Annotated in this window: 54 protein-coding genes and 1 pseudogene (1 of these 55 only partly in view); 51 read left to right on the forward strand and 4 right to left on the reverse strand. The window is 26.4% G+C overall.

The window, feature by feature from the left end:
- Positions 1 to 157 precede the first annotated feature (157 nt).
- From KYD98_RS12725 to KYD98_RS12825, 21 genes and pseudogenes are all read left to right on the forward strand, one after another.
- Complete coding sequence (locus tag KYD98_RS12725) at positions 158 to 346, forward strand: TniB family NTP-binding protein (RefSeq protein ID WP_219780427.1); 189 nt, start codon at positions 158 to 160, stop codon at positions 344 to 346.
- A 362-nt stretch (positions 347 to 708) separates the two neighbouring features.
- Complete coding sequence (locus tag KYD98_RS12730) at positions 709 to 1170, forward strand: hypothetical protein (RefSeq protein ID WP_219780428.1); 462 nt, start codon at positions 709 to 711, stop codon at positions 1168 to 1170.
- Positions 1171 to 1241: 71 nt separating this feature from the next.
- Positions 1242 to 2087, forward strand: coding sequence for a phage major capsid protein (locus KYD98_RS12735; protein WP_219780429.1), 846 nt, complete (start codon positions 1242 to 1244; stop codon positions 2085 to 2087).
- 100 nt (positions 2088 to 2187) lie between these two features.
- Positions 2188 to 2442, forward strand: a complete 255-nt coding sequence (locus KYD98_RS12740; protein ID WP_219780430.1) for a helix-turn-helix domain-containing protein — start codon at positions 2188 to 2190, stop codon at positions 2440 to 2442.
- Between the two features lie 253 nt (positions 2443 to 2695).
- Positions 2696 to 3574 carry a hypothetical protein gene (locus KYD98_RS12745; RefSeq protein ID WP_219780431.1) on the forward strand — a complete coding sequence of 293 codons (879 nt, stop codon included), beginning with the start codon at positions 2696 to 2698 and terminating at the stop codon, positions 3572 to 3574.
- 43 nt (positions 3575 to 3617) lie between these two features.
- Positions 3618 to 4334: a hypothetical protein gene (locus KYD98_RS12750; protein WP_219780432.1), complete on the forward strand. Its 717-nt coding sequence runs from the start codon at positions 3618 to 3620 to the stop codon at positions 4332 to 4334.
- A 321-nt stretch (positions 4335 to 4655) separates the two neighbouring features.
- Positions 4656 to 4883, forward strand: a complete 228-nt coding sequence (locus tag KYD98_RS12755) for a hypothetical protein (protein ID WP_219780433.1) — start codon at positions 4656 to 4658, stop codon at positions 4881 to 4883.
- Positions 4867 to 5253, forward strand: a complete 387-nt coding sequence (locus KYD98_RS12760; RefSeq protein ID WP_219780434.1) for a hypothetical protein — start codon at positions 4867 to 4869, stop codon at positions 5251 to 5253. Before KYD98_RS12755 ends, KYD98_RS12760 begins: the two co-directional genes overlap by 17 nt.
- Positions 5246 to 6805 carry a phage terminase large subunit family protein gene (locus KYD98_RS12765; protein WP_219780435.1) on the forward strand — a complete coding sequence of 520 codons (1560 nt, stop codon included), beginning with the start codon at positions 5246 to 5248 and terminating at the stop codon, positions 6803 to 6805. The genes KYD98_RS12760 and KYD98_RS12765 overlap by 8 nt, the downstream gene beginning before the upstream one ends.
- A gap of 764 nt (positions 6806 to 7569) precedes the next feature.
- Positions 7570 to 8865 carry a phage portal protein gene (locus KYD98_RS12770; RefSeq protein WP_219780436.1) on the forward strand — a complete coding sequence of 432 codons (1296 nt, stop codon included), beginning with the start codon at positions 7570 to 7572 and terminating at the stop codon, positions 8863 to 8865.
- Positions 8866 to 10036: 1171 nt separating this feature from the next.
- Positions 10037 to 10861: an HNH endonuclease gene (locus tag KYD98_RS12775; RefSeq protein WP_219780437.1), complete on the forward strand. Its 825-nt coding sequence runs from the start codon at positions 10037 to 10039 to the stop codon at positions 10859 to 10861.
- A 51-nt stretch (positions 10862 to 10912) separates the two neighbouring features.
- Positions 10913 to 11065: a hypothetical protein gene (locus KYD98_RS12780; protein ID WP_219780438.1), complete on the forward strand. Its 153-nt coding sequence runs from the start codon at positions 10913 to 10915 to the stop codon at positions 11063 to 11065.
- Between the two features lie 255 nt (positions 11066 to 11320).
- On the forward strand, positions 11321 to 11665 hold the full coding sequence (locus KYD98_RS12785) for a hypothetical protein (protein WP_219780439.1): 345 nt from the start codon (positions 11321 to 11323) through the stop codon (positions 11663 to 11665).
- Between the two features lie 11 nt (positions 11666 to 11676).
- Positions 11677 to 12513 (forward strand): hypothetical protein, encoded by an 837-nt coding sequence (locus KYD98_RS12790; RefSeq protein WP_219780440.1) that lies wholly within the window; start codon positions 11677 to 11679, stop codon positions 12511 to 12513.
- 12 nt (positions 12514 to 12525) lie between these two features.
- Positions 12526 to 12753: an iduronate sulfatase gene (locus KYD98_RS12795; protein ID WP_219780441.1), complete on the forward strand. Its 228-nt coding sequence runs from the start codon at positions 12526 to 12528 to the stop codon at positions 12751 to 12753.
- A 154-nt stretch (positions 12754 to 12907) separates the two neighbouring features.
- A pseudogene (locus tag KYD98_RS12800) lies at positions 12908 to 13021 on the forward strand (sporulation initiation factor Spo0A C-terminal domain-containing protein); the annotation flags it as partial.
- 566 nt (positions 13022 to 13587) lie between these two features.
- Positions 13588 to 14304 carry a M15 family metallopeptidase gene (locus KYD98_RS12805; RefSeq protein WP_219780442.1) on the forward strand — a complete coding sequence of 239 codons (717 nt, stop codon included), beginning with the start codon at positions 13588 to 13590 and terminating at the stop codon, positions 14302 to 14304.
- A gap of 28 nt (positions 14305 to 14332) precedes the next feature.
- The gene (locus KYD98_RS12810; protein ID WP_219780443.1) at positions 14333 to 15025 is read left to right on the forward strand and encodes a response regulator transcription factor; all 693 of its coding nucleotides are present in this window, start codon (positions 14333 to 14335) and stop codon (positions 15023 to 15025) included.
- Complete coding sequence (locus tag KYD98_RS12815) at positions 15015 to 16118, forward strand: sensor histidine kinase (protein ID WP_219780444.1); 1104 nt, start codon at positions 15015 to 15017, stop codon at positions 16116 to 16118. Before KYD98_RS12810 ends, KYD98_RS12815 begins: the two co-directional genes overlap by 11 nt.
- A gap of 172 nt (positions 16119 to 16290) precedes the next feature.
- Positions 16291 to 17004, forward strand: a complete 714-nt coding sequence (locus KYD98_RS12820) for a ferric reductase-like transmembrane domain-containing protein (RefSeq protein ID WP_219780445.1) — start codon at positions 16291 to 16293, stop codon at positions 17002 to 17004.
- Positions 17005 to 17282: 278 nt separating this feature from the next.
- A complete protein-coding gene (locus KYD98_RS12825) occupies positions 17283 to 17957 on the forward strand; it encodes a cell wall-binding protein (protein WP_258049804.1) in 675 nt (224 codons plus the stop codon).
- 377 nt (positions 17958 to 18334) lie between these two features.
- Here KYD98_RS12825 and KYD98_RS12830 read toward each other — a convergent pair whose 3' ends face one another.
- Positions 18335 to 18730: a hypothetical protein gene (locus tag KYD98_RS12830; RefSeq protein WP_219780446.1), complete on the reverse strand. Its 396-nt coding sequence runs from the start codon at positions 18728 to 18730 to the stop codon at positions 18335 to 18337.
- Between the two features lie 340 nt (positions 18731 to 19070).
- Here KYD98_RS12830 and KYD98_RS12835 point away from each other — a divergent pair, with 340 nt between their 5' ends.
- Positions 19071 to 19847 carry a hypothetical protein gene (locus KYD98_RS12835; RefSeq protein WP_258049805.1) on the forward strand — a complete coding sequence of 259 codons (777 nt, stop codon included), beginning with the start codon at positions 19071 to 19073 and terminating at the stop codon, positions 19845 to 19847.
- Positions 19848 to 19933: 86 nt separating this feature from the next.
- Here KYD98_RS12835 and KYD98_RS12840 read toward each other — a convergent pair whose 3' ends face one another.
- Positions 19934 to 20857 carry a DUF5692 family protein gene (locus KYD98_RS12840; protein ID WP_219780448.1) on the reverse strand — a complete coding sequence of 308 codons (924 nt, stop codon included), beginning with the start codon at positions 20855 to 20857 and terminating at the stop codon, positions 19934 to 19936.
- Between the two features lie 361 nt (positions 20858 to 21218).
- On the opposite strand from KYD98_RS12840, the gene KYD98_RS12845 reads away from it, so the two are divergent.
- Positions 21219 to 22007, forward strand: coding sequence for a pseudouridine synthase (locus tag KYD98_RS12845; protein WP_219780449.1), 789 nt, complete (start codon positions 21219 to 21221; stop codon positions 22005 to 22007).
- 146 nt (positions 22008 to 22153) lie between these two features.
- Here KYD98_RS12845 and KYD98_RS12850 read toward each other — a convergent pair whose 3' ends face one another.
- Positions 22154 to 22303, reverse strand: coding sequence for a hypothetical protein (locus tag KYD98_RS12850; RefSeq protein WP_219780450.1), 150 nt, complete (start codon positions 22301 to 22303; stop codon positions 22154 to 22156).
- A 328-nt stretch (positions 22304 to 22631) separates the two neighbouring features.
- Here KYD98_RS12850 and KYD98_RS12855 point away from each other — a divergent pair, with 328 nt between their 5' ends.
- On the forward strand, positions 22632 to 23789 hold the full coding sequence (locus KYD98_RS12855; RefSeq protein ID WP_219780451.1) for a DUF6348 family protein: 1158 nt from the start codon (positions 22632 to 22634) through the stop codon (positions 23787 to 23789).
- Between the two features lie 319 nt (positions 23790 to 24108).
- A complete protein-coding gene (locus KYD98_RS12860) occupies positions 24109 to 24531 on the forward strand; it encodes a hypothetical protein (protein ID WP_219780452.1) in 423 nt (140 codons plus the stop codon).
- A 460-nt stretch (positions 24532 to 24991) separates the two neighbouring features.
- On the opposite strand, the gene KYD98_RS12865 is transcribed toward KYD98_RS12860, so the two are convergent.
- A complete protein-coding gene (locus KYD98_RS12865) occupies positions 24992 to 25957 on the reverse strand; it encodes a patatin-like phospholipase family protein (RefSeq protein WP_219780453.1) in 966 nt (321 codons plus the stop codon).
- Positions 25958 to 26340: 383 nt separating this feature from the next.
- Between KYD98_RS12865 and KYD98_RS12870 the strand changes: the two genes are divergently transcribed.
- From KYD98_RS12870 to KYD98_RS12995, 26 genes are all read left to right on the forward strand, one after another.
- Positions 26341 to 27060: a 4'-phosphopantetheinyl transferase family protein gene (locus KYD98_RS12870; protein WP_219780454.1), complete on the forward strand. Its 720-nt coding sequence runs from the start codon at positions 26341 to 26343 to the stop codon at positions 27058 to 27060.
- Between the two features lie 291 nt (positions 27061 to 27351).
- Positions 27352 to 29022, forward strand: a complete 1671-nt coding sequence (cloSI, locus tag KYD98_RS12875) for a clostripain (RefSeq protein WP_258049806.1) — start codon at positions 27352 to 27354, stop codon at positions 29020 to 29022.
- A gap of 119 nt (positions 29023 to 29141) precedes the next feature.
- Positions 29142 to 29294 carry a hypothetical protein gene (locus KYD98_RS12880; RefSeq protein ID WP_219780455.1) on the forward strand — a complete coding sequence of 51 codons (153 nt, stop codon included), beginning with the start codon at positions 29142 to 29144 and terminating at the stop codon, positions 29292 to 29294.
- Between the two features lie 73 nt (positions 29295 to 29367).
- Positions 29368 to 30297 carry an NTP transferase domain-containing protein gene (locus tag KYD98_RS12885; RefSeq protein ID WP_219780456.1) on the forward strand — a complete coding sequence of 310 codons (930 nt, stop codon included), beginning with the start codon at positions 29368 to 29370 and terminating at the stop codon, positions 30295 to 30297.
- A gap of 116 nt (positions 30298 to 30413) precedes the next feature.
- Positions 30414 to 32981, forward strand: a complete 2568-nt coding sequence (gene xdh, locus KYD98_RS12890; RefSeq protein WP_219780457.1) for a selenium-dependent xanthine dehydrogenase — start codon at positions 30414 to 30416, stop codon at positions 32979 to 32981.
- A 134-nt stretch (positions 32982 to 33115) separates the two neighbouring features.
- Positions 33116 to 33727 (forward strand): nucleotidyltransferase family protein, encoded by a 612-nt coding sequence (locus tag KYD98_RS12895; protein WP_219780458.1) that lies wholly within the window; start codon positions 33116 to 33118, stop codon positions 33725 to 33727.
- A gap of 625 nt (positions 33728 to 34352) precedes the next feature.
- Positions 34353 to 34604: an ankyrin repeat domain-containing protein gene (locus KYD98_RS12900; RefSeq protein ID WP_219780459.1), complete on the forward strand. Its 252-nt coding sequence runs from the start codon at positions 34353 to 34355 to the stop codon at positions 34602 to 34604.
- A 667-nt stretch (positions 34605 to 35271) separates the two neighbouring features.
- The gene (locus KYD98_RS12905; protein WP_219780460.1) at positions 35272 to 36210 is read left to right on the forward strand and encodes an Rpn family recombination-promoting nuclease/putative transposase; all 939 of its coding nucleotides are present in this window, start codon (positions 35272 to 35274) and stop codon (positions 36208 to 36210) included.
- Positions 36211 to 36586: 376 nt separating this feature from the next.
- Positions 36587 to 37594, forward strand: a complete 1008-nt coding sequence (locus KYD98_RS12910; RefSeq protein WP_219780461.1) for a YdcF family protein — start codon at positions 36587 to 36589, stop codon at positions 37592 to 37594.
- A 206-nt stretch (positions 37595 to 37800) separates the two neighbouring features.
- Positions 37801 to 38472, forward strand: coding sequence for a response regulator transcription factor (locus KYD98_RS12915; protein ID WP_219780462.1), 672 nt, complete (start codon positions 37801 to 37803; stop codon positions 38470 to 38472).
- Positions 38460 to 39566: a sensor histidine kinase gene (locus KYD98_RS12920; protein ID WP_219780463.1), complete on the forward strand. Its 1107-nt coding sequence runs from the start codon at positions 38460 to 38462 to the stop codon at positions 39564 to 39566. The genes KYD98_RS12915 and KYD98_RS12920 overlap by 13 nt, the downstream gene beginning before the upstream one ends.
- A gap of 96 nt (positions 39567 to 39662) precedes the next feature.
- A complete protein-coding gene (locus KYD98_RS12925) occupies positions 39663 to 41081 on the forward strand; it encodes an ABC transporter permease (RefSeq protein WP_219780464.1) in 1419 nt (472 codons plus the stop codon).
- Between the two features lie 4 nt (positions 41082 to 41085).
- Positions 41086 to 41763 (forward strand): ABC transporter ATP-binding protein, encoded by a 678-nt coding sequence (locus tag KYD98_RS12930; protein ID WP_219780465.1) that lies wholly within the window; start codon positions 41086 to 41088, stop codon positions 41761 to 41763.
- Between the two features lie 33 nt (positions 41764 to 41796).
- Positions 41797 to 42180: a hypothetical protein gene (locus KYD98_RS12935; RefSeq protein WP_219780466.1), complete on the forward strand. Its 384-nt coding sequence runs from the start codon at positions 41797 to 41799 to the stop codon at positions 42178 to 42180.
- Positions 42181 to 42486: 306 nt separating this feature from the next.
- Positions 42487 to 43146, forward strand: coding sequence for a class I SAM-dependent methyltransferase (locus tag KYD98_RS12940; RefSeq protein ID WP_219780467.1), 660 nt, complete (start codon positions 42487 to 42489; stop codon positions 43144 to 43146).
- Positions 43147 to 43244: 98 nt separating this feature from the next.
- Complete coding sequence (locus KYD98_RS12945) at positions 43245 to 45821, forward strand: DEAD/DEAH box helicase family protein (protein ID WP_219780491.1); 2577 nt, start codon at positions 43245 to 43247, stop codon at positions 45819 to 45821.
- A gap of 42 nt (positions 45822 to 45863) precedes the next feature.
- A complete protein-coding gene (locus tag KYD98_RS12950; RefSeq protein WP_219780468.1) occupies positions 45864 to 46175 on the forward strand; it encodes a nucleoside triphosphate pyrophosphohydrolase in 312 nt (103 codons plus the stop codon).
- A 4-nt stretch (positions 46176 to 46179) separates the two neighbouring features.
- Positions 46180 to 46362, forward strand: coding sequence for a hypothetical protein (locus KYD98_RS12955; RefSeq protein ID WP_219780469.1), 183 nt, complete (start codon positions 46180 to 46182; stop codon positions 46360 to 46362).
- The gene (locus KYD98_RS12960; RefSeq protein ID WP_219780470.1) at positions 46344 to 47264 is read left to right on the forward strand and encodes a DUF5655 domain-containing protein; all 921 of its coding nucleotides are present in this window, start codon (positions 46344 to 46346) and stop codon (positions 47262 to 47264) included. The genes KYD98_RS12955 and KYD98_RS12960 overlap by 19 nt, the downstream gene beginning before the upstream one ends.
- 480 nt (positions 47265 to 47744) lie before the next feature.
- Entirely contained in the window at positions 47745 to 47990 is a 246-nt protein-coding gene (locus KYD98_RS12965; protein ID WP_219780471.1) for a potassium channel family protein, read from the forward strand.
- 171 nt (positions 47991 to 48161) lie between these two features.
- Positions 48162 to 51419: a type I restriction-modification system endonuclease gene (gene hsdR / locus KYD98_RS12970; protein ID WP_219780472.1), complete on the forward strand. Its 3258-nt coding sequence runs from the start codon at positions 48162 to 48164 to the stop codon at positions 51417 to 51419.
- A 17-nt stretch (positions 51420 to 51436) separates the two neighbouring features.
- Positions 51437 to 52171, forward strand: coding sequence for a Fic family protein (locus KYD98_RS12975; RefSeq protein ID WP_219780473.1), 735 nt, complete (start codon positions 51437 to 51439; stop codon positions 52169 to 52171).
- Between the two features lie 54 nt (positions 52172 to 52225).
- The gene (locus tag KYD98_RS12980; RefSeq protein WP_219780474.1) at positions 52226 to 53647 is read left to right on the forward strand and encodes a class I SAM-dependent DNA methyltransferase; all 1422 of its coding nucleotides are present in this window, start codon (positions 52226 to 52228) and stop codon (positions 53645 to 53647) included.
- Positions 53647 to 54990 carry a restriction endonuclease subunit S gene (locus KYD98_RS12985; protein ID WP_219780475.1) on the forward strand — a complete coding sequence of 448 codons (1344 nt, stop codon included), beginning with the start codon at positions 53647 to 53649 and terminating at the stop codon, positions 54988 to 54990. The genes KYD98_RS12980 and KYD98_RS12985 overlap by 1 nt, the downstream gene beginning before the upstream one ends.
- A gap of 57 nt (positions 54991 to 55047) precedes the next feature.
- Positions 55048 to 57144, forward strand: coding sequence for a RecQ family ATP-dependent DNA helicase (locus tag KYD98_RS12990; RefSeq protein ID WP_258049808.1), 2097 nt, complete (start codon positions 55048 to 55050; stop codon positions 57142 to 57144).
- 2 nt (positions 57145 to 57146) lie between these two features.
- A protein-coding gene (locus tag KYD98_RS12995) for a DNA-processing protein DprA (RefSeq protein ID WP_219780476.1) crosses the window boundary here: on the forward strand, positions 57147 to 57671 show its 5' end (the start). 765 nt of this gene lie beyond the right edge of the window; 525 of the gene's 1290 nt are visible here — the first part of the coding sequence; its start codon is at positions 57147 to 57149; its stop codon lies beyond the right edge, outside the window.

Here is a 57671-nt window from a genome sequence, read left to right on the forward strand (position 1 = left end):
TTAGTATTTGCTAAAATCCTACAAAGTAGCTTGGTTAAGCCATTTATGAGCAATACTTTTTAAAAAGTTCGTGTGGTAATTATGGTAGAGAATAAGTATATATATTTTTTTAGTTACATATGTAACGTAAAATTTAAAAGAAAGGAATGTGGGGCGTATGAGCCAAAAAGAATTAATAGAACAATGTAAATATTTAATAGAATTTTATGGCACTACGCAACAATTTATTGCAAAGAATATAGGTGTTAGTAGGAATACAGTATCTTTATTTTTAAAAGAAGAAAGACAACTAGCTCCAACATTGGAAAATCGGTTAGAACGATTTTTAAAAGAAAGAATTAAATAATAAAGCTAATTAACTCGGTACTGTTTTGGTATCGGGTTTTTTATATATAATACTTAATTGTATTTTTCATTAATTTTGGGAATTTGTTAGTTGATATGGTTCAAATCCATCAGCCTTTATAAAAATGAAAACTAACTAGGAAGAATCACGCTTTGACGAAGAGATAAAACTTCCCTCGGTACACTTTTGTGTACTGGACTTCTAAAGTGTTGCCTATACACAATAAAATTATAGGCTTTAAAGTGCGTTTAAAGGCTCATATAGAGCTTTATATATAAAAGGTATAAATACTAGGGTATAGTCATTTGAACTCATATGAGGGCTTATACAGGCTATAAACTAAAAGAAAGGAAGATATAAACATGGAATTAACAGAATTAAATTTAACAGAAGAACAATTAACAGGAGTGCAAAATATTTTACAATCGGAAGGTGATAAGATCCGAACCAAGTATAATAAGCAAATTAAAGAATTAGAAGGTAAACTTCCCAAAGAAGTTAGCCAAGAAGAACTTGCATATAAAAAAGAAATAGAAGATTTTAAAAAGGAAAAAATGCAATTTGAACTATCTAAAAATTTAGAAAGTAAGGGTTTAAACTCTAAACTAGCAACGTATTTAAATACGCAAGGGGTAGAAGATTTAGAAACTTATTTAACAGAATTTGCAGATATCATAAATAAACAAACAAATAATTATAAACCAACTAACCATAATCCTATTGGTGGAAACATTACAAAGGAGGATTTTAATAAAATGGGAATAATGGAAAGAACAAATTTATATAATACAAATAAACAATTATACGATATATTAAGCAAATAATAAGGCTTCCTTTAATTTAAGGGGAGCTTTTTATTATACAAAAAATTATTTAGAAAGAAGGAATTTATATTATGGAAACAAACATTATAGTACCAGAAGTTTACGCAGGAATGGTTACAGAAAAAGTAAAAGGATTAGTTAAAATATCTAATTATGCAAAGGATTTAGGAGAATTAGACAACTTTGCACAAGAAGGGGACTCTATAACATTTCCTCAATTTTGTGCATTAGGAGAAGCAGAGATATTAGAAAGAGGTGGAAAAATAAAGGTAGAAGAATTAAGACAAAATTCTACTAAGAAAACTATTAAACATTATTCTAAAGGTGTTTTAGTATACGATATAGACGCTTTAACAGGAAAAGGAAACTTTTTAGAAAATGCAGTAATGCAACAAGCTAGAATATTTGCAAGGGCTAGAGATAAAGAAACTGTAGCAGATATATTAGCAAATACAGTTAATAAGTTTGCTACAGCAAATGCAGACGCTATAACAGAAAAGGAATTACATGGAGCTTTTGCATTATGGGGAGATGAACAAGATACAGATAGCTTTGATGCAATTATTGTAAATAGTAGATTATTACCAAGTTTCTACGACATGAAAGGTTTTGTATCTACAGATGTTACATATTCTAAGAATAATAATGGAATTATTAGAAATGGTGTAGTAGGACTATTCAGAGGTGTACCAGTTGTTTTATCTGATGTAGGCACATACGACACTACAAAAAACGAATGTATTACTTTTATACTTAAAAAGGGTGCATTAGGTTTTAAAGATAAGAAAGACGGTATTGATATAGAACTAAAAAGAGAAGGTGAGGATAAGGCTACAAAAGTATTAGCGGATGAAATATTTATAATAGGTCTTATCCAAAAAGATGGTGTTACAGTAGTTAGGAAAACAATAGCTTAATTAAAGGGTGGGTTCGCTTTGAACCTACCTTATTTTTTAATGCAAAGTGTAATTAAAGCGAAGTCAAATTTGAATACGGTCAAAGGAGGTGAATGGAGAAATGACACTTAGGGAAAGGATAGCTTATACTAGGACAATTTATAAACTTAGTCAGACCAATGTTGCAGACGCATTAGGAGTAAGTAGAAATTATATTTCCATGATTGAAAATAATAACGGTAATGTTGGAGCAACAACAGAAAGACTAGAAGAAATATTAAATATTATCTATAAACTAGGAGAAGAAAAGAAAAAAGGTAGATTACAGGACGTTTTAAACGACCTCAAAACAATAAATAAAAATAATAAAGAATAGAAAGGTAGGTGAATTTTAATTAATTTATCTATCTTTCTTTAAATGTACAATATGTACGTTTAGGAGAGAGTGTTAAAGGGAAACAAAGGAATAAATTCATAATAAAAGGTGTTAGAGAGAATAAATAAGAAGATTTCAAGTCCTTCAGAAAGACCTGAATAAATAAGAAATAGGAGAGTAAAAATTATGAAAATAATAATTATAAAAATTAAAAATATTAAAGAAATGATAGTTAGATTAATTAAATCTAATTATGTTAAAAGAGATAAAAGACAAATTTCCAGCTTGGTGCGAAGACACCGAAACAAAATACCAATTAATAATGTCAGATGATATAGACGCTTTTATGTGTTATCAAATGCAAAAATTGAACTATGGACGTGAATGTGAGTATTTTATTAATAGTTCTAAAGATAGAGCTTATAAAGGATATTACGGAGAAAAGACAGGAAAACAATATTTTTACAATACAGATAATGCAACTAATAAAACTAAAAATACAATCGCATTAGATTTTAGTATAAATAAAAATGTTAAAGCGTGGGATAATCATGTGGTGCATATAGGAAACCACGAAACTAATTATAATACTTTAAGTGCAAATATGAATCTTGTAAATAACATAAATAAGAACAATTATACACAAAAGTTTTGTATAAGTACATTTATTACAATGTTATCTTATTACGAGGTAAAGATCCAAAACTGGACACATGATGAATTGATTGCTTTATGTGGGATAGATGGATTATATCAACCATTTAAAAATTCTAAATTTATAGAACAAGGAAAAAAGAATTTACACTTGTTAGGATTTGATTTTTTAAGTGATTTTATACAAGAGAATTTAAAAGAAATAGAACAATTTGACCAAAAATATTATAAAAATAAATCCATATGGGTAAATAAAGATGGGTATTTAGAAACTAATTTAGATTTAGACAAACTATCTGATATTTGGGGTTTTAATATGGAACTACCAAAACAACAATTTAATTTAAAAAGGACTTTAGAGAGTAGAATTTTTGATACAAGCTACAGCAAGGAGCAATTAGAGAATAAATATAATAAAAAGATATTTAATATTGCATTAACCTATAGAAGTAGTGGTGTTGTTAGTTTTATAGGCTAAAGTAAAAGTAAGTTAAAGTCAAAAATATGAAAGGTGAGAATTTATGAAAATAAACAATAAAGAATTAATGGATATATTAGGAGTAAATATAAATAATCTAAAACAAATAAAGAAAAGAGGACTCCTTGAACAAAGGCTACAAGATAGAGGATATAAATTATTAGGACAAACTAAAGAAGGTAGACAAGTTTACTATGAATTAGAACAAGAAAATAATAATAAAGAAATACTAAATAATATTATATTCTATATGTTTGGAACTAGAGAATTTGAAAAGTTTTGTAAATATTATTTATATAGACTTGCAAATTTAGAAAGACCATTTACAACAGAATTATTAAGTAAGTTAGTTGGAGTTAGTAGAAAAACAATAGAAAAATGGGATAAAGCTATGGTAGAGAACAATATTCTGTCCAAGGAGGGTAAATGGTATATATCTATAGATTATTGGGAAGATACTGGGGAAACTTATAGGAATACAGATGTTTGGGAATACAATTCTTATACTAGAAATTTAAAAATAGCAAATTATAAAACTAAATCTGTACAAAAATATAAAATAGATAAAATAAACAAACAAGAATTAGAAATGTTAGAAGATAGTATGAATATAAGACGAGAAGTTATAAAAGATAAATTTGTATATTATGTTAGAAAATACAAACTAAAGAAAGGATATAAATTATCTTTAGACATAGTAAAACTAATAAAAGAAGTTTATAACAAAAACATAAAAAATTATTTTATTAATTTAATTTAGTACATAAATAATAGGAGTACAACGCTTACCGACTAATATATATATTATTAGTAGGTAACTAAAGTACCCCTATTAAAAACAAAATAAAAAAATATAATTATCCGACTTTGGAGGATAAGGCAAAGCCCTCAGGGCGTCCCTGTCTTGCAGGGTTGACTAAGGGTATGAACAATTAGAAAGTGCAAAATTGTACTATGTTCTTTACAGGAATAATAGTTCGACTTACTAAAAACAAGTTTTGGAGTCTTACTGATTATATCCTTGTTGCTAAAGAACCAAAGCAAATAATAAATTATATAAATAGAAAGGAAATGATGAATTATGATAAATTTAATAAATATTTTAATTGTATATGGAGTTGTATTACTTGTAATGGATGATATATCTTTAAGAAATAAAATTAAAAGGAATAAAGAATTTTATAAAATTGATAAAAAACTAGGTATAGAATTAGCTTTAGTAAATGCAGAAATGAATAAAATGTATGAAAAATATATTAAAAATTGTGAAGATATTCAAGGGAGGATTAAAAATGGCAAAGAAAACTAATACAATACAAAATAATGTTATTGATATATTAGATAATAAAAAATTATGGTACTTTGTAAAATGGTATCTTGATGGTGCAAAGGAGAATGAATGGGACAATGTAAGTAAAAATATAGGTGTTAAATGTACATATGATGAAGGAATTAAAAATTATTTAGATAGAGAAGATATACAAAAAGCTTTAATTGAAGTAACCAAGCTACAAAAGGATTTTAATTTAGTACAGATATATAACAAAATGTTAGAAAAGGCTTTAGAGGGCGATGTAAATAGTGCAAATTGGATAGTTAAGTTTTCTGAGTCTGATTTCTTTGGAGATAAATTAAATGAATTAGAGCAACTGATGGAGGGAGTGTCCTTGAGTGAATAATGCAGAGAAATTAAAAAAAGTATGGAATAATCCAGTCTTATGGATACAAAATTTCTTAAAGATAACAGATAAGAATGGGAAAGTAGTACCATTTATATTAAATCCAATGCAGAAAGATTTTATTAAAAATTTAGATAGTTATAATATTATTTTAAAAGCTAGACAAGGTGGCATGAGTGTTGCTATATGTGGACTAGCTATTTATTATGCAGTAACTCAACCAAACTCAACGTGCATGATGTTATCACATAATGATGAATCTACAAGAGCAATATTTAATAAATTAAAGAATATATATAATAGTTTACCAAGTACAATAAAATTAAAACTTATAAGGAATAACAGAGCTGAGTTACAATTATCTAATGGTAGTATTATTAGTTGTTCCACGATGGGACATACAGACAAATCAAGAGGAAATACATTGAAGCTATGTCATATATCAGAATTTGCATTTGTTAAAAGTGATATAGCCGAAAAACAATTACTTGCTATTGAACAAGCTATTCAAGCTAATGGTAACTTAATTATAGAAAGTACAGCCAACGGATTAAACCACTATAACATATTATATAATAAGGCTAAAAAGCAAGAGAACGCATATAAAGGATTTTTCTACAATTACATAGACACTTCATGTATGTTCTTAGATGAATATAAGAAGTATAAAAAGATATTTAAAAATATAAATGGACATGATTTTGGCACAGAAGATTTAACGGGGGAAGAAAAAGACCTCCTTAAAATTGAAGGAATGACACTTGATATATTGTGTTGGCGTAGGATGAAAATACAAAATAGTTCAGTAGAGGCTTTTAATCAAGAATTTCCATTAACTGATAGTATGGCATTTATAACAAGTGGACATTCTGTCTTTAACAATGAAAGAATAACTAATGTTTTAAGAGTATTACAATTAAATAAAGATAAATATTTAAAGAAATCTGAAATAAATGATTTACCAGTATGCAAGAAGTATTATGGTAAGTCTTTTTTTATGTACAAAAAACCAAAAGAGGGTGAAAAGTATTATATTGGTGTCGATTGTTCTGAGGGTGTAGGGAAAGACTATTCTTGCTTTGTTGTATTAAATAGAGATGGAGAAGAAGTTGCTATGTTTAAGGATAATAAGATAAAAGCCTACGCATTTGCAGAATGTATAAACGAGATTGGAAGATATTATAATAAAGCGTATGTAACAATAGAAACAGCTTCGGCAGGTAATACAGTAATAGAGAGATTAAAACATACTTATAAATACGTCAATATGGCTAAATACAAGGCGTTTGATGAATTTAATAGAGTTAAATGGAGAGTTGGTTTTGATACTAATTCTAAGACGAAAGGGCTTATTATCAATGATTTAGTTGAGTGCTTTGATAAAGGACAAATTTGTATAAACTCTATAGATATATTAGAAGAAATGAAGGTATTTGAAATAAAAGACAATAACTCTATGGGAGCTATGAACGGCTATCACGATGACGGAGTAATGTCGTTAGCACTTGCATTAAGTGGAGTTAAGTCTAGGATTTATTATAAATGGAGATAGGTATTCGCCTTTAAGGCGAATGTTTTTCGGATTTTTCCGAAATACATAGAAGGACTAGACAATTTTGGACACTCGTCATTATGAAGAGTGATGTGTTTAAACGCATGGTTGTACAATTCGTCTTTAAAATCTAGTGTCGCAGAGAACGACACGTTAAAGGAATCGACAATCTTGTCGATAGGTACTAAATTGTGGGGCAACCAACAATTTATTATTGAAAAACAAAAAACAAACTAAAAAAGGAAAAGTTGAGAAAGATAAGATTTCATTTCTTACATTCTTAACAATAATTAATCTTATTATAACAATTATAAATGGCTTATTCACACTGTTTGATAAGATAATTAAACACTAACTTATAGGGAGGAAATATTCCTCCTTCCTATAAAATCCTTTTTAGTTTGTTTTAAAAAGAAACCTAAACATCTAAAGAAGATATCACCAACCACGAAGATATCTTCTTTAATATTATTATATTACCAATTTATTGTTAATTCAATAGCTAAATAATCACTCAAGGGGAATTTCACCTTCTCTAAAAGAATTTGCAATGGCTTAAAATTAAGCTTGTCGCTTTTCAAATTCGACATAAGTGTCCAATTTGGGGAGTAATAAATTATTTAAATTCCTTAAAGGAAATTACATACTAAAATTTTAGTAACCAATAGATTTAAAAACTACCGTCAGATTTTCGGACACAAAAGAAAAATCAAAGGAGGATAATCCTCCTTTGATAGAAATATAAATAGAAAGGAAATGATAAGATGAAATTAGAAAAATATATAGAAAAAGTTTACAAGAATGATCCATTATGGTTTACAGAGGAGGTAAAGAAAGGTAATAATGCGACTAGAATTGCTAAAACATATGATAATATAAATTATCTCCATGGACAACATAAAGTATTAAATAGGAAGGATATTAAATATAAAGAACAAGAATATAAGGTTAAAAAGCTAATATTAAATAATGCAAAGACTATTTGTAATTTTCACAGTACATATTTATTAGGCAAACCAATTAGTTTAACTGGAAGTGAAAAGCTGTGTAAAGAAATGCAAAACATATACAATTATGGGGGCTATAATAATATAGATTTTAGTATTGCAGATAAATTAATTAAGTTTGGAGATAGCTACGAATACATATATAAAGATGGAGATAATATTACAAGTAAGATAATAGGAAATGAATGTGCATATCCAGTTTATTCAGATACAGGAGAATATATTGCATTTATAGAATATTGGTGCAATTTAGAACATATTAGTTATTATAATATTTATACAAAGGAGAGTGTTACTTGTTGGAGCAACGAAGGAGGAACACTACATATAACAGAACAATATAATAATATTAGTGGACTACCTATACATTATAAAACTGTAAATGATTATGATTATAGGGAAGGAGAAGGCTTACTTGTTAATATAATACCAATACTAGACGAGATAGAGGACTTATTATCTAAGATGGGGGATAGTATATATACTTTATCTCTAAGTCCATTATTAATTAGTATGGGGCAAGTAAATACAGAAGGAAGTATGGATGCCGATGGCGTTGGTTACAATATTACACTAGAAGGTGGTGGAGATATGAAGTATGTTCATAGTGAAATGGATTATAACTCTATCAAATATTACTTAGATACTATTCAAAACAATTTAAATATGTGTAGTTATTTACCTTCTATATTAGGTGGTAATGGTAATATAGCTAACGTATCAGAAGTTAGTTTAAAGATGTTGTATAGTTTAGCAGATGTATACGCTATGTTAAATGAAAGAGTTATGAGAGAAGGATTAAACAAAAGATTTAATGTTATTAGGAAGTTGATAAAAGAAGAAAGTAAAGAAGAATATATTAATGTAACATTTAATTATAGCAGACCACAAAATGCAAGTGAATTATTAGATAATCTTACAAAACAGTTTAATATGGAAGCTATAAGCAAGGAAAGTATTATAGAACAAAGTCCATTAACAACAGATAAGGTTATGGAATTGGAAAGAATAAAGAATAATTCTAATGGTTCTAATGGAACTGATAGAGAATAACTAGGGAAAGAGTTCACCGAGCTTAAAGGCTAATCTTTTAAAAGGATTGGCAATGGGTACAAAATTGTACTTAGTATTAGTGTAGTAATTAATGTGTGGTTATTCAATGATAATCAATATCAATAAATACACATATTTTATACTACACTAATATAAACAATATTTTAGGTTATATAGTTCAAAAAATGAACAGATATAACTAATACAGAATAAATATCAAATAATAATTATTATCAATTAAACAACTCAAAATACTCTAAAAAGTAAGGAAATAATAAAAGAATATTTATACAAAAAATAGTGTATATTTGCTCTTTTATACATGAATTATTCATTAATTTTATGCAATATTAATACGAAATTATGTGAGTTTTATTACAAAGTCAACTCATAACTCTATAAACCTAGTAAAATCAATACTTACAGCCTTATATGGTATCAAATAACGGTTGCACAAAATAATTGATTTAGTGAAATCCAATTACGGAAAAATTTTATTTCCCGAAATAAATCATACTATAATAGGGGTGAAAAAAGTCCCAGCAATATTAAGGTTGGGAAATAATTTTGCTTAAAAATGTGTAAAAAGTCCATTACCCCTTTTATAATTGAGGGTGTTTATCTAATACAAAAACCACCCACAGATAAAAATAGCTTTTAATTTTAAAATGTTCTTAAAGGACAATATGGGATAATCTAGGTATGGAATGGGTACAATATGGGATAAATAAGAACAATTTAGAACAGTAAAAAATAGAGTCAAATTACAACTTTGATAAAAAATTATTAGGGGGGTAAGTAGAGGTATTTAGGTGTTGTCTTTAAAGTAAATGGCAAGGAAAAAACAAGTACAAAAGAAGAAGGATAAGAAAGAAGAGTTACAATATAAAATGTTAAAACTCACTTTCTTATTAACAATATTAAATATCTTAAATGTATTGTTTAACCTGATATACAATATAATAGATAAGATATTTAAATAACTAAATAGGAGATAAGAGTTAGTGGCTCTTATCTTCTTAAAAATATTCTTTGTACTTGTTTAATTCTTATTATAATACCAATTTATTACTAATTCAATAAATATCTATATACCATACTCAAACTTGAGAACGCTTAATAATTTAATACAATACTATATTAATATACTAATGATGAAAGGACAAATAATATGATAGAAAAGTTTTGTATGTGTAGTCTAAATTGGGAAGAATGTATTTGGAAAAGTTATAGTAATAAATCTTTTAATAAAAATGGAGAAATGTATGGGAATCATATAAAGTATTTAGAACTATTTAAAAATTTAGGATATATAAACGGAAAAAAGAATGATAAATTATTATTAAATTTTGTAAGGAAAAAATATGATTGGGATACTTGTTGTTATCAACATATCAGTAAACTTATTATAAGTGAAGTATTTGATGAATATGAAATATTTAAAGATGTATCAGTATTTTCTTGTATAATGTGGTATTTATGTTGGTCTTTTGGAGATCCAAGTAATAAAGATAATTTACTAGAAGAAATAGTATTTGAAAAATTTTATCAAGAAATTTTATTAGCACATAAAACTGAAATGAAAAAAAGAGAAAATACTGTAATAAATATGAAGAAAAAATTTAGAAAAGCTACCGTTAAAGTGAGAACAACACAGAGTCCATTTAGAAAAAAATTAATTAATAAGTATAAATGTTGTCAAATATGTGGTTTGAATATAGCTGATTTGTTAAAAGCTAGTCATTCAAAACCATTCAAGGATTGCAATTATAAAGAAGGTATAGATGAATATAATGGATTACTTCTTTGTAATAAACATGATGGTTTATATGATAATGGATATATAAGTTTTAACAATAATGGGCATATAATTATATCTGAAAGAATAAATAAAGAAAATATGAAAATACTAGCCTTAACACATGATATTAAAATTCACTTTGAAAAAGAAAATATAAAATATATAAAATATCATAGAGAAAATATATTTAAATAAAGGATACATAATACTTTTATAGAATTATTTTCTATAAAGGGGATGAAATTTATGAATAAAGAAGATAGAATTATTGAATTATTAGAAAGGATATTAGAAGAAGTTTCTAGTATTCAAACTAATACTAGTTGGAACGACAATCATTTAAATGATATTAAATCTGGAGTAGAGAATATTGAAAAACAATTAAAAAAAGAAAATTAAATATATCAGTTATATCTATCTTTTAGGATTACGTTTTAGTAGTCCTTTTCTTTTGTCTTATTTGTAGTCAATGATTATGGTAATTGACACAATGATACTTTACCTATGGTTATTATAGATATAATCAGATGTATAAGTTCCTAATAAGAAAGCGTAGCGTTAGGGGTGAGAATTGTATGGGAATTCGCCGACTGAACGGAATCCACTTTTTACCAATATAAATAGAAAATATTAGAAAATGAAAGGAATGATAACATGACAAATTTAGAAAGATTAAAACTAGAATTATCCAATAAAGAATATTATACCGATACAGAATACCAAGTATTTTTAGAAGAAAATAACTTACTTGCTACAGGAGTGTATGTTAAAAAAGATAACCAAGTCAATTTACTAGAAACAGTTGTTTCTATTTTGGAAACACTTGCAAATGATGTTGATATCATGCGAAAAATTGATACTAAAGATATTACTTCTATAGACCAAGCTAGTAAATACTTAAATACTAGAATATACAATATAAACAAAAAAATATTAGATTTAAAAGAGGAGCAAGAAGAAAAACAAGGCAATATAAGACCAATCTTCTTTAATAGATAGGAGGTTTAAGAATGGATAATAATAAAAGTATATATAATGTAATAAAAAAATCCATAGAAGATTATGGACAACCTATTGCAATAAATATTCATACAGATAGCTCTATAGATTATAATAAGAAAGCCTTAGTTAAATATAAAAATCAAGCTGTACAAAGTAACAATATGATGATTGAATTGCAGGATGAATATTTATTTATAATGTTAGATAAAATTAAATATGATGAATATATATACTGGAATAACGCTTATTATAAAGTTATTAGTATAGATAATACAATTCCTAATATATATAAGGTTTATTGTAAATTTAATAATATAATCGAAGAAAAGGTAGATAAATACACTATCATTTTGAATGATATAAGTTTAGATGTTGGTTCTACCATACAACTAAATCCAATTTATATGAAAAATGGAATTGAAGTAAAAGACGTTACTTGTAATTATACTATTGCAGATAGTATAATCGCCAATTGTGGCGAAAATGGATTAGTTAATGGTATAAAGGAGGGTTCTACTACGATTACAATAAACTGGGAAGGAATAACCAAAACAGTTCACGTAAACGTGAAACCGACTGCCCAAATAGATTATAAAATTGATGGTATAGATAAATTTAAACAAAAAACACAAGCAACTTTTACAATAAATCCTATGGTTGATAATAGTAGATTAGAAATTGATCCTATTGATATTCAATGTGATACTGTTAAGGTAATTAGTCAAGATAATGGAACAATAACTTTATATGGTAATCCGTTATATAGTGATACTGAATTTACTTTATATGCGTATGTAGGAGATAAAAAGGTTGCAAGTAAAGTAATAATAGTAAGTAAAAGATAGGAGGTAAAATAAATGGATATAAATAATTTAATACAGACTTTTGGATTTCCTGTTACTTGTTGTATAGTAATGGGATTTTTTATTTATAAAATGTGGGATAAAATATCTTTAACTTTAGATAAAGTAACACAAACAAATAGTGAATTAGTATTAACAAATAAATCTTTAATATCTAATATGGACACTAAAATAACTATAATAGAAGATAAAATTGATGAAATTTCTAAAAAAATTAAATAAACAATTATTGACAATCAGTGTAAAAAAGGTATATCATTATAGCAATAAAGAATTTTAAGATTAAACCAATATATTATGAGTAAAAACATATAATTAATATAAAGTTTAATTTACATTTTAATATAAAGAAAACCTAGTGTTATCAAGGCTTTAAGCTATTAATAAACTATTTGGATATACTATCCACAATGATAAAGGCAAGCCTACAAATAGTGAATTTATCGCTATTATCGCTGATAAATTAAGACTTAAAAATAAAGTATCTTAATTAGCTTGGTTGACACGTTTTTATTAATAGTAACAAATTAATTAAAAGATAAAGTTTTATTTTATTAAAAATAAATATGATAAGCAAAAACACCTCTAATATATTGATTTTAGATTAATATATTAGAGGTGCTTTTTTATATTTAATTTTGTGAATGATTTTTGATATAAGATTTATGCATATTTCCAAAAGAAATAGATACTGCAATAGTACAGATAATACTTAAAACACCTAAAATTATTTCCAAATGAATAACCTCCTTAAAATGTTAAATAAGTAAGAAATTATTTTCTTTAATTATATCATATGAGTTTAAATAAAATAGATCAAATTATAAAGTTGATATTGTATTAAATATATATCATAAATTTTCTATATAAGTTTCTCACTATAATGATTAGTAATATCATTTATGAATATTATAAGATTTATATTAACCAATAAACGCTATTTCAAGTTAAATATTTTGATTTTTATAAACTTAAGATTTCGTAAGAATTTTTTAAAATTCTTGTAAATTCTATTTTCTACAATAAAGTTACGATATTAGAAAGGAAGTAGAAAATATGAAAAAAGGATTTAAAAAGTTTACATTAATGATAATAATAATAATTTGTGGATTTTACAGTATGGTAAAAGATACAGTGCCAAATTTGGTAAGTTTAAGTGTTATAGGATCAGAATTTAGTTTAGATGATGAAAAAGATAAATCATTAAAAGTAAATAGTGATAATATAAAACCAGACAAGTTATTAGTGAATAAAAACAATGGTTTAAGTTCAGACTATATACCAAAAAATTTAAGTATACCTAATATACCATTTTCAGATAGTTCAGATCATGAAGAAAAACATGTAGCAGGAATTATTGTAAATCCGTTAGAAAACTTGGTCAATGCAGCTAAAAAAGAAGGAATAATACTATTTGGAAATTCGGGATATAGATCTTATGATTCTCAAAAAAATGTTTATAATAATAGAGTAAGATCTCAAGGAAAAGCTCTTGCAGATGCATATGTAGCCAAACCAGGGTTTAGTGAACATCAAACTGGGTTATGTATTGATATTACTAATAAAGATAAATATTTTGTAGAAGGAACAAAAGAAGCAGAGTGGCTTGGGCAAAATTGTTATAAATTTGGTTTTATTATAAGATATCCAAAGCAAAAGAAAAATATAACGAATATAGAATATGAACCTTGGCACATTAGATATGTTGGGAAAGAAGCTGCTAAATATATTTATAACAATAAAATTACGTTAGAAGAATACTTAGGTAAATAATTGGATAATTTAAGGGGGGAAGAGAAAAATGAATAATAATATTCTTGTAGTAGATGATGAAAAAGAAATTAGAAATTTATTAGAAATAAATCTTACAAATGAAGGATATAATGTGCTTAAGGCAAGTTGTGGAAAAGAAGCTTTAGAAATATTAGAAAAAGAAGAAGTTAATTTAATGGTTTTAGATATAATGATGCCAGATATGGATGGTTTAGAAGTTTGTAAAAGAGTAAGAGAAAAGTATAGTATACCAATTCTTATGCTAAGTGCAAAAGTAGAGGATATGGATAGGATACAAGGTATTATGACTGGTGCAGATGATTATGTATGTAAGCCTTTTAATCATTTAGAACTTACAGTTAGGATAAGAGCATTACTTAGAAGAACGTATTTTTTTAATAGTAAAATTCAAATTTCAGATGATACAATAAGAATTGAATCAATGATTATAGATAAGAAACAACATAAGGTAACAATAGATGATAAAGAAATAGATTTAACAGCAAGAGAATTTGAAATTTTATATTTATTAGCTAATAATAAAGGAAGAGTTTTTAGTGCAGAAGAAATTTTTGAAAAGGTGTGGAAAGAAAGATATTATCAATCAAATAACACTGTTATGGTACATATGAGCAGGCTTAGAGATAAAATAGAAAAATATATGGAAGGTAGTAAGGTAATTCATACTGTGTGGGGAGTTGGGTATAAAATTGAAAAATAAGAAATTATACAAATATTATCTAATATCATTAGGAGAAATATTAATAGCTTCAATATTAAGCCTTATAATAGCGTATATAATTAAGAAAGTATTAAGTTATTTATATATAAATACTGGAAGTAATTTTATTTTTTATTTTTGGGAGTTTGTAAGAGAAATTAGACGTGAATTAGGTGTTGAATATTTTAATATAATAATTGGAACAATATTATTTACAGTATTTTATTTTATGATAACCTCTAGAAAAGCTAAGAATCTTATAGCTATTATAGATGAAACTGAAACAATGTCTAATGGTGATTTGGATAGAATAATAGAAATTGAGTCAGAAGGAGATATGAAAAAGTTAGCAGAAAATATAAACAACATATCAAGACAACTTAAAGATATAACAGTAGCGGAAAGAAATGCACAAAAAACTAAAAATGATTTGATAACTAATGTTTCGCATGATTTAAGGACTCCATTAACTTCAATAATAGGATATTTGGAGCTTATTGATAATGATAAGTATAAAGATGAGGTAGAACTTAGATATTATGTTAATATAGTATACGAAAAATCTAAAAGCTTAAATCTTCTTATAAATGAATTGTTTCAACTTACTAAAATGCAAAATAATACTATTAATTTAGATAAAACTGATATTAATTTAGTTGAATTATTAGGTCAAGTAGTTGCTTGTTTTGAATGTCAATTTAACAGTGCAGATATGCAATCTAGAATTAAATTTTCAAAAGATAAGTTAATAATAAATGCAGATGCAGGAAAATTAGTTAGAGCATTTGAAAATCTATTATCTAATTCAATTAAATATGGAAAAGACGGTTATTATGTTGATGTAATAACAAAAATTGAAAAAAATATGGCAGTAGTTCAAGTTATAAATTATGGTCAGTCAATATCATCAATAGATTTACCATATATATTTGATAGATTTTATAGAGTTGAGAAATCAAGAAATAGTAGTATAGGTGGGTCTGGCTTAGGATTAGCTATAACAAAAAACATTATAGAATTACATAATGGTACTATACAAGCTTATAGTGATGATAATAGAACTATCTTTGAAGTGAAATTACCAGTCAAATAGACATTATAGATAATTCTGAGAAGTATTTATAAAGGATTAAAAAATATTTAATTTATATAAAATGAAAATGATAAAAAATATCAATTGAAAATTATTATTGACTAGAATATGGTGTAATGATATTATAATAGAGTATTATTTAGGCAAATAATTAAAATAAAGGAGGATTAAAATGATACTTATTATCTCACTATTATTTTCATTGATATTTTATTTAATATTAAATAGACAGATAAAGAAAAAATCATGGATTTTTTATATTTTAATGATTATTTTAACAGGATTTATAATCTATTATTATAGAGTAAAAATGTATGAAGTATATCCTGAATGGATTACGACATATCTTATAGGTCCATTTAAAAGAGGTGCTTTTTCAACTGCAACATTTATTATTGTTATGTATTTAGGAGCAATTAAGAAAAATACTACAATAGCAAAAAAAATGTTTAGCATAAGAGGAGAAATGTCTATAATAGCATGTATTTCAACTTTAGGACATAATATAGTTTATGGAATATATTATTTTCCAAAATTATTTTTAAATCCACAATCATTACCTAAGTTACAATTAATAGCTGCATTATTGACTATAGGTATGATATCAATTATGTTACCACTTTTTATAACATCTTTTAGATGTGTAAGAAATAAAATGAAGGCATCTACTTGGAAGAAGATACAAAGAATGGCCTATGTATTCTTTGGAATGATATACATTCATGTAATGGTATTATATTCTGGAAAGCTTGATAAACATATAAATGACATTATAATTTATACTGTGATTTTTGGAACTTATGCATTTTTACGAATAAGAAAGTATATGATGAGCAGAAAAAGAAAATTAGAAATACACAGAAATAAGCTTGCAGCATTAAGTTAGAGACTTTTAAAGCAGATAATAAATTTAAAACTAAATATATTTAAATTATAAAGATAAGAAAAATAAAGTTGGACAAGAATTAACTGATAAGAAAAAGCACAATAAAGAAAATTATAATAATTTAAAGAATAAACATTTCTAGGGATTATTTTAAGGACTTAGTACAAATTGTATTAGGTTCTTTTTTAGTTATAGTTTTAAATAAGATACATAATATATTGGATTTAAAAGCATAAATCTCTTTCATATATTATATTATACTGAGAGGGGGTAATAAGATGAGAAGATTAAAATTAGCAAAGGGAATGGTAATTGGATTAGTAGCACTTTTAGTAGTAGTGTTGAATTCTATAGGAGTAAGTGCTGAATGGAGACAAGATAATAATGGATGGTGGTATTCACAAGAGAGTTCTTATTATACAGGGTGGAAACAAATAGGGCACAAGTGGTATTATTTTGGACAAGATGGTTATATGAAAACAGGTTGGATAGAGGAAAATGGACGTTGGTATTATCTTTATTCAAATGGAGAAAAAGCCTTTAATACTGTTATTGATGGGTGTGAATTAGATAAGGAGGGATGTTGGAATATGCCATCTAAAGAAGCAAATGAAGCAAGAAACTTAATTTTAGAAGAAGATAGTAATTTTATTTCTAAGAATGCTAAAGAGTATGGAGCTAAATTATCAACAAGATATAGTGAAGGAAATATTAATAATTTTATAGTTAATGATAAATGGAATTTGCCAGTAGAAGATGTATACGTATTTAATCTTGTTGATAGTAGTGGTGAATATGAGATTTGTGGTTATTTGGTTGGCAAAGAAAGCAATAATATATATTGCATTCCACATCAAGGAGGACTTCCAATATACCAAATAAAAAATAATGAAATAGTAAAAACCTACAAATGGCTTGGTAATGATGCATACCCTTATGAATGGCGTTGTTAAACTTAATGTTAATTAATTAAAAGTCTATTTTTAAAACAAACAAATTTCAGTTTGACATTATACTAGTAATATCAACAGTCAGTTAAAACGTAGGAAAATAAAAAATAGCTATCATGCCAATGATAACTATCAAAAACTAAATACAGTTTTACAAATGCTTTGCAATCTCTTTAAAGAAAGAGATTATATTTAGCCCGTGACTTAATTGTAATTCAAAGAAATAGAGATTGCAAGTGGTTAATTTTTCAAGAAAACTACTATTAATTTTAAAAAATATACCTGTTAAAATTTAAGTCAAGTTTTAATATTCTTCATATTTATGCATAATAAAAAGCAGTATTATGTTATACTGCTTTATTTGTTATATATTAAATTTATTAATTAGATTTTTTATAAAATTTTCTTTTTAAAAGATACTCAACTGTTACAAATATAGAAACAAATATTAAGCATTCAAATTCGAATAATGAGTTGCTTATAGAGTTGATTTCAGAGTCATTTAATATTAATAATATAGTATTAACTATTAGTATAAACAAACCGCTACAAATCCATATAACACCGCAATTTTTATTTGCTACAATAAATGTATTTGTATTCTTAGTTATATTTGTTTTTGGAGTATCTGAAACTCCTGAAAACATCATTACTATAGGTGTTATTAAATCTAAAATTGAATTAATTTTCTTAGAGGGACTAATAGTGTATAACAATCCTATTGCAAACATTATTGTAGGTATAGTAATATTACAAATTAAAATAAATATATCCATACAATTTCACTTCCTTCACTGATGTATAGAGAACTTTTTCTAATTACTATAAGTTGATTATACCATATTTTGTAAAGGAATTTAACTAATGTTTCTGTCCTTTCAAAATTTGCTCCTATATAATTAGATAACATATAGTGAACTTAATAATTTTTTTATAGATCATAAATTTAAAATAAATATTATATTATAATTTAGCTATATGTTAATTATAAGATTAGTTTACATATAATTAAATAAATATTACTTCTAATAAATTTTATAGATTTTAAAATATGATATAATAAATGGTACAATTATGCAAAATAAGAAAATTATTATTATAACAAAGGGGAATAATATGGCTACTGATAAAATGTTTGTTGTTGGTGGAATAATAGCAGTAATTGTGGTTAGTGGATGTGCTGCAGGAGGAGCAATATTAGCTAGTAATATGCAAACTAAGAATGTAGAATCAGAACCTGTTCAATCTACGGCTCCAGTTAAAGAAAAACTTAATGGCTGGCAACAAAAAGGGGATAACTGGTATTACTATAAAGATGACAAAGAACAAAGTGGATGGCTACAAGATAAAAATAGCTGGTATTACTTAGGCAATGATGGAAAGATGAGATCTGGTTGGATACAAGATCAGGAAAATTGGTATTATTTAAATAGTGATGGAACTATGGCTACAAATACAACCATAGATGGATGTTATTTAAATGAAAAAGGGTTGATAAAAGAAACACCGAAACCTAAAAAAATTGAGGAAAGTAATAAGACGTCTGATAAAGTAAATAATGGGGTTACAAATGCAGAAGAGGCTTTAAATTTAATTTATTCAAATGACAAAGTTAATAGTCAATTAACTTCTCAAGGTATATGTACAAAAGAACAAATAAACCCTGAACTTAAAAAATATTTTCAAGGATTTCAACTTAATGAATCAGTATATGTCTTTTATTTATATGATATGGATACTGGAGATGCAGTATGTATATATTATGTTGGAAAAGATACTGGAAATGTATATAAGAGAAAAGGTGGATATCATCAATTAGATGATGCAGTTTTAATTAAAAATAATCAAGAAATAAAGACATATAAGTGGATTGATCCTTGGGCAAATCGTTAAAGATAATCCAAAGTAAGAAGAGTTAATTAAATTAAGAATTTAATATAGCCATCCGTATTTGAGGATGGCTATAATTAGTTATAATATTATTCAGATAATTCCTTAATTTCTTTGTAGCTGTTAAGATCTGTATAAAGTTCAGCTTTAATCGGATTACGTTTTGTAATCTTAATTTTATAAAGATAGTATACAAATACTGCAATGTTTGATATTAATGCTAATAAGCTTACAATAAATAGAGGAGTTGAATTATGTGATGATTTAACTGCAAATTGTGATTGATCAATAAAGCTTGGACAGGTCATTGCAAACATACACCATAATGCAAGCGTTTGTGCACGATGCTGTAACCAAGCTCCTTTTCTGATAAAGAAAGCTGCAATTGTAGGAGCTAAAAGTAATGCTAAACCACAGTACCATGCATGGTCAGGTAAACAATTGTATGTGTATGCAAAGTTCCAAATATCATATGCTATAATCCAGAACCAAAGCATATCAGGCCATAACATATCTTTACTCTTATCTTTACTTATACATATTCCAAACCAACCTGTAATTGTAATAATATTTAAGATACCAGCAATTCCATTCATAACATTCCAGGAACCACTTACTGTCATCATGCCTTCAAATATTTCTTTGTTAAGATGTAGTCCATAAATTTGAAAATCACGTGCTACTGCTTCACAAATATTAATTGCTAAAATTAATGGTGGGAAACATAAAGCCCATTTTTTGCTACTTACACCTTGTACATGTCTAATTATCCAGAAGCCAATACACCCTGCTAGTGCTGAGTATACTTTAGCATAGTGAAACCAATCATTTACGCTTGTACCTTCAGTAGTTTTTGGCCATACAAAAAAGGTGAGAATTAATGGTACTATTATAAAGAGAAATATCCCCCCTAATTTAGATCTACGCCCTAATTCATTTAGTCCAATCAACGCCAAAAATACTACTAGCAACATAAGCCAGTTTGTAATAGGCTGTGATTCAAAAAAAAACATAACAAATCCCCCTTAGTAAAAAATACAGTTATTTTAGTATTTTTCAACCCAATTTTTTATAATGACTAGTATTATTGTACGTATGTATAAGAGGATTTATGACTTTGCTTTGATAAATCGCAAACAATACTGTGTATATTTGCTAGTAATTATGAAGAAATATGTAATATGTTTCTTTTACAATATGCAATATTTTCAGAGATTTATTTAATAATAGAATTTTTAATTAAATATATAATTTACTTTGATTTATATTAAAAAATATTTAATTTTTAGACTGTTAATCTTTACGCAAAAGTAAAATTAATATATATTAATAGAGGTAAAATTAATTTATACAAATGATTAGAAAAGAGGCAACATGAGATTAGATAAGTTTTTAGCAGAGTCATCAATTGGAACAAGAAAAAATGTTAGAATTTATATTAAAGACGGAGCTGTTAAAGTTAATGGAAAAGTTATAACAGAGCCATCAATAGAAATTAAAGAGGATACTGATATTATTGAATATCTTAATAAACTAGTTACTTATAGAGGTAAAGTGTATTATATGTTTCATAAACCCGGTGGATGTATTACTGCAAGAAAAGATGAAACTAATAAAACAGTATTTGATTTTTTTAATGAGGTAAACATGAATGGAATATTTCATGTAGGAAGATTAGATAAAGACACAGAAGGCCTATTGTTATTTACTAATGATGGAGAGTTTAATCATCAATTAATGTGTCCAGAAAAACATGTTGAAAAGAAATATTTTTTTATTGCATTAGGTTCATTAGATAAAGAAGATATAAAAAAAATAGAAAATGGGATTTCTATTGGAAAAGAGGAAGAAATAACTAAGCCTGCAAAAATAGAAGTAATAAAATCTGGAATGTATGAAGATTTAGAAGAGGAATTTGACATTAGAAAGTTTTATAATATAAACTCAAACTTTTATGAACAACCTGTTGTTTCTGGATATCTTACAATTTCAGAAGGACGTAAACACCAAGTAAAGCGTATGTTAAAAGCAGTTGGTTGCTATGTAATATATTTAAAAAGAATTTCTATTGGAGAATTAGATTTAGATAATTCACTCAAAAAAGGACAGTATAGAATACTTTCAGAAGATGAAATTCAAAAATTATTAGGAAAATGTATTTAAATAGTAAATATTATCAATTAGTTGTACACCTTTTGTATAAATATTTTATAAATCATATACAAAAGGTGATTTTCCTTTTATATAAAATCAAAATTAGTAAAATAGCTACTGAGCAAATATGAAATTTGCTCAAATAATTATTATTTTTAAAGTTGATTAATTGTAATGTCTTTACCTCTAGATACAACTTTGTTTATATTTTCTTGATTTCTTTCTTCATATGATTTAACTTTAGTTTGTGACATACCATTATCATTTGATTGCTGTATTAATTTTTCCTTTTTATTCTTTCCCACTTTAAATCATCTCCTTTTTTATAGTATTAGTATTATAAATAAGAGTTATACTTATAATTTTTTATTTAAATATCTAATAATTGGAATTCTGGATAAATTATATAATTAACAAACTTTATTAGAGCCTATATATTTTATTACTTAAATTAACTAAATAAAAACATGTAAATCTAAATAATTGTAAAAAATAATATATAAATCTATTTTTTGAATAAATATAAAGTAATGTAAAAATAATCCGATAGTAAAGTGTGTTATTTTTGTTATTTAATTTTTAAATGAAAAGTAAAATAACAAAAAAGTTAATAACAGAAGGGAAAATAAATATATGGGTATATTTAACAAAATATTTAATAGAAGTAACAAAAGCTTAGTAGAAAAGTTAACTAATGATGAAAAGGTTCTCGAAGTGCTAAATAGAACAATAGAAGATAGTGAAATAGATAATGGAAGTCTACATATTAAAGATATAGATTTAACAATAGGAGCACATGTGGCACAGGTAAATAAGGGATTTATTCAAGTTATATTTATACTTAAACATAAGATTTTTGATGAAGATTTTATTGAATCTGTAGCTGGAATTGGAAATGATATTAATACTGCGATTGAATATGCAGTAGCTAGTTTTTCTTTATCATCATTATGTGGATTAACGCATGCATTAAAAGATGAAGATGGAGAGAAAGTAAAAATAAAATATTGTGATAAGATAAATGAATTTAAACTTTACAAAAGTTGCTTAACAGCTCAAGGCACAAGAGTGGCAGGTGAGTGTATAGATTACTGGGATCTTTTGGGGTATGAAATAAAAAAACGTTTAGGGAATAAAAAGGTTTATTATATAAAGATATATGCATCTAAAACAGGAGAGTCAATTAATTGTGAATGTAGAATAAATGGAAAAGTTAATATTTATATAAATGAAATTATCAATAAACATATTAATGAATGGAAAATTCAGGATACACTATATTCTGAAAAACAGTTTTTTGTTTTAATTCAAGTGGACAGTACATATACACCATATAAGTTTACTCAACAACAAATTAGCAACATAACTATGAAAGCATTGGATTTATATAAAAAATGTGATTCACAAGAAAGATATGAAAATTTATATATTCAAATTTTTAATTTCTGTAATGATATTACATTAGCTAATGATTTATTCTGTTTTATACCAGAGATTTTTTGTGAACTCTTATTTCCAGAAGTAAAATATTCAGAGAAAATTATACTACTTAGGGAACATGAAAAGATTGAATTATTTAAAGAGCAGCTTATGTCTTATTATATGATATATAATCTTATTCAAAGAACTATAAAAAATTCATATTATGAAAAAGATGAGTTAATGAATATAGTTTCTAAAAGTGCATCTTTTAATGTGATTAATCAGGCTTTAAATAATGGAAGTGAAATGAAAGATTTATGTATGAATGCTTTATCATTTAATGTTGTAAATGAGTATAAGATTTTTTAGTTAGTAGATAAAAATTCTGAACAAGTGTTAGTAATTGATTAGTCTTATAAAAATTTAGGGTATACTTCAGATATTCAAGATTTATTTTTTGGAACTTTCACTGTAATGGATGAAAAGCAGAAGTAGCAGTAGCAGATTTATATCCATTACTAGTATCAAATGCTCCTAAACCAACTCTAGTAGGGGGAACATGTAGCAATACTATGAGTGCTTATGGATTAAAAAATAAAACTTCGTATGTATGCAGTTAAAATATATACTATATTTTAATGTTATGATATAATGATTTTACCAAACACATACATGCGAGGTGAAAAAAATGGATAAATCAAATGAAATGTTTGAACTTATGACTAGAATTTATGCAGAAGTTCAAGGAATAAAATCAGATGTTAATGATATCAAGATTGAGCAGAATAATACTAATAAAAGATTAGATAGTCTTGAGAATAAAGTAGATAATCTTGAGAATAAAGTGGATAGCCTTGAAAGCAAAGTAGATAGTATTGAAAGTAAGGTAGATAATCTTGAAAATAAAGTAGATAGTGGTTTTGAAGAAGTAAATATTAGATTTGATAAAATGTCTACTGAAATTGGTAACATGGTTACAAATGAAATTGCAGATGAGTTATCTAATAAATTAAAAGAAATAAAAACTGATGTTAGATTTGTAAAAAGAAAAGTTCAAGATACTGAAGAAGATGTTTTTGTTATTCAAGATCAGTTGAAAATTATAAAATAAAAAAGCTATATTTAAGTTATTAATTCAGAGTCTGTTTAGTTTAGACTCTTATTTTTTTATTATAAAAATATTAAATAAATTAAGAAAACTGCATATTAAAGAAATTGATTTATAAAATGAGAAAAGAACCTATATAAATAAACTGTTTTTACAAGTGTTTATTATATAGGTTCAATTTTATAATGCTATAGTAGCATTTTTATAAGAGTTTAAATAATTAGGCTATGTTTTAAAACAGTGTTGATATTTTAGTATAATAGCGAACTGGCATTGGAATTTGCTTTTTAGAACTCTTAATAAAGATTTGTACAATTAATTGCTTGTCAGTAATCTTTGATTGGGAGCATGCATTAATTGGACTAAGCTTTATTTTAGAGTTATTAAAGTAAATTCCCCTGTCCATGAGCGTTATACTACAATATCAACATTCACTTAAAACACAGCTAATAATTAAAATGTATTAAGCTTCTTTATATATACTATAAGCTTGTACATATTTATTAAAATCCCATTCTTTTAAAAATTTTTCTGTACTATCATATCCAGATTGATATAATGCTAAGCTTCTTTCTTTAGATATATCAAATTCAGTTGTGCCTACTCCAAGAGTTGGGATATCTATTACTCTAACTAAGTCTTTATCTCTAATATATCTATCTTCACTTTTGTGACTAAAAATACAAGTATTAACTAAATCATATGAATAGTATAAGAAGTTTGTTTTTCCTTGAGCGGTATAACTTAACTCTTGTTCATCAAGGTTAAAACCAAAGGTAGGGTATTCAGGCTTTTCCTCTGAGTCAAATATCCATATAGGGAAATTAGATAATATACCACCGTCTACAATAAAGCTTGTTCCTTTATTAGTTTGTAATTCTACTGGTTTGAAGAAAAAAGGAATACTCATGCTCATTCTTACTGCTTTTGATATTTCAAATTCCATAGGATCTATTCCGTATTTTGGAAGATCATCAGGGAAAATTAACATAGAGCCTTTTGTTATATCAGCAGCAATTAATTTAAGTTTAGATTTCCCGTTTACAAATACATCTTTAAATTTTGTTTTTGATTTTGCTTTAAGTAGATTGTTCATCCATTTTTCAAAATAATCACCACTATAAAACCCTTTATCATTAAATAAATTATACATATGAGAAGCTTTTTCTAAAATATTACCTGAGCTAAGAATAGATATATTTTTATCCAAAAAGTTGTTGTAATCTGTATTAATCATAATTTCTTTTATTTCTTTAGCTGTGTATCCTACTGCTAAAAGTGCTGATGTTATAGCTCCAGCTGATGTTCCAGCACATCTTTCTATTGAATAACCTTCTTCTTCAAGTTTCATTAGAGCTCCAACAAAGCCTATTCCCTTAACGCCACCTCCTTCAAATACTGCATTAAATTTTTTTGTTTGATTTTTCATAGTTATCATCCTTCCTTATAAACTAAATTTGTTTTGAAGATTAATTTAAATGGATTTTTTAACCTTCTGTATACTAAAAGGAAAGTGTGTTAAGAAATGTAAACTTAACTTATGAAAAATTTATAAAGAAGTTTTAGTATTCTTTGTTAGAAAATAAAAAGAGTATTTTGAAGAGTAATTTTATTTTTAAATTTTGGATTTAGAGTAAATGAGTTATATAATATAAAAATAGAAGAGATTAGAGATGAGAGTTTAGTTATTAAAATAAAATGTTAGAAGTACAGAATAGTATATAATTAAAGTAGTAACTATTTTATAATGAGTGTAAATATATATTACAAAAATATTAAAGAAAATAATGATTATTGAGGTAAGAGAATAATATGAAAGTTAGCATTTTAAAAATATCTGATTTTTCTGAGGTAGATATAAATAAAATAAAGCAATATATCTCTGAAGAAAAAAGAAGAAAAGTTGATAAATTTTTCAAAAGAGAAGATAAATTAAGAGGAATATATGGTGAATTATTAATTAGAAAGATAATTATTGATAAATTAAAAATTAATAATAAAGATATAAAGTTTCAAATGAATAAATATGGAAAACTGTATTTAAAGGATATAGAAAATTTATATTTCAATATATCTCATTCTGAAGAATATGTTGTATGTTGTTTAGATAATAAACCAGTTGGTATAGATATTGAAATGATTAAACCTATTGAAATTAAGGAAATAGTAGAAAACTTTTTTACTATTTCAGAACAAAACTATATTCTTGGAAAAAATACTTTAACAACATCAAAAGAAATTACTAATAAATTTTATGAAATTTGGACACTTAAAGAAAGTTTTATAAAATGTGTTGGTAAAGGATTATATATTCCGTTAAATGAATTTAATATTTATTTTGATAAAAAAGGTGAAATAAATATAGATACTAAAAAAACTGAAAATAAATATTTTTTTAAACAAATTACAATAGATAAAGCATATAAAACTAGTATATGTTCACAAGGAAGTATTAAAATAAACGAACTTAATTATATTATGCCCAAACAGTTGATTAATGAGTTCTATTACAAATATGGTAACTTTGAATAATAAAATTATTATAAAAAAGAGCTTTGTTTAGATAATAGAAGTAATAAAGAATACTAATGATAAAATTTATCCCCCGATTTATAATTAAAAAAATGTTATCTATATAATATAAAAAATATAAAAAAAGCGAAAATATTATAAAATATTTAATAAAATATAAATTTAAACGTTTTTTTAAGTTGTTTTCTAGAAATTCATAGAAAATATCATTTTTTTATTTTTATAAAAAATGATATTATGATTTTAATAACATATTTTACAAAAACAAGAAAATATAAAGGGGGCTTATGAATGAATAAAAAATTAAAAATGTTAACTTCTATGATGTTATTGGGGAGCATGTTGTTAACGTCAATACCTGTATATGCAGATACAGTAACAAATGAAAAAGCAAATGAAACAAAACAAGAAAATGTAAATCAAACAAGCAAGAATATTATCCAAGCTAGAGTTTCAGAAAATATTAATGACATTATTAATATGGATACTACTACTAAATCAGCAGTGCAATATGAAGAAGAAGTTAAGGATGAAAATGATGGCAAAAAATTAACTATTATGTTTTATTGTGATGCAGATAATAATTTAGAACCTAATTTATTATTAGATCTTCAGGAAATGAAAGAAGGATATATTGATAATCCAAATTTAAATTTAATAGCTTTAGTTGATAGAAATGAAGGCTATTCTGATGATTCAAGTGTATTAGGAGAAGATTTTTCTGATACAAGAATGTATAAAATCGAAAGAAATAAAACTATTAGAATTGATGGTGGGGATGAATTCCCTGAAATAACTAAAACAAGTAATTATGAAGCAAATATGGGTGATGCAAATACTTTAAAGAAATTTATAGATTCTTGTAAAGACCAATATCCTGCTGATAAATACGCACTTATTGTATCTAATCATGGTGGTGGAGCAAGAGAGGGTAAGACAGAAGAAGTTAAAAACCCTAAAGCAATATGTTGGGATGAAACAGATGATAATGATTGCTTATATACTGCTGAAATATCTGACACCTTGACTGAAGATGAATCTGTAGATGTATTAGCTTATGATGCATGTTTAATGGGAACAGCAGAAGTTGCTTATCAATATAGACCTGGAAATGGTAGCTTTTCTGCAGATGTTATGGTTGCATCAGCACCTGTAGTTTGGGGATATGGATTTGATTATAAAAGAATATTTAGTCGTCTTAAATCTGGTGGTGGAGATAATGGAAGAAGAGACTTAACTTTAGGAGGAAGAGAGAAATATTTTGATCCTTCAAAAGTTACAAATCTTGAACTAGGAGCAATAATGGTTGAAGCACAAAGGGATTCTGTTCAACGAGCTAATGTTAATAACCAAGCTTTAAGTTGCTTTGATTTAAGTAAAATAGAAAATGTAAAAGATTCAGTAGATGAACTTTCTAGAGCTTTATGGAAAGAAAATAAAAAATATGATATTGAAAATCTTAGAGGAAAAAATAGAAGAGTAAATTTAATTAATTATTTTAACCAAAATAGTAGTGCTGAATGGATGGCTTATCCATATTTTGATTTATATGATTTAAGTCAAAATATAGCTAAAAGCTATAATTTTAGTGACAATATTAAGACTTTAGCTAAAAAAGTAATGAAAAATGTAGATAATACTATAGTATATTCATATGCTGGAAGTAAATTTAAAGGTTTTACTGAAGGTAAAAATGGAATGAGTATTTTCTTACCAGATGGAAATAAAATATATACTGATCAATTTTCATATATGAGTTTTCCTTGTTGGCAAGGTCAAAGTTGGTATAACTCAATAGATACAACTATTATTAAAGATAATTATTTATATGGTAAATTAAGCTGGTGCAAAGATGGACAAACTCCTGAAATCAATGATGTTGGAAATTGGTTTGAACTTTTAGATTGCTGGTTTGATACTTCAAATGATGAAACTGGTGGAGTAAACCGATATCAATGGTAAAAATAAAAAAGAGATTTTCTCATAAATAATTTTAAATTTAGGCTATGTTTTAAAACATAGCCTAAAATAATTTATATGATAATATTTATACAATAAAAAAGATTGATTGGAGAGATTTTATGAATGATATAGAAAACAAAATTAAAGGTGCTTATAAAGAATCAAAAAATATTTATGATAATCTTTTAACTAAGAGTCGGTTGAAAACTATGGAAATAATGTATAAAATTAATATAAAATCTAATGTATTGGAATTAAGCATAATAAGTTAGATTTAAAATGAAATAGTTAAAGATTAGTTTACGAGTAAGATAAGACTATTTAGGTAGAGTGAGAGGTATAAATATGGGAAAAAAAGATAAGAAAGTAACAGGTGGAATAATTGTTGCAGCTGGAAAATCATCGGAAGGAAGTAGTACTAATCCATTATTAAAAATTGGTTCTATCACTATAATCAAAAGGATTGTTTTAACTCTCCAGAAAGCCTCAGTTTCACCAATTGTGATAATTACAGGATATAAAGCTGATGAAATTGAACGTGATTTAGTTAATTATGGGGTTATATTTTTGAAAAATAATGAGTATGAAAATTCAAAAAAATTTGAGTCTGCAAAGATAGGGTTAGATTTTTTACAGAATAAATGTGATCAAGTAATATTTACTCCTGTAAGTATTCCAATGTTTACAACAGAAACTCTTCAAATTATGATAGAACGTAACAAAGCCTTGGTTTCTCCATCATATCATGGTAAATCTGGACATCCACTTTTAATAGCGTCTGAATTAATTCCTAAAATTTTAGAATATGACGGAAATATGGGGATGAGAGGAGCTATTAAGAATACTGGAGTTAAAAGAGAATGGATAAATGTAGATGATGAAGGTATTATTTATGATACAGATTATGTTGATCAATTAGATGAACTTTTAATAAAGCATAATCAACGTATATTACATCCTTTTGTTAAAATTAGTATAGAAAAAGAAGCTTCATTTTTTGATTCTAGAGCAAAATTACTTTTAATTTTGATTCATGATATGAATTCTGTACGAGGTGCATGTAGGCATATGGCATTGTCTTATAGTAAGGCATGGAACATTTTAAATCAGCTAGAAGGAGAGCTTGGTTATTCAGTTGTTGAAAGGAAGCATGGAGGGAGTAAAGGAGGAAAAACCTATTTAACAAAAGAAGGTTTAGAATTTTTAAAGAAATATCAACAGTTTGAACAAAATGTGAGGCAGTATGCAAAAAAAGAATTTGAAAGATTATTTTAAAATTTTAGAAATTTATATAAACAAGTTCTTTTCACAAAGAATTTGAAGGAAAAAATCCTCCGTTTTATAATAATTATAAGATAATTTGTTAAATTATTCTAAATGGGAGGGTATTTATGTTTAAATTAAATGTTAATGGTAAAGATGTAGTTTCTGATATAGACAAGTCACTACTATCTTTTTTAAGAGAGGATTTGAGAATTACTTCTGCAAAAGATGGTTGTAGTGAAGGTGCATGTGGGACATGTACTGTATTAGTTGATGGAAAAAAAGTAAAAGCTTGTATACAAAAAGTATCAAAATTTGAGGGGAAAAAGATTTTAACTGTAGAAGGATTAAGTCCTAGAGAAAAAGAGGTTTATGAACATTGCTTTGCAGAAGCAGGAGCAGTTCAATGTGGTTTCTGTATTCCGGGAATGGTGATTTGTGCAAAAGCTTTATTAGATGTTAATCTTAATCCAACAAGAGTAGATGTAAAGAAAGCAATTAATGGTAACATTTGTCGTTGTACAGGATATAAGAAAATTGAAGAAGCAATTTTAATGGCAGCAGAATATTTTAGAAATAATATTCAAATTACACCTAATCCAACTGAATTAAAGATGGCACAAAGATTTAAACGTGTTGATGCAGCTGAAAAAGTAAATGGAACAGGTATGTTTGTAGATGATATTGAATTGCCAGGAATGATTTATGCAAAAGCAGTCCATTCTAAATATCCAAGAGCTATTATAAATAAAATTGATATAAGTAAAGCAGAAGATCATCCAGATTGTGTTAAAATTTTATTAGCAAAGGATGTTCCAAACAAACGTATTGGACATATAAAACAAGATTGGGATGTAATGCTTGCTGAAGGTGAAATAACTAGATATGTAGGAGATGCATTAGCATTAGTAGCAACTTATCATAAAGATAAACTTGAAGAAGTTTGCGCACTTATTGAAGTCGATTACACAGAACTTGAGCCAGTTACTTCTCCAACGGATGCTTTAAGATCAGATGCACCTTTAATTCATGAAGATGGAAATATTATGAGCCGTGCTATGCTTCAACGTGGTAATGCAGCTGAGGCAATCAAAAATTCTAAATATGTGGTAACAAGAAAGTATCAAACACCATGTCAAGAACATGGATTTATGGAACCAGAATGTGCAATTGCAATGCCTGAAGGAGAAGATGGTCTTTTGTTATATACTAGTTCACAATCTGTATATGATGAACAACGTGAAATTTCAACTATGCTTCAAATTCCAATGGAAAAAGTACATTCTCATTCTCAACTTGTTGGAGGAGGATTTGGTGGAAAAGAAGATATGAGCGTTCAACATCATGCGGCATTAATGGCATGGTATACTAAAAAACCAGTAAAAGTAAAATTCTCAAGACAAGAAAGCTTAAATTATCATACTAAACGTCATCCAATGGGAATAGAAATGACAACTGCTTGTGATGAAAACGGTTATTTAACTGCTATGAAAGCTGTTATTATTGCTGACACTGGTGCATATGCATCTCTTGGGGGACCAGTACTAGAAAGAGCATGTACTCACGCAGGTGGACCATACAATTATCAAAATATGGATATACTTGGAATGTCAGTTTATACTAATAATGTTGTTAGTGGAGCTTTTAGAGGTTTTGGAGCAGCACAAAGTTGTTTTGCTACTGAAAGTAATATTAATCTATTAGCAGAAATGGTAGGTATTTCACCATGGGAAATTCGTTATCGTAATGCAATTCGTCCAGGTCAAGTATTACCAAATGGTCAGATAGCTGATGAAAGTGTTGCTATTGTAGAATGCTTGGAAGCAGTTAAAGATGTATATGAATCAAATCCATATGCAGGTATTGCTATAGGATGGAAAAACAGTGGAACTGGTGTAGGACATAAGGATATTGGACGTTGTATTTTATCTATTGAAGATGGCAAAGTGCATATTAGAACTTCAGCAGCTTGTATGGGGCAAGGAATAGCACAAATGTGTACTACTGTGTTATGTGAAACAACTGGTTTAGATCCAGCTCTTACTATACATGAAAGACCAGATACTGTTCGTACACCAAATTCAGGAACTAGTACAGCTTCAAGACAAACTGTAGTAACAGGTGAGGCTGTAAGAAGAGTATCTGAAAAATTGAAAGCAGAACTAGATAAAGGATTAACATTAGAAGACTTAGAAGGTAGAGAATTTTTTGGAGAGTATTCTGCAAAGACAGATCCAATGGGAGCTATAAAAGATAATCCGATTAGTCATGTGAGTTATAGTTATGGTGCTCAAGTTGTAGTTCTTAATGAAGAAGGAAAAGTTGTAAAAGTAGTCGCTGGATTTGATGTTGGAACACCAGTTAATATTCAATCTGTTGAAGGACAAATTGAAGGTGGTATGGTTATGGGATTAGGTTATGCTTTGACAGAAGAATTTAAAGTTGAAGGAGGATATCCTAAGACAAAATTAGGTACATTGGGACTTATAAGAGCAAATGATGCTCCAGAACTTGAAGTTATTCTTGTACAAGCTAAAGGAAAAATCCCTGAAACTTATGGAGCAAAAGGTTGTGGAGAATTATGTTTAATTCCAACAGCACCTGCTTGTGCACATGCTTATTATAGATTAGATGGTAAATTCCGTACTCATTTTCCATTAAGAGACACATTTTATAAAAAGTCAAAAAATAAATAATAAATATGTTTTACAATAATAAGTGTTCAATAAATCTAATAGCAATTTATTCTTGTGTTGAATAATTTAGACTTGAAGCATATATATATTATAATCATTGTAAGACTATATTTTAATGAAAGTGAGATAGTTGAATGAATATAAATGGAGTAATATTGGCTGCAGGATTATCTAGTCGTATGAAAGAGTTTAAACCTCTTATGAAATTGAGAGGAAAAACTATTATTGAAAATAGTATTGATAGTATGTTTAATGTTGGTGTAAATAAGGTGGTTTTAGTATTGGGACATAGAGCTAAAGAAGTTGAAGCTTTGCTTTATAATAAATATGATCCTTTAAGATTAATATTTGTAAAAAATAAAAACTATGCAGAAACTGACATGCTAACATCTATTAAAATTGGAATATCAGAATTAGATAATTGTGATGCATTTTATCTTCTTCCAGGGGATATGCCAGCCATTAATACTAAAACTTTTATTGCAGTAAAAGAAAATATGTGCAGAACTCATGCAATGGTTTCTTTCCCTACTATTGATGGATATAAAAAGCATCCACCTTTGATTTCATCAAAATGTATAGATTATATACTTAACTTTAATGAACAAGGTGGTCTTAGAGAAATATGGAAACAACTTCAAGATCAGATAGCAACAGTTCCTGTTAAAGATATTGGATGTACATTAGATGCAGACACAACTGAAGATTACAATAGGTTAGTAAACTATATGGAAGGTTATAATTAATTTTAAACTATTTGTTTTATGGGGTAAAAGTGTTAATTTATAAAGAGATGATAACATAAAAAAGTAATTTTATATAAAAAATAAGGTGAAATTTAAGATGCTAATATAGAATTTTATTTTAATTACCAAAATTCTCAACAATACTTTTAATGTAAGTATTGTTGGGGATTTTTTAATTTATGAGATAAATAGACTATATTTTTTCATTTTATTTTAGGCTATGTTTTAAAATAAATTCCTCTGTCCGTGAGCTTTATACTATAATATCAACATTTAGTTAAAACATAGCATTGTTTTAATAAGAATAGTAATGGTAAATGATATTAATATGGAAATTTGTATATAATAAATCAAGAAAAATATAAAAAGATTTATAGAAACATATTATAATTAATTTATAATATATAAGCTCCAAGAAAGTTTGTTCATTAATATAGATATTAAATTTATAAATAGTATTATTCACCAGTATAGAGAGGAATTTATATAAAAAATTTATGATATATATGCTTCTAACTAGATATTATTAATTAAACATATAATTTTCTATATAAATAATATAAAATATTATAAATGTAATAACTTAATTAGAATATATATATTAAATATTAGGAGGAAATTTTCAATGAAAATTTGTGATATTTTATTTGGTTCAAGGCCAAAAACTATTTCAATGATAATAGAAGAGGGGAATTTGGAGGAACTTAAAGCTTTTATAGAAAATGGAGGCAATGTTAATGAAAAATGTGATGATAAAAGCCTACTTAATTTTGCCATAGATAATTGTGAAAATAATTATTTTGAAGTAATAGAATTTTTAGTTAATAATGGTGCAGATATAAATAGTCATCAAAGTTATTTTAAATTATGCAGATAAAGACTAGAATTCTTTAGGTTTTCTAGTCTTTATTTATGGTGAAATATAGATATTAAAAAATTAAAACATATAGAGAATATAAATAAAAATCTTCAAAATAAAAGATGTAATAATATTATATAAAAAGGTAAAGAAATGACTTTTTAGAAATAGCTAAAAGAAACAACAGTGTTTAGTTTATAAATAGTTTAGGTTCAATTAAAGTTTTAATTGAAAAAATGTTAGATAATTATACAAAAGGTGATGCATCTTATTTATTAGATATTAAACAATGTGTTGAAATTACATTCATGGTTTGCTTCAATGTTTTTGATTTAAACTTAAGTTTATTAAAGAATATTAAATATACAGTAAAACAATTTAAACATGATTTTAGTGAAATATAAAAGAAAGATATAAGCATAAAGTAGAGTCTATGTAATTAGGCTCTTATTTTTTATAATTAAATATTATTTTTATGGTAAAATTTTAATAAAGAAAGTATATTGTTATATACTAAAGAGAGTTTTAAAATCATTAAGTAAAGAATTAAAATTATCAAAAGATAATATGAACTTTAGTTTAAAATACTGTATATAATAGTATTTATAAATTTAAAGTGATAATATATAATATATATAAGGAAATAATACAAATGATAATGATAAATAAGAAGGGCGTGAATAGCTTGATTAAAAAGCATGATTTTGATGCAGCATGGAAATCAATATTAGAAGCCTTTGAAATAGAAATAGTAGAGTTACTTTTTCCAGAGATATTTGATAATATTGCTTGGGAACTTGGAACTGAAAGTTTAGATAAGGAATTACAAGAAATTCAAAAGGATATTTTTGATAAAGATAGTGCGGAAAAAATAATATCAGATAAGATAATAAAGGTTAGATTAAAAGACAAAGGAAGCAAAATACTTTTTATTCATGTAGAAGTACAAAGTTATAGTAGTGATGAAGCTGTATTTGGCGAAAGAATGTTTAGGTATTTTTATAGAATTTGGGATAAGTTTAGATATAAATACAAAGACAAATCTGAAATAGTTGCAGCAGCAATATACACTTATAAAGGTGAACGAGGAAAAGATAAAAAGTATGTATATAAATTGCCGGAATTAGAGAATGAAATATTAACTTATAATTTTAAAACAATAGATGTAGAAAAGTTAAGCTTAGAAAATATAAGTGAAGATAATCCATTAAAATTAGTATTTAAAATGGCAAAAAGTTTATTAGAAACCAAACAAGAAGATGAAGATATTTATGAAGCAAAAATAAAATTAGCAGAAGAATTAGTAAATTACGATAAGGTGAAAAATAATGAGCAAATAAAAGCCTTAGTAGATTTTCTAGAGTATTTATTTTTAATCCAAAGTTCTGAAATAGAAAAGAAATATGATGATTATAAAAAGAAAAAAGGAGGGGCATTTAAAATGACTGTTGATGAAATAAGAAGAAGACATTATACACAAAAAGGTGAAAAAAATAAGGCTTTACAAATAGCAAAAAATTTATTAGATATTTTAGATAATAAAACAATAGCTGCAAAAACCGGATTAACAGAAGAAGAAGTAGATGCTCTTAGAAAAGAAGGAAATAATACAAATGATAATTGAGGAAGTTGTGAAATTTAGAATATAAATATAGTTATTATAATATGTGAATGAGAAAGAAACTATTAGTTTATAAATAAAAATAATCAGGGAGCTTAATTAATTTTAAGCTCTTATTTTTTTGCTCTACAACTGGTTATAAAAATATATATTGTGAGATTCTTAATTTTAAGTAGTTACATAAAATATGGTTAAATTAATGTATTAATAATAAAGTATAACAAAAGAAATAATTTAAATTAAAATAAATATAGCTTTTTAACATAATTTTATATACATTAAGGATGATCAAGGTATGATTAAGGTACTATTTTTATGAATATGTAGTTTTAATTTGGAAAAAATAAATAAAAAAATATATACTGGAAGGATAAATGAGATGAATCAAATATTTTTAATTAGTATATTTTTATTAATATTAGGTGGAATATTATTTTTTGTAGAAAAGAGAAATTTCTATACAGGACTAATTTTAACAAGTGGAATATTGGAGTTGATTATTTATATAGTAGATATAATATCTGTCAAAAGTGATATTGCAAGATTATTTATTTTAATGTTTGTATATGGAATAGTTCCATTAATAATTATATTCAGTGGATTTTGGCTTATTTTTAATGGCAAGGTAATGAGAAGTAAAGAGGGGAGAAAGTTAGCAAATCAACTATCATTAATAATTGGTTTAGATATTTTAATTATTTGTTCTTTAAGCGTAATAGCAATTTATTATGATAATATGAATTCTTATTTATATATAGCAATCATAGAAATTATACTTATTTCTGCTTATTTGGGATTTTTATTTGTAAGTTATTTAGCTTATTCTTATATTTATCAAAAGTTATCTTTGAAAGGAGACTTAGATTATATAATTGTATTAGGATCTGGATTAATAGGTGATAGAGTACCGCCTTTATTAAAATCAAGACTGGATAAATCTATAGAAATTTATAAAAAACAAAAAGAAAAAGGAAACAATACAAAAATAATAGTATCTGGAGGACAAGGTGCAGATGAATTGATATCAGAAGCAAGTGCAATGGGAAATTATTTAATGTCACAAAATATAAACAAAAATGATATCATTTTAGAAGATAAATCAAGAACTACTTATGAAAATATGAAATTCTCTAAGTTAATTATGGATAAATCTAATAAGTATAGATGTATTTTTGTTACTAATAATTATCATGTGTTTAGAGCGTCAATTTTTGCAAGAAAAGCTGGAGTAAAGGCACATGGAGTAGGTGCACCAACAGCATTTTACTTTTTACCAAGTGCCTTGATAAGAGAATTTATAGCTATTTTAGTTATATATAAATGGTTAAATATTATTGTTTTAATATTTCTTTTATCTCTAGGAGTTATTTCTTTATTAAACTTTTAAAAATAATATAATTACAATAAAATTTGCTATATTAAAAGAGATGCTAATATTAAAATAATGTAGCATCTCTTTTGATATTAACTTTTAATAAACATTAGTTTTGGTAAAATATAGAGTACATTATTTATATCTGTTCTACGTATAAAATAAGTAAATTATGCAAGTGTATAAGTAAGTAAATAAAATATTAAAGGGAGTGTTTAATTATGAGACTGTTAATTATAGAAGATAATATAGAACTAGCAAATTCAATGAAAAAGGGATTAGAAAAAATTAATTTTCAAGTAGATATTTCAAATACTGGGGAAGATGGAGAAGATAAGGCAACTGTTAATGAATATGATGTAATTCTTTTAGATTTAAATCTTCCTGATATTGATGGAATAGAGGTATTAAAATACTTAAGAGAAAAAGCTATAAGCACCCCAATAATTATAATAACAGCAAGAGATGAAGTTTCAGACCTTGCTATAGGATTAGATAATGGGGCAGATGATTATATCACTAAGCCATTTAAATTATTAGAGGTTAGAGCAAGAATTCATGCAGTAATAAGAAGATTTCATGGACGTACAAATCCAATTATAAACATTGGAAAGCTAGAACTTAACCCAATTAATAGAACTGTTAATATAAATGGAAATGAAGTGGCCCTTGCAATTAAAGAGTTTGATATTTTAGAGTATATATGCTATAAATATCCAGCAGTTGTATCGAGTGAAGAAATTGTTGAACATATATATGATGAAAATTTTGATCCATTTTCATCAGTATTAAGAGTACATATATCCAGATTAAAAAATAAAGTAAATAGTGCCTATGGAAAAGAGGTTTTAATTAATGTTAGAGGAAAGGGTTACTTATTATGTGTAGAGTAAATTTAAAAAGTGGAGTGGTTATAATAATCTACTCGTTATTACTATCATTAGTTATAGGACTTGGAATGTATAGTATAAAGGGATCATTTAATAATTTAGAAGGTAAGGTAAATCAAAATAATGTTAAGGTAATTATGTTTAAGAATGATGTAAATAATCAAGATGATTCTATTTATGGTTCATTAAATGAAAATGAATTTCCACCACAAAATTTTAATAAGGTAGTTAGAATTGATGAAATTGGAAAAGTGTATTTAAATAGTGGATTTAAAGATATACTTATTATGGTTATCTTATTTTTTACGATTTTTATAATAGCATCTTTTTTATTATGGGTAACTTTAAACAAAATACATAATAAAGAAATTGAGAATATTGTTAAAAAACTTAATACCATTGATGATGATTTTAATCCTTATTTAGTAAGTAAATCCTTTGGTATAGCTTATGAAAATATAAAAGAAAAATTTAAACAAAATTTAGAGGATTATAAAAAGTTAAATTCCTATTTATCTCACGAACAAAAAAATGCAATTGCAATATTAAGAACAAATCTAGAAGTAGATGAAAACAAGAAATATATTAAATTATTAGATAACATTACTAATAGCATAGACGATATATTAACTTTAAGTGATTTAAAATCAGGTGATGAGATGGTTTTAGTAGATGTATCTTTAGTATGTGCAAATATATGTGATACTTACAGAAAAGCATATAAAAATATTGAGTTTGACTTTGATGATAATACCACTATATTAGCAAAAGAAAGGTGGATATATCGTGCTGTAAGTAATTTAATTGATAATGCAGTTAAATATGGTGGAGATAACCCAATAAAAGTATCTGTAAAAAATAGATATAATAGCGTAGTTATTGAGGTTAAAGATAATGGTATTGGCATGGATAAAAATTTCATAGAAAAAATATTTAACAACAAATATAGAATTAATGATTTAAACAAAGATGGATATGGCATTGGATTAAGCTTAGTATCTCATGTGTGTGATTTATGTAATGGAGTAGTATTAGTTGATAGTGAGATAAATAAAGGTTCTTGTTTTTATTTATCCTTTTCTGAATATAAAGGTTAATATACTTCTTTAAAGGTTAGAGATCATATTAACATTAAGTTAACAGTAGATTTATTATAATTTACTTGTAATAAGATTTAGGAAGGGAGAATTTATATGTATATTTTAAAAAACTCAATAAAGAATTTGACAAGAAATAAAGGGCGAAATTTCTTGTTAGGTATTATAACTATAGCGATACTTTCATGTACAGCTATTTCAGTTATAATCAACACAGCTTCTAATCAGATAATACAGGATTATAAAAATAAATTTGGCTCAGAAGTATTTATTCAGCAAAATGAAAAGAAAATGCAAGAAAAAATGCAAAAAGGTGATATGTCAGGTTTAAGTGACGGAATTTCAAATGATATCAAAGAAAAACTTGCTGATTCTGAATATCTTAAGGAAACAGTATTTAGTTCTAGTTTTATTGGTTATAACGATAAGATTAAAGCATTAGATCAAGATGAAGCTGAAAAAAGAAACAAAGAAAATGGTAATGCAGTTGGTATGAACGTAATAGGAGGAAGTGGCAGATCAGAAAATGCTAAAACTGGTTACTTAAACATTTTGGGTGGACTTAATAAAGCAGGTAGAGAAGAGTTTAATAATAGCACAAGAAAAATTACTGATGGAAAAATGCCAGAAAAAGATGGCGAAGCTATGATAAGTGAAGATTTTGCAAAATTAAATAATTTAAAGGTTGGAGATAAGTTAAGCATAAAAAATCCTGATGATCCAGATAATTTTGAGGCATTAGAATTAACAGTTTCAGGAATATATTATGATGGGGCAAAATCTGACAATATGGGGATTAAACATCCTATATTAAATAGAAGAAATGAAATCATTACAACATATGATACTTTAAAAACATACAATAACAAAGTAAAAAAGGATAAAGATTTAATTAACATTGATGCACAATACTTTCTAAAGAATCCAGATTTATTAGAGGATTTTAATAAGGAGGCACATAAAAAAGGATTAAATGATTTATTCGATGTACAAACAGATTCTACAACTTATAATAATATTGTTAAACCTATAGAAGGATTAAAAAAGGTATCTAATATATTTATGTTTTTAGTTTTAGGATTTGGTGGTAGTATATTAATCTTAATTTCAATATTAGGTATTCGTGAAAGAAAATATGAAATTGGAGTACTTAGAGCTATGGGAATGAAAAAAGGTAAAGTAGCTTTAGGATTAATTTTTGAAACATTATTTATGATAGGAATCTCATTAATTGTAGGTATAGGCATAGGTAGTTTATCAGCTCAACCTATTTCTAACATGCTTCTTCAAGGTCAATTAGATGCTCAAAAAGAAGGTGCTTCAACAATGATGACTATAGCTATGGGTGCGACAAATTCAGCACCACCAATTGATAAGTTAGATGTATATTTAAGTAGCGAAGCTATTTTAGGAATTGCTTTAATAGCTCTATTACTTGGAATAATATCTGTCAGTATAGGAATTTTATACATAAATAGATATGAACCAAGAAAAATACTAACAGAAAGGAATTAAGAATATGAGTTTATTAAGTTTGAAAGATGTAGGTTATAGATATGAAGGTACCAAAAAATATATTTTTAATAATATAAATATAGATTTTGAACCTGGGAAGGTTTATGGAATAATAGGAAAATCAGGAGCAGGAAAAAGTACATTACTTTCTGTAATTTCAGGTCTTGATACCTGTTCAGTTGGAAAAGTTTTATATAAGGATAAAAGTTTAAGAAAAGTTGATAGAGATGATTATAGAGCAAAAGATATTGGGGTTATATTTCAAGGATATAATTTATTATTAAACGCTACTGCAAAAGAGAATATTTTACTATCAATGAACATAAGTGGAGTTAAAGAAAAAAATGAAACAAAGTTTGTTTATAATTTATTAAAAGATGTTGGAATTGATGAAGATAAAGCAAATAGAAAGGTTTTAAAGTTATCAGGAGGAGAGCAACAACGTATAGGAATAGCTAGAGCTCTTGCAAATAATCCAGATATAATAATTGCAGATGAACCAACAGGAAATTTAGATGGTGATACTGAAGATAAGATAATGAAAATATTAGTATCATTAGCTCATGAACATAATAAATGTGTTATTATTGTAACCCATTCAAAAAAAGTATGTACTTATCTTGATGAGATATGGGGATTAAAAGGAGGAAATTTATTATTCATAAAAAATGAAAATAAGTAAAGGACAATTAAATAAATATGGGAGGGAATATTAATGAAAGCAAAAATTGAACGAACTTTTAGAGTTACAACTATATTAAATATAAGTGCAATAATTATGGGGATATTTGCAGTATTTAATACTTATGCAGGATATAAACATATTAAAGATTTAGTTTTAAAAGGATTTCAGATTAAAAGCCAATTAACAGAGGTGATTAATTATTACATTGCTTCAATATCTCCATATATTTTTTATGGATTAGCTTTATTTGCATTATCAGTTGTGATAAGGCAAAACATTGATAAAAGTGATTACAGTGATAAAATAGAGGAGAATAAACATATGGCATATTTTTCAGAGTCAGAAGAAAAATTAGAGAAAGAAGATGATGACTTGGTGGATGATTTAATAAGAGAATTAGATGAAGTAGTTTAAAAGTTTATTTTGAGATATATAAGTGTAGATATAAATCATTAATTAAATGGTTTAATATCTGCACTTATTTTTTTATCCTTTAGGAATTTATATATTTTAAAATTTGAGTATAATTTTTAGAATATCTTATTTTATAGGTATTATAAGTACCACCTAAAGAATAAAAAATGATCATATGCCGCACCATTATTCCTGCACTACGTTTGGAAAGGGTACATGGCTAAAAAAAATCGACGCTCCACAGTCGCTTAGCGATTTTTTTATGGTAAAATATGATTAAAAAATAAATATAATAAGGAGAACCTTATGCAAAGTAATAATAAATACTGGAATGAAGTTTATAAAAATATTAAGAATAAAGATATCATATTTGATTTATGGTTAGACAAATTTCAAGATATATTAGAAAAACATAAAAATGATGTAATACTTGATTTAGGATGCGGAAGTGGAGCTGATTCATTATATTTAATAGAAAGAGGATATAAAAATATAATAGCTTGTGATAATAGTGAAGAAGCATTAGAAGTTGTAAAAAAGAATATTCCTGATGTAAAGGTGCTAAATGTTGATGTTTCATATAATATACCTTTTGAAAATGAAAGTATTGGTATGATAATAGCTGATTTATCATTACATTATTTTAATGAAAAAACTACAAAAAACATATTAAAGGAAATAAAGAGGATACTTAAAGATGATGCTGTTTTAATATGTAGAGTTAATTCTTTAAATGATTTTAACTATGGATCAAATAAAGGAAAAGAAATAGAAAAGCATTTTTATTTAACTAATGCTGGATATAAGAGATTTTTTAATGAAGATGATATAAAGTATTTTTTTAGTGATTGGAAACTTAAATATTGTAAAGAAGATAAGATGTGTAGGTATGGAGCGGAAAAAAGATCTTTTGAAGTGGTTGTTGTTAAAAGAAATATTTATAATAGTGAAATAGAGTCTATGTAATTTAGACTCTTATTTTTTTATAAATTTAAAATAATAAAACATAATATTGTGGTAAAATATTCTTATAATAATATAAATCAGGTGATTTGGTGAATAAAATAGAAAAATACTATAATTTAGAAGATTTTAATGGAAATATAGGTTTTAAAGAAACTATACAAAATAGTAAAGGTACATATAATTCCATAACAGGTGATAAAAATTATTTTTATTATAGATTAAAGGATAGTTTTAAAAAAGCAAATAAGATTGACGTAATAGTTTCTTTTCTGATGGATTCTGGTGTTAAGCTTATTTTAAATGATTTAAAGGAAGCAATAGATAGAGGGGTTAGTATTAGAATTCTAACAGGAAGTTATTTGAATATTACATCTCCAACAGCTCTTTATATGCTTAAAAGGGAGCTTAAGGATAAATTTGATTTAAGATTTTATAATGTACCATACAGATCATTTCATCCAAAGTCATATATGTTCCATAATGAAGATGATAGTGAAATTTATATAGGATCATCTAATATTTCAAGGGGAGCTTTAACTGATTCTATTGAATGGAACTATAGATTTTTACGTTCTCAAAATCCAAATGACTTTAAGGAATTTTATAGTACATTTGAAGATTTGTTTAATAATCATTCTGTAATTATTAATGATGAAGTAATGAAACAATATTCAGAGAGTTGGAAAAGACCACGGATTTATAAGGATATAGATAAGGCTAAGGAAGAAGAAACTAAAACTAAAGGAAATATTTATATAAATAATAAGGATGAAAAAAATTCAATTGCAAATGATAATAATGAAGAAATAAATCCTAAAGACATTGAAAAAGATAATTTAATACAATTATTTGAACCTAGAGGAGCACAGATAGAAGCCTTATATGCTTTAGAAAATTCCAGAGAAGAAGGTTTTGACAAAGCGTTAATTGTTGCAGCTACTGGAATTGGAAAAACTTATTTAGGAGCCTTTGATTCTATAAAAGCGAGTAAGATTTTATTTGTTGCTCATAGAGAAGAAATAATTAAACAAGCGGCTGTAAGTTTTAAGAATGTTAGAAAGAGTGATGATATAGGATTCTTTTATAACAATACTAAGGATAATAATAAGTCAATGATTTTTGCATTGGTACAAACCTTAGGTAAAGATGACTATTTAAATGAAGCTTATTTTAAGAAAGACTATTTTGATTACATAATAATAGATGAATTTCATCATGCAGTATCTAGTAACTACAGAAAAATCCTAGATTATTTTACTCCAAAGTTTATGCTTGGATTAACTGCAACACCTGAAAGACTTGATAATAAAGATGTATTTTCACTTTGTGATTATAATACTGTTTATGAAATAAGGGTTAATGATGCAATAAATAAAGGATATCTTGTTCCGTTTAGATATTATGGAATTTATGATGAAACTGTAAATTATGAGGATGTAGAATTCAAAAATGGTAAGTATAATGATAAAGAATTAGAAGATGCTTTAATGCTTAATAGAAGAGGAGAACTTATTCTAAACCATTATAAAAAGTATAATTCAAATAAATCACTAGGCTTTTGTACATCAAAGAAACATGCAGAATATATGGCAAAATACTTTACTGAAAAGGGAATAAGTGCAGTAGCAGTATACAGCGGAGAAAATGGAGAATACTGTGCAAATAGAAATGATGCATTAAACAAATTGACTAAGGGAGAAATAAAAGTAATATTTTCAGTTGATATGTTTAATGAAGGATTAGATATACCTTCAATAGATATGGTAATGTTCTTAAGACCAACACAATCTCCAACAGTATTCTTGCAACAACTAGGAAGAGGACTTAGAAAATATAAAGAAAAGAAATACTTAAATGTACTTGATTTTATAGGTAACTATAAAAAAGCAGATCTTTTACCATTCTTATTAAGTGGCAAACAATATTCAAGAGTTGAATCTAAAAGAGGAATACCTAATGAAGAAGAATATCCAGAAGATTGTAGAGTAGACTTTGACTTTAGATTAGTGGATATATTTAAGAAACTAGCCTCAAAAGAAATGAATATCAAAGATAAGATTAAAGAAGAATTTTTAAGAATTAAAGATGAACTAGGACATAGACCTTCAAGAGTGGAATTATTCACTTATATGGATGATGATATTTATTCAAATATGAGAAATAAGTCAAAAGTCAATGTATTTAATGATTACATGAGTTTTTTAAGAAACTTAGGAGAGTTAATAGAAGAAGAAAACAGTATGAATTCTTTAGCATATGAATTTATAAACATGTTAGAAACTACTTCAATGAGTAAAACCTATAAGATGCCAATACTTTTAGCTTTCTATAATGAAGGAAATTTAAAAATAAGAATAGATAATGATGATATTTATAAAAGTTTTAAAGAATTTTACTCAAAACCTTCTAATGGGATAGATATGTTAAAACATAAAAGTACAGCAGATTTTAAAAACTGGGATAAAGAAAAGTATATAAAGCTTGCAAAAGATAATCCAGTAAAATTTTTATCAAAAACTCATAGTAAGTTCTTTTATATAGATGGTGAAGATTTTTGCTTAGTTGAAGAACTTTTACAGTTTAAAAATAACAAAAGCTTTATGGAACATTTTAGAGATGCAATAGAATATAGGACTATGCAATATTATAAAAATAGATTTGAACAAAAGAAGTAATTAAAAAAATAGATGTATTAATTTCAAAAGGAGCAGATGTCTATGAAGACTTACAATAAACTTGTTAGAGATAGAATTCCAGAGATAATAAAAGCAAATGGTAAGAAATGTGATATTAGAATAGCTAAAGGAGAAGAGAAAAGTGAGCTTCTAGAAAAAAAGCTTATGGAAGAAGTAAATGAATACCTAGAAGCAAAAAACTTAGAAGAACTTGCTGATGTTATGGAAGTATTAATTGGACTTGCAAATGATTTGGGATATTGTGAAGAGGATTTGATGAGAAAAAGAGAAGAAAAGAAAGAGGAACGTGGTGGATTTGGTGATGGGATAGTTTTGGAGAAGGTATATTGTTAGGTAAATGTTAATTGAAGAGGTTTTTTATAAAGTAGAGGTAGAAAAGTTATTAATAAATATGAATGCTACATTAAAAAATCTAATTAATTTAATAACGTTAACGAGAGATTATGATATTTTTTATAATGAAATAAAAGATGTTAACTTAATAAAAGTAGGAGAAAATATATGTTTTTATACAATATAAATGGAGAAAAGCTAGAAGAAATAAGAGAAATTCCTTTTAAAAAGGAAATAGAATTACATAAATTATGTGAAAGTAATTTAGAAAAAATATTTGGATTAAAGTTTGTTAAAAGAGAATTTTCTTTTAATAACTTTAGATTAGATACTTTGGCCTTTGATGAAAGTAGTAAAGCTTTTGTAATAATTGAGTATAAGAATATACGTAGTCTTAGTGTTATAGATCAAGGATATGCTTATTTATCATTACTTCTAAATAATAAAGCAGATTTTATACTTGAATACAATGAAAATTGCAATACTACTTTAAAGAGAGATGATGTTGATTGGTCACAATCAAGAGTTATATTTGTATCACCAGCATTTAATAACTATCAAAAGGAGTCAATTAATTTTAAAGATTTACCTTTTGAATTGTGGGAAGTTAAGAAATTTTCAAATAATACTGTTTATTTTAATGCTATAAAACCATCTAAAATATCTGAATCCATAAAAACCATAACAACATCAAATGAAGGAGCTAGTCTTGTTAATAAAGAAGTAATGGTATATACAGAAGACGACCATTTTAAAAATTCATCAGAAGATATTATTGATTTATATAACAAGATTAAAGAATTTATATTTTCATTAAATGATAACATAACCATAAAAGCTAAGAAATTAGAAATAGGTTTCGTATATAATAATAAAATTATGATTGATATTCATTTGCAAAGGAGAGCGTTAAAACTTTGGTTAAACACTAAAATAGGTACTATAGATGATTCTAAAAATATTGCAAAAGATATGTCAAATACAGGTCATTGGGGAAATGGAGATTATGAAATTCAAATATTTGATGATGAAGAACTTGAGTATATTTTTAGTTTAATAAAGCAGGTTTATAAGATAAAAAGTAATTAGATTATTAATATACCAATTAGAAAGAAGACTTACCTTCTTAAAAATAGTGTATTTTAGTAATAATTTATGTAATGTAGACTTTTATTTATGTTGAAGTATAGTTATATAATGTATTTCTTTTTTGGTATACCTTCATTAATTATAATTAAACTCAGTGAGTATATTAGTAACATTAAAAATAACAAAGCTAGCAAAGAACTAACACTTAGTTTCATATGTACATTTGTATATAGTTTTTTTTTGATATTTTTAAAAGATGAAATAGTTAAACATTATTATTTCGTTTTCTTTGGTCTTACAATAAATTATATATTAAATCTTGATTTATTAATAAATATTACAATAAATCCATTCTATTTTATTAGTGATGAGAGTATAAATTATGACATTGAAGAGAATAAAGAAATTTTAAAAAATATATGGATTGGTGCACTATTTCTATTGTTTATAATAATAATAAACTTATTGTTAGGAGTATTAATGATTTATAACATAAATGGTGAGGCTTATCTTTGCTCAGTTACAACAAATGAAATTGGTATATTGGACTTATTTTATTATACCATCGTTACATTTACTACAATAGGTTATGGAGATATAGTCCCCAATGCCCCTGAAAGTAAAGTAATGGCAATAATTATTGCTTTTACAAGTGTAATTTGTCTAATAATATTTATAAGTTCAATTCTATCTGCAAAAAGTAATTTTAAAAAGAAATTAAAATAAATAATAATATTAGTTCATATTTTGGTTTTTATTAAATTAAGCTTTTAATTTTTTAGAGGAGATATGTACAGGTTATGCTTACTAATAAAAACATATGTGAAGTATTTTTAATATAGAGTATAATATAACTATGTTATATTATGGCTATATATGAAAAGAGAGGAAGATTGGATGAGTAATTTTGCTTTTTTAAAAGAAAAGTGGTCTATACTTGAAAACTTAGGAAAGCTAGCAGAGAGAAACCTTTATATAGATTCAAATACTACATTTATTAAGTGTGGTATGTTTGGGGAAATTGTGGTTCAGTTTATGTTTTCTATGGAAGAGATTGATGACACATTAATATCTCATGACAATAATCATAACAATAGAATTAAGCTATTAAAGAAGGAAGATTTAATTCCTGAGGATATTGATAATATACTTCATTTGCTTAGAATAAAGAGAAATAGTGCAGCACATAGTGGATATGAGGATGTTGAAAAAGCAAAGGTTCAATTAGAGTTGACATTTAAATTAGCTATTTGGTTTATGCAGACTTATGGAGATTGGAGTTTTGAGCCTAAAGCTTTTGAGATGCCACAGGAAAATGAATATGGTGAAAATGTTAATGACATAACGAAGGAATACGAAGAAAAGTACAAAGCTTTAGAAAAAGAACTTAATGCTTTAAAAGCTCAAGAAAAAGACAAGGAAGAGTTAGAAAAGCGTAAAGAACAAGGGAAGAAAGCTAGTAGAAAGATTGAATTAAGTGAAGCAGAAACAAGAAGAATAATAGATGCACAGCTTCAAGGAGCTGGGTGGGAAGCTGATACTGTTAATCTTAGATATTCAAAGGGGACAAGACCTCAAAAGGGAAGAAATTTAGCTATTTCTGAATGGCCAACTTATTCAAAGGATAAAGGTAATGGAGCAGTTGATTATGCTTTATTTATTGGTGAAAGATTAGTAGGATTTATAGAAGCTAAGAAATATTCTAAAGATGTTGCAGGAACTATGGTTGAAACTAAAGTTTATGCTGAAGGCGTAAAGGAAGAGCATGAAGATTATGTAGTTTCTAAATGGAATAATTATAAAGTACCATTTTTATTTGCTACAAATGGCAGAAAGTACATAAGAGAGATTGAAGAAAAGAGTGGAGTTCATTTTTTAGATTGCAGAAATTCAAGGAATAATAAAAAAGTGCTTCAAGGGTGGTATTCACCAGAAAAACTTGAAGTAATGCTTGAAGAAAATGTTGAAGAAGCAAATAAAACTTTAGATGAATTATCCTTTGAATTTTTACAATCAGAAAATAGTATAGGTCTTAGATATTATCAAGTTGAAGCTATAAAAGCAGTAGAAAAAGCTATTATAGAAGGAAAAGAAACAGCTTTAATAACTATGGCAACTGGAACAGGTAAAACAAGAACAGTTTTAGGATTAATATATAGATTACTTAAGACTAATAGATATAGAAGAATTTTATTTTTAGTTGATAGAACTTCACTTGGAGATCAAGCTTTAGATACATTTAAGGAAGTTAAGATAGAAGATTTAAAAACATTAAATCAAATATATAATATTAATGGTCTAGATGAAAAACTTATTGATAAAGAAACAAAAATTCATATAGCTACTGTACAAGCTATGGTTAAAAGAATTATGTACAATGAAGATGAAACTAATGTGCCTTCTGTTGGTGATTATGATTGTATAATAATTGATGAAGCTCACAGGGGTTATACTTTAGATAAAGAAATGACTGGTGAAGAGGTTGAATGGAGAGATAATAGAGATTTTTTAAGTAAGTATAAGAAAGTAATAGAATATTTTGATGCTTTCAAGGTTGCACTTACAGCTACACCAGCACTTCATACAACAGTGATATTTGGAAAGCCTGTATATAACTATAGTTATAGAGAGGCTGTTATAGATGGATATCTTGTAGATCATGAACCACCTCATCTTATAGAAACAGAGCTTACTCGTGAGGGGGTTCATTATAATAAAGGTGATAAAGTGGCAAAATATAATAAGTTTACTGGTGAGCTTATTAATGGAGCAGAATTAGAAGATGATGTAGATTTTGAAATAGATCAATTTAATAAAAAAGTAATTATAGAATCACATACAAAAGCTGCATTAGAAGAAATAGCAAAATATATTGATCCTGAAAATGATGAAGGAAAGACTTTAATATTTGCAGCAAGTGATGCTCATGCAGATATGATAGTTAGATTATTAAAAGACATTTTTAGAGAAACTATAGGTGGAGTAGATGATGATTCTATTTTAAAGATAACAGGATCTATAAAAGATGCAGACTTAGCTATTAAAAAGTTTAAAAATGAGAGATATCCAAATGTTGCGGTTACAGTTGACTTATTATCTACAGGGATTGATGTACCTAGAATTGATAAAATAGTATTTTTAAGAAGAGTAAAGTCAAGAATACTTTATGAGCAAATGCTAGGTAGAGCAACTCGTCTTTGTGATGAAATAAATAAAACTCATTTTGAAATATTTGACTGTGTAAGACTTTATGAAGCACTTCAAGATATGACAAATATGAAGCCAATTGCAGCTACTGCAAATACAACTTTTAAAGTCTTGAAGGAAACATTAGAGAGAACAGAGAGTAGTGAAGAAAAAGAAGCAGCTATAAATAAAGTAATAGCAAAAATGCAAAGAAAAAAGAAATTAATAGATGAAAATGAAAGATTAATATTCAAAAGTCTTTGTAATGATAAAACTCCTGAAGAATTTATAAAGGAACTTAAAGAATTTGATACAGATGAAGCTGCTAAAGAGATAATCAGAAATAATGCATTAATTGAATACTTAGATGAAAAGTATAGAAATGATGAAATTATAATTGTTTCAGATAAAGAAGATAAAGTAGTATCACATACAAGAGGATATGGTAAAGGCAAAAAGCCAGAAGATTATATTGAAGAGTTTAAAAAATATATTGAGGAAAATAAAAATACAATTCAAGCTTTAGAAGTTGTTTGTACAAGACCACAGGATTTAACTAAGGAAACGCTAAAACAGCTTAAAGCTATATTAGATAACAATGGATTTAATGAAGAATATTTAAAAACAGCTTGGAAAGACTTAAAAAATGAAGAAATAGTAGCAGATATTATTGCATTTATAAGACAACAAGCTTTAGGAAGTCCACTAGAATCTAATGAGGAAAGAGTAAAAAGAGCAATTACAAAAATAAAAAGAGAATATTATTTAACAAAGCCTCAAGAAAATTGGATTAATAGAATAGAAAAGGTAATGCTAAAAGAAGTGGTAATAGATAAAGAAACTTTAGATACTGGAAGCTTTAAGACTCAAGGTGGCGGATTTGACAGACTTAATGAAAAATTGTTTAATGGTAATCTAGGAGAAATAATAACAAAGCTAAAAAAATATATGTTTGAAAAGATTGGATAAAGCGTAGGTGATGAATTATGTTTGAAAATATAGATAGTAAAAAATCTATTTTGGATAGTAAAAGACCTTTAAAAAAAGAAGTTTTAGATAATTTAAAAAGATACTTTGATGTAGAACTGACTTATAATTCTAATGCAATAGAAGGAAATACTTTAACTGTAACTGAAACTAAAGTTATTTTAGAAGATGGAATTACTATAGGTAAAGGAAAAACATTAAGAGAACATTTAGAGGTTATAAATCATAAGGAAGCAATAGATTATATTGATGATATTGTAAGCAAGGACATTGATATTTCTGAAAGAGTAATTAAAGATTTACATTATATAATATTAAAAAGTATTAATTCTAAAGGAGCTGGAGAGTATAGAACTACAAATGTTCTTATAAGTGGTAGCAGTCATAGACCAGTAGAACATATTTTAGTACCTGAAAAAATGAAAGAGCTTGTTGAATGGTATAAAGATAATAAGGAAAAATTGCATCCAATAGAATTAGCAGCAGAATTTCATTTTAGATATGTATATATACATCCTTTTATTGATGGCAATGGCAGAAGCGCAAGACTTCTTATGAATTTAATTCTTATGAGAAGTGGTTATCCAATATCAGTTATTAAGAATGAAGATAGAGATGAATATATGAAAGCTTTAGAAATAGCAAGTACAACAGAAAATACAAAAGATTTTATAAATATGGTAGCTAGTGCTGTAGATAAAAGCTTAGATACTTATTTATATATTGTACAATAATTAAAAAGACTGAATTTTAAAATTACAAAAAAGCAATTAGAATGGAGAACTTAAATGAATACACAAGAAATAGTAAGTAAACTTTGGAACCTTTGTAATGTATTAAGAGATGATGGAATAACTTATCATCAATATGTAACAGAATTAACTTATATCCTTTTCTTAAAGATGGCAAAGGAAACAGGAGCAGAAGAAAAATTGCCACAAGGATATAAATGGAATGATTTAAAATCTAAAAGTGGAATAGAACTTAAAACTTTCTATAAAGAGTTATTAAATCATTTAGGAGAAGAAACTACAGGTACAGTACAACAAATATATCAAGGTTCAGCTACTAATATTGATGAACCAAAGAACTTAGAAAAAATAATTACAACTATAGATGGATTAGATTGGTACTCAGCTAAAGAAGAAGGTCTTGGTAATCTTTATGAAGGATTATTAGAAAAGAATGCATCAGAAAAGAAATCAGGAGCAGGACAATACTTTACACCAAGAGTATTAATTGATGTAATGGTTAAATTAATAGATCCAAAACCAGGTGAAAAATGTAATGACCCAGCAGCAGGAACATTTGGATTTATGATTGCAGCAGATCACTATTTAAAAGAAAAAACAGATAATTATTTTGATTTAGATACAGACTTAGCAGAATTCCAAAGAACTAAAGCTTTTTCAGGATGTGAGTTAGTTCATGAAACTCATAGATTAGCTCTTATGAATGCTATGCTTCATGATATAGAAGGAAACATAATCCTTGGAGATACATTAACTAATTTAGGAAAACAAATGAAAGATTTAGATGTAGTTCTTTCAAACCCACCTTTTGGAACTAAAAAAGGGGGAGAAAGAGCTAATCGTGATGACTTAACTTTCATGACATCAAATAAGCAATTAAATTTCTTACAACATATATATAGAAGCTTAAAAGCAGATGGAAAAGCAAGAGCAGCAGTAGTATTACCTGATAATGTTTTATTCCAAGAAGGTGACGGAACAAAAATAAGAGAAGACTTAATGGATAAATGTAATCTACATACAATATTAAGACTTCCAACAGGAATCTTCTATGCTCAAGGAGTTAAGACTAATGTATTATTCTTTACAAGAGGAACTTCAGATAAGGAAAATACAAAAGAAGTATGGTTCTACGATTTAAGAACTAATATGCCAAACTTCGGTAAAACAAATCCATTAAAAGAATCAAATTTTGATGATTTCATAAAAGCTTATACTGCTGAAAATAGAGAATCAGTACAAGATGAAAGATGGAATAAATTAACTAGGGAACAAATCAAAGAAAAGAATGATAACTTAGATTTAGGACTTATAAAAGATGATTCAGTCTTAGATTACGAAGACTTACCAGATCCAATAGAAAGTGCAGAAGAAGCAGTAGCAAAGCTTGAAGAAGCAACTGACTTACTTATGAGTGTTATTAAAGAATTAAAAGCTCTTGAAAGTGAGGATAAGTAATGGCTAAGAAGAAAATGACGTTGGAAGAAAAGATAGAAGAGGCTGTTGTTACGGATGTGCCTTATGAAGTGCCGGGGAATTGGATTAATGTAAAGTTAGGTGCAGTAGCAAAATGGGGTTCTGGCGGAACTCCATCTAGAAAGCACTCAGAATATTATGATGGTGAAATTCCTTGGATAAAAACTGGTGAATTGAATAATGGATATATTTATGATTCAGAAGAAAAAATTACTCATGAAGCAATAAATAAATCAAGTGCAAAAATATTTAAAAAAGGTTCAGTTTTAATAGCTATGTATGGGGCAACAATTGGAAAAGTAGCAATACTTGGAGTTGATGCTACTACGAATCAAGCTTGTGCAGCTGCCGAATGTTATGAAGTAGTTAACAATAAATTTTTATTTTATTACCTATTGTCACAAAAAGAGAATTTTATTGATTTAGGAAAAGGTGGAGCACAACCGAATATCTCTCAAGCAATAATTAAGGAATACACCATACCGTTACCAACATTAAAGGAACAACATAGAATTGTTAATAGAATAGAAAATCTTTTTGAAAAGTTAGATAAGGCTAAGGAATTAATTGAAGAGGCTAGAGACGGATTTGAGAAGAGGAAGGCTGCTATTTTGGAGAAGGCTTTTAGGGGAGAGTTAACTAATGATTATAGAATGAAAAATAATATGGCATATAATTGGAGTTTAAATAAGCTCAAAAATGTAGCAAAGATTACTTCAGGAGGAACTCCTTCAAGAAAAAGACCAGAATATTTTGAAGGAGAAATTCCTTGGATAAAAACTGGTGAAATAATTTGGAGTCATATTTATGATTCAGAAGAGCATATAACCCAAGAGGCAATAGATAATAGTTCGGCAAAATTAATACCAAGTGGATCAGTTCTTGTTGCTATGTATGGTCAGGGATTAACTAGAGGAAGAGCGGCTATTTTATTAGGGGAAGCTTGCACTAATCAAGCTGTTTGTGCATTAATTCCTACTGAAAAAATACGAGCAAGATATTTATATTATTACTTTATGAAAAATTATTGGAATTTTAGACAATTAGCTAAGGGTGGAAATCAAGAAAATCTAAGTGGTAAGGTCATTGGTGAATTTGAAATTGAAATTCCATCTGTTGAAGAACAAAAGGAAATAGTGAGAATTTTAGATAAGTTTTTAGAAGAAGAATCTAAAATAGATGAACTTACTCAATTAGAAGAACAAATTGAATTAATAAAGAAATCAATTTTAGCAAAAGCTTTTAGAGGGGAACTTGGAACTAATTGTGAAGATGAGGAAAGTGCTTTGGAGTTGTTGAAGGAAATATTAAGTAAAGATATATAAATGATGATTAAATATGTAATAAGCAATCAATTATAAATATATAAAGGGGTATGGCAGATGGAAATGAAAAAATATGGTGAAAAATTACTTGAAGAAATGATAGGTCCTAATGCAAAATTTCATGATGGTCAGTGGGAAGCTATAGAAAATGCATTAAATAATAAAAGAACATTAGTAATTCAAAAAACAGGATGGGGAAAAAGTATAGTATATTTTCTTGCATCAAAATTGATTAAGGAAAAAAGAGGTGGAGTTACTATTTTAGTGAGTCCTCTTTTATCATTGATGAGAAATCAGATTGAATCTGCAGAAAAAATAGGAATACGTGCATTAACTATAAATAGTGAGAATGAAGATGAATGGGAATCAATAGAAGATTCGATAATTAAAGGAACTTGTGAGATAATACTTATATCACCTGAAAGGCTTGCTAATAAAGATTTTATTGATAGAGTAATTCCTATGATAAAAGATGGGATAAACATGATTGTTGTTGATGAAGCACATTGTATTTCTGATTGGGGGCATGATTTCAGACCTAATTATAGTAGAATAGTTGATGTTATAAGAGTATTGCCTCCAAGTGTTCCAATAATAGCAACTACAGCAACTGCAAATAAAAGAGTTGAAAAAGATATAAAAGCTCAGCTTGGTGATAACTTATTGACAATAAGAGGACCATTAATGAGAGAATCATTAAAAATACAAGTTATAAAATTGCCTAAACAAAGTGAAAGAATGGCATGGCTTATTGAAAATTTAAATAAAATTGATGGTTCGGGTATAATTTATTGTTCAACAACTAGGGATTGCAACAAAATTAGTGAATTTTTAAAAAGTAATGGTATCAATGCATTACCATATCATTCTAATCTGTCAAAAGATAATCATGAAAATAAAAAGTTAAGGGAAGAAAGAGAAAAGCTTTTAATAAATAATGAAGTTAAGATACTCGTATCAACAGTAGCACTTGGAATGGGCTTTGATAAAGGTGATTTATCATTTGTTATGCATTTTCAAATGCCTGGCAATATAATAAGATATTATCAGGAAATCGGAAGAGCTGGAAGAAAGCTAGATAATGCATATGCAATTTTACTGGTAGGTAATGAAGATCGTGATATTTCAGAATATTTTATTGAAAATGCATTTCCTAAGAGGGAACAATTAGAAACTGTATTAAATTTAATCGAAAACAGCGAAATGGGTTTAAGTGTATATGATCTTAAGAAATATGTTAATATGACACAAAGTGGAATAAAGAAATGTATTTCGCTTCTAGATTTAAATAAAATAATAGCTAAATATGGAACAAAGTATATTAGAACGCTAAATCCATATAATTATGATAATTTTAAAGTGGAAGAAGTTCTAAAAACTAGATATAGAGAGCTTCAATTAATGGATCAATATGTAGATACTAAAACATGTTATATGAAGTTCTTAGCCAATGAATTAGATGATGATACAGATGATAAATGCGGAAGATGTAGCAACTGCACAGGAAAAGAGTTCTTTTCATGTAAAGTTAGAATTGAAGATGTATTAAAAGCTGAAAGTTTCATTAAAAATAGAATTATAAAAATGAAAGTTAATAAACAATGGCCAGCAGGTGTGATAGATGAAAAAGCTAAAAAAATACCTTTAGAAGAACAAAATGAAATTGGAAGAGTTTTAGCTGATTATGGTGATTCAGGATATGGAATTATGATTGAAGAAGATAAGTATAAAAATAAATACTTTAGAGATGAACTTGTTGATGCTACAATAGAATTAATAAATAATAAGTGGGATGAATTAGATAAAATTGATTGCGTTGCAGCAGTTCCATCACTTAAAAGATCAGAGCTTGTAAAATCTTTTGCTAAAAGAGTTGCTGAAAAATTAAAAGTAGACTTTATTGATGTTATAATAAAACCTAAAGAGACAGAACAACAAAAAACTATGGAAAATTCAAATATGCAGGCAAAGAATGCATATAATGCTTTCTTAGTAACTGATGATATACATTATGAAAATGTATTACTCATAGATGATATGGTTGATTCAGGATGGACATTGACTGTATGTGGTGCTATGCTAAAGAAAAAAGGTGCAATTAAAGTATATCCATATGCGTTAGCGTCAACTGCTAAAAACGGAGGAGATGAATAATAATGAATAGCGGTAATTTAAATAAAGATAGTTTAGCTATTATGCTTTTATGCAGTAATTTAGCATTAAATTATAAAATTGATAAGATCAAACCTTTTACAGCTATTGAATGGAGCAAATTCGCTAAGATACTTTTGAATTCAAGCATAAAAAGACCAGCTAATTTATTTAATTTATCTAAAGAAGATTTAAAAGAACAATTATTTATAAATGATGATGAATGTGATAGAATAATAGCCTTATTATCTAAAGCAGGACAATTAAGTTTTGAAATAAATAATTTAAAAAATTTTGGAATAAATATAATAACAAGGGCAGATAAGGAATTTCCTAAAGTATTAAAAGAAAAGCTTAAGGATAAATGCCCTCCAGTAATATATTATTGTGGTGATATTTCTATATTGGATAATAAATTAATTGGAGTTGTTGGATCTAGAAATATTGATACTTATGGCTTAGAGTTTACTAAAAAAATAGCACATAAAATAGTTAAGGAAGGTTATTCATTAGTTTCAGGTGGAGCAAGA

This window comes from Clostridium weizhouense, from assembly GCF_019431045.1.
Taxonomy (GTDB): domain Bacteria; phylum Bacillota; class Clostridia; order Clostridiales; family Clostridiaceae; genus Clostridium; species Clostridium weizhouense.

Coding starts and splice junctions, on each gene's coding strand:
- KYD98_RS12835 (WP_258049805.1), top strand. CDS start 19,071: ATGGCTACTGATAAAATGTTTGTTGTTGGTGGAATAATAGCAGTAATT.
- KYD98_RS12990 (WP_258049808.1), top strand. CDS start 55,048: ATGGAAATGAAAAAATATGGTGAAAAATTACTTGAAGAAATGATAGGT.
- KYD98_RS12725 (WP_219780427.1), top strand. CDS start 158: ATGAGCCAAAAAGAATTAATAGAACAATGTAAATATTTAATAGAATTT.
- KYD98_RS12780 (WP_219780438.1), top strand. CDS start 10,913: ATGAATAAAGAAGATAGAATTATTGAATTATTAGAAAGGATATTAGAA.
- KYD98_RS12900 (WP_219780459.1), top strand. CDS start 34,353: ATGAAAATTTGTGATATTTTATTTGGTTCAAGGCCAAAAACTATTTCA.
- KYD98_RS12870 (WP_219780454.1), top strand. CDS start 26,341: ATGAAAGTTAGCATTTTAAAAATATCTGATTTTTCTGAGGTAGATATA.
- KYD98_RS12785 (WP_219780439.1), top strand. CDS start 11,321: ATGACAAATTTAGAAAGATTAAAACTAGAATTATCCAATAAAGAATAT.
- KYD98_RS12885 (WP_219780456.1), top strand. CDS start 29,368: ATGGGAAAAAAAGATAAGAAAGTAACAGGTGGAATAATTGTTGCAGCT.
- hsdR (WP_219780472.1), top strand. CDS start 48,162: ATGAGTAATTTTGCTTTTTTAAAAGAAAAGTGGTCTATACTTGAAAAC.
- KYD98_RS12965 (WP_219780471.1), top strand. CDS start 47,745: ATGATTTATAACATAAATGGTGAGGCTTATCTTTGCTCAGTTACAACA.
- KYD98_RS12950 (WP_219780468.1), top strand. CDS start 45,864: ATGAAGACTTACAATAAACTTGTTAGAGATAGAATTCCAGAGATAATA.
- KYD98_RS12820 (WP_219780445.1), top strand. CDS start 16,291: ATGATACTTATTATCTCACTATTATTTTCATTGATATTTTATTTAATA.
- KYD98_RS12975 (WP_219780473.1), top strand. CDS start 51,437: ATGTTTGAAAATATAGATAGTAAAAAATCTATTTTGGATAGTAAAAGA.
- KYD98_RS12935 (WP_219780466.1), top strand. CDS start 41,797: ATGAAAGCAAAAATTGAACGAACTTTTAGAGTTACAACTATATTAAAT.
- KYD98_RS12795 (WP_219780441.1), top strand. CDS start 12,526: ATGGATATAAATAATTTAATACAGACTTTTGGATTTCCTGTTACTTGT.
- KYD98_RS12915 (WP_219780462.1), top strand. CDS start 37,801: ATGAGACTGTTAATTATAGAAGATAATATAGAACTAGCAAATTCAATG.
- KYD98_RS12980 (WP_219780474.1), top strand. CDS start 52,226: ATGAATACACAAGAAATAGTAAGTAAACTTTGGAACCTTTGTAATGTA.
- KYD98_RS12810 (WP_219780443.1), top strand. CDS start 14,333: ATGAATAATAATATTCTTGTAGTAGATGATGAAAAAGAAATTAGAAAT.
- KYD98_RS12925 (WP_219780464.1), top strand. CDS start 39,663: ATGTATATTTTAAAAAACTCAATAAAGAATTTGACAAGAAATAAAGGG.
- KYD98_RS12910 (WP_219780461.1), top strand. CDS start 36,587: ATGAATCAAATATTTTTAATTAGTATATTTTTATTAATATTAGGTGGA.
- KYD98_RS12845 (WP_219780449.1), top strand. CDS start 21,219: ATGAGATTAGATAAGTTTTTAGCAGAGTCATCAATTGGAACAAGAAAA.
- KYD98_RS12750 (WP_219780432.1), top strand. CDS start 3,618: ATGAAAATAAACAATAAAGAATTAATGGATATATTAGGAGTAAATATA.
- KYD98_RS12840 (WP_219780448.1), bottom strand. CDS start 20,857: ATGTTTTTTTTTGAATCACAGCCTATTACAAACTGGCTTATGTTGCTA.
- KYD98_RS12930 (WP_219780465.1), top strand. CDS start 41,086: ATGAGTTTATTAAGTTTGAAAGATGTAGGTTATAGATATGAAGGTACC.
- KYD98_RS12825 (WP_258049804.1), top strand. CDS start 17,283: ATGAGAAGATTAAAATTAGCAAAGGGAATGGTAATTGGATTAGTAGCA.
- KYD98_RS12940 (WP_219780467.1), top strand. CDS start 42,487: ATGCAAAGTAATAATAAATACTGGAATGAAGTTTATAAAAATATTAAG.
- xdh (WP_219780457.1), top strand. CDS start 30,414: ATGTTTAAATTAAATGTTAATGGTAAAGATGTAGTTTCTGATATAGAC.
- KYD98_RS12790 (WP_219780440.1), top strand. CDS start 11,677: ATGGATAATAATAAAAGTATATATAATGTAATAAAAAAATCCATAGAA.
- KYD98_RS12985 (WP_219780475.1), top strand. CDS start 53,647: ATGGCTAAGAAGAAAATGACGTTGGAAGAAAAGATAGAAGAGGCTGTT.
- KYD98_RS12855 (WP_219780451.1), top strand. CDS start 22,632: ATGGGTATATTTAACAAAATATTTAATAGAAGTAACAAAAGCTTAGTA.
- KYD98_RS12880 (WP_219780455.1), top strand. CDS start 29,142: ATGAATGATATAGAAAACAAAATTAAAGGTGCTTATAAAGAATCAAAA.
- KYD98_RS12805 (WP_219780442.1), top strand. CDS start 13,588: ATGAAAAAAGGATTTAAAAAGTTTACATTAATGATAATAATAATAATT.
- KYD98_RS12830 (WP_219780446.1), bottom strand. CDS start 18,730: ATGGATATATTTATTTTAATTTGTAATATTACTATACCTACAATAATG.
- KYD98_RS12755 (WP_219780433.1), top strand. CDS start 4,656: ATGATAAATTTAATAAATATTTTAATTGTATATGGAGTTGTATTACTT.
- KYD98_RS12960 (WP_219780470.1), top strand. CDS start 46,344: ATGTTTTTATACAATATAAATGGAGAAAAGCTAGAAGAAATAAGAGAA.
- KYD98_RS12860 (WP_219780452.1), top strand. CDS start 24,109: ATGGATAAATCAAATGAAATGTTTGAACTTATGACTAGAATTTATGCA.
- KYD98_RS12760 (WP_219780434.1), top strand. CDS start 4,867: ATGGCAAAGAAAACTAATACAATACAAAATAATGTTATTGATATATTA.
- KYD98_RS12770 (WP_219780436.1), top strand. CDS start 7,570: ATGAAATTAGAAAAATATATAGAAAAAGTTTACAAGAATGATCCATTA.
- KYD98_RS12955 (WP_219780469.1), top strand. CDS start 46,180: ATGTTAATTGAAGAGGTTTTTTATAAAGTAGAGGTAGAAAAGTTATTA.
- KYD98_RS12920 (WP_219780463.1), top strand. CDS start 38,460: ATGTGTAGAGTAAATTTAAAAAGTGGAGTGGTTATAATAATCTACTCG.
- KYD98_RS12735 (WP_219780429.1), top strand. CDS start 1,242: ATGGAAACAAACATTATAGTACCAGAAGTTTACGCAGGAATGGTTACA.
- KYD98_RS12775 (WP_219780437.1), top strand. CDS start 10,037: ATGATAGAAAAGTTTTGTATGTGTAGTCTAAATTGGGAAGAATGTATT.
- KYD98_RS12740 (WP_219780430.1), top strand. CDS start 2,188: ATGACACTTAGGGAAAGGATAGCTTATACTAGGACAATTTATAAACTT.
- KYD98_RS12730 (WP_219780428.1), top strand. CDS start 709: ATGGAATTAACAGAATTAAATTTAACAGAAGAACAATTAACAGGAGTG.
- KYD98_RS12745 (WP_219780431.1), top strand. CDS start 2,696: ATGTTAAAAGAGATAAAAGACAAATTTCCAGCTTGGTGCGAAGACACC.
- KYD98_RS12895 (WP_219780458.1), top strand. CDS start 33,116: ATGAATATAAATGGAGTAATATTGGCTGCAGGATTATCTAGTCGTATG.
- KYD98_RS12865 (WP_219780453.1), bottom strand. CDS start 25,957: ATGAAAAATCAAACAAAAAAATTTAATGCAGTATTTGAAGGAGGTGGC.
- cloSI (WP_258049806.1), top strand. CDS start 27,352: ATGAATAAAAAATTAAAAATGTTAACTTCTATGATGTTATTGGGGAGC.